The following is a 43,369-nucleotide window of genomic DNA, read 5'->3' on the forward strand; positions in this document are numbered from 1 at the left end:
ACATGCGCGATTCGCCGTCCCTGGCGATCGTGTCCCGCCTGGCCGGCGACGGCGCCGTCATCCGCGCGTTCGACCCCGAAGGTATGGAGCAGGCCCGTCCCCTGCTCCCTGCATCGGTGCACTACTGCGCCGATGCGCTCGACGCGGTAGCCGACGCCGATGCCCTGGTGCTGATTACGGAATGGAACGAATTCCGAGCCCTGGCGCCGATCCGGCTGCGCGACGCGATGCGCGGCACGGTGATGGTCGATTTGCGCAACGTCTATGATCCGGTGGCGATGCGGGAGGTCGGGTTCGACTATCACGGTGTCGGACGATCTCGGTGAATAGACGATGGCACATTTAATGATCCATGCGCATCTGCGCGTGATCATGCTCATCTGCGCGCTGCCGCCGTAGGGCGGCTGTTTTCAGAAACTAACATTCCGTATTGCGCTTGGCTCTTAAACCACGGTAGCTACCTCACGATCGCTGATCATTTCACGCTAGAGGCTTACGATGCCCATTATTCGCAAACGTATCCTTATTACCGGTGGTGCGGGCTTTCTCGGCTCCCATTTGTGCCAGCGTCTTCTTGCTGAAGGAAATGATATCCTTTGCGTAGATAACTATTTCACCGGCCGGAAGGACAACATCGCGCAGCTTCTCGGAGACAACAATTTCGAGGCGTTCCGCCACGACGTCACCTTCCCTTTGTTTGTGGAAGTAGACGAAATCTACAACCTCGCCTGCCCAGCGTCCCCGGTCCATTATCAATTCGACCCGGTGCAGACCACCAAAACCAGCGTCATCGGCGCCATCAACATGCTCGGCCTTGCCAAGCGGGTCGGTGCCAAGATCCTGCAGTCATCCACCAGCGAGGTGTATGGCGACCCGGCCGTCCACCCACAGACCGAAGATTACCGCGGGAATGTCAATCCGCTCGGACCCCGTGCGTGTTATGATGAAGGTAAACGCTGCGCCGAGACGCTGTTTTTCGACTACCATCGCCAGCACAGGCTCCAGATCAAGGTGGCGCGAATTTTCAACACCTACGGCCCGCGGATGCATCCCAACGACGGCCGGGTTGTCTCCAACTTCATTGTCCAGGCTTTGAAGGGTGAGGATATCACCCTTTACGGCGATGGCATGCAGACGCGTGCCTTCTGCTACGTCGATGACCTGGTGGATGGACTTATCCGCCTGATGGGAACCGGATCGCAAATCACCGGTCCAATCAACATCGGCAATCCGCACGAAATACCCGTGCGTGAATTGGCGGAGAGAGTGATCGCTCTGATCAACTCCAAGTCGAAAATCGTGCATCGTCCCCTGCCGCAGGACGACCCGATGCAGCGCTGTCCGGATATCACCGTGGCGAAGCGCGAACTTGGATGGGAACCCAAGGTGCCGCTTGAGGAAGGGTTGCGCCGAACGATCGCCTACTTCGACCAGTTGCTAAGGAACCTCTGAACAAGCCGTTCTCGACACGGCCACGGATCGATCTGTAGGAGGATAGCTGCAACGGCGGAGTTGGCTGAGATGCGGCAACTGACCCTGGCAAACGTAAGCTTCGACAAGCACAGCAAGCAAACCCGTCGGGCGAAGTTCCTGGCCGAGATGGATCAGATCATGCCATGGCGCGAACTCTGTGCGCTGATCGAGCCGTTTTATCCCAAGCCCGGCAATGGCGGCCCACCGGTCGACCTGGAGCGCATGCTGCGGCTGCACGTCCTGCAGCATTGGTTCAACCTATCCGATCCGATGTTCGAGGAAGCCTTGTATGACTCCCTCCATGCGTCGCTTCGTTGGCATCGACCTCGGCCGCGAACCGGTGCCCGACGAAACCACGATCCTGAACTTTCGCCACCTGCTGGAGCGGCACGATCTCGGCAAAGCCCTGTTCGAGCGTGTGAACGAACACCTTGCCTCCCAGGGGCTGAAGGTGGCAGGCGGCACCATCGCCGATGCCACCATCATCACAGCACCGAGCTCGACCAAGAACGAAGCCAAGGCACGGGACCCGGAGACGCACCAAACCCGCAAGGGCCAGCGATGGTATTTCGGGATCGGGTTGCGAAGCGAACCGATGCTGCACATCGGCGTAGACAGCAAGACCAAGCTGATCCACTCGATGACGACTACAGCCGCGAATGTCCATGATGCCAAGGTGCTGGGCGATCTGCTGCATGGCAACGAGACACGGGTGTATGGCGACCAGGCCTATCGAGGTCAGGCGACGATGATCTGTGCGTGTGCGCCGAATGCCAAGGACTTCACCAACCGGCGTTATCGTCACCGCGGCGTGGTTGACGGGGTGGAACGCGGCAAGAACCGCACGAAATCCGGGGTCCGCGCCAAGGTCGAGCACCCGTTCGGGGCGATCAAGCGGGTGTTCGGCTTTGCCAAGGTGCGCTACCGCGGGCTGGCGAAGAACACGCAACGGCTGTGGGTCAGCTGCGGTCTGGTCAATTTGTTCGTTGTCCGCCATCTGCTGCTGCGTGCCCGACAGCAGCCGTGCATGCGGCGTGCGTCTGTCGAGCCTCGAACGGGCCGAATTCGGTTGCCGGTTTATGCAGCAAGTCGCGGATGGTCAGTCCGTGACTGTCGGGCGAGGCTCGTTGTTGCTCCAACCCCCGCCGGGATCGGCTTATTCAGAGGTTCCTTAAGCGAGGGATCGTGATCTCTGCATTGACCATGTGGTCGGTCATCTGACTCCGGGGCTCGGCGCACATCAGCGACGCTCGTCGACGCGCCGCTCATCGCATTCGTATAGCTAGCCGCGATCAACGCCTATCATCCACCGAAGCGGTTGCGATAGTCCTTGCGCAAAAGCTCGGCCTCTTCAAGCTGGCCCGCCTGGTCCAAAGCTTCGGCGCCGCGAAGGTAAGCCTCCTTGTTATTAGGAAAGACGTCCCGAAGCGTTGCAAAGGCCTTGGCGGCGCCGGAAAAGTCGCGGCGACGCAGCAGGAGCATTCCCAACTCGGCCATAGGACGCGGTTCCCTAGGAAAGTGATCGACAGCGTCGCGAAGCACCTGTTCGGCATCATCTGTTGCACCGAGTTTGTCCAACGCGCCGGCTGCATTGAAAACGGCGACGATATGCATGGGAAAGTGTTGCACCATGTACTTCCAACGCGAAATCGCTTCCGGGATATCGCCCTTGGTTTGCGCGGATATCGCGAGGCCAATACCGACACTCGGGTCTATTGGATAACGAACACGGGCCCGCGCCAATAGGGCATCCGCCTCATCGTACCGGCCGAGCTTGACCATGGCCTGAGCGGCGCCCGTATAGCCGCTGAGGTGGTCGAAGCGGGTTAGGACGACGGTCCATCGCTCTAATGCCTGGTCCCAATCCTGCTGGATGTCGGCAAGGCGACCATATTCCATGAATCCAAGAACCTCGTCCGGAAATCGCGCCATCGTCTGCCGCGTCAGGGCTTCGGCGTCCGGCAGGCGATTAAGCCCACGTAATGCCATCACGCCGAACGCGTACCCATCCATCACATTCGGAAACTGCTTTCGGACCTTTGCCCACCGCTCGGCCGCGGATTCATGGTCGCCCCTGACGCGGGCGACGTGAGCCAAACCTATCGCGCACCGCTGATCGTTAGGGCTTTTGCGGAGACCCTCCTGCATCAAGGCATCGGCTTCGTCGAAGCGGCGCAGACCGAGCAGAACATTAACCGCGAGGTGAGAGTCCAAGGTCTGGTTGGGATATCGCTCGACCGCCTCGGCCCAGATTTCGGCGGCACGACGCACGTCATCTATCTCCAGCGCGGCCAGCGCTTCGGTCATTGCGTCCTGGAACCTAAAAAAGGCCCATTCGCGTGCGTCGCCCCGCTGGCGCCGGAGGTCACGCAGGATTTCCCGGCGTTCTCGCCAATTTCGCCAAATTTCAAGGAGACCAGCCATGGAAGTAACCCGAACCTGAGCCGACCCATTTTAGGTGCGAGCGCCGGAAAAGCCAATGATTTAGATAAATTGAATCCGGACAGATGATGCCCTATAGGAAAGGGCCTCTGGTAGAAAACCTGCAGTGATCAACCATTTACGCACCCGCCCCCTGGCTCCGCGGCGCTATCGGCTGACCAGAAATCTGTCTGGAACGTTGACGCCCAGGATCGGCGTTGATGATCCGGCGCTATCGACGTGGCTGTTCATTGTTCCGATCGAAGCACCCTGTCACGCTGTCAGGCTTGGCTTTGCAAATCCATACGGCTTTACGCAGACAATCGTTAAAGCCAGCGTTTATCCCTCGGACAGTTACAGCGACGCCGCGACCGCGCTGACAACACCCGGTACTGCGGTCAAGCCAACCGGCGGGGCTCCTGGGACGAGGATCGGCTGGGAACTGGGCAATGGTTTCGATGTCGCGGCGATCAACAGCCGGGCGAACGTGCGTACGCACATACTTCCGGGTGTTGCGTCGAACCGGGACAACGCGGCTGGGCCGTACACGATCGCATGGTCTGACTTTTGCCCATGCACCTCCATCCCCCGCGCGGATGGCAGTGCGACGCCATTGCTTTTCATCTACGTGACGCTCGGTGGTACCGATTTTGTCGGCGGCCCGACGGGGATTCTCGCTTTCAACCAGGACCCCACCGCGGCCCGTGGGCGGTGCTTCTACGGCTTGCGCGCCAGCACATTGGGGAAGGACTTCGCGGACCATCCGGAGGGGAGCCGATGGAGCCCGCTGGGCGAGCCCCCCTTCTGCCCAGCGCTTTGGGTGCAGTATCTGACGATGACGCCCGGCTATCAGATCGTGCAGATAGGTGATTCACTGTCCTCGGGACCGAGCAACGATGGTTGCAGCGCGTCGGTCTGGCGAGCAGCCGCCGACCTGTCGTCGCCTCGTCTGCCCATCGAGTTCTGTAACATGGCCTGGGCTGGAACCGGGACGGCTGTGTATGATGTTTTGTTGACGAATAATGCGGCGAGCCTGCGGCCGAGTGTCGTGACCGCGCAGCCGATTTCTCGCAACGATGGGTTCACGACCGCTAGCATCGAGATGTTGATCGCGCGCAAGCTGGCGCTGCTGGATGCGCTGTCTTCCTATGGAACGGAATTGATTTGGAATATTCCGGCCTGTTCATCGTTGAACGGGAATGCCCAGCAGATCGAGATCTTCAAGGCGATGCGGCATAATCTGCTGGCAGCTGGCTGTACGGCGGGCACGCCGGTGATCGACGCGCCGGCCATTATCGGCCATCTCGCGGCAGACGCGCCTTGGGATTATGCACCCGGGTACAGCGACGATAATCTGCATCCGAATACCGCAGGGGTAGAGGCCGTTGTCGCAGCTGCGACCGCGGCGCTACGACAGTTGGGAGGGTTACCGTGATTGCCCTTAGGTCGTTTGCATTGTTCATTCTGCTTGCCGGCTTGGTCCATCCGGCGGTCGGGGCAACGCCCGGTGAAACCGGCCTTGTCGCCGGCGGATCCGCCAATGGGCATGAGACGCCAGTTCCCAGCAATGCCACCGGCAGCCAGGCGAAGCGTCCTCTTCCGGTCTGGTTTTATGGCAGCACATGGTATCCTTACGTTATTGTGGATGACGCCACGGGCGATTATGTGGATACTTCGAAAACGCCAAGTCCACTCATAAGTCCTGCGACAAACTCTGTTTCAGGCTCGGTCCCTCGGACAAGCGCAAGGCACGACGTACCCGGAAAAGCAACATACCGAGATACAGCCTCGAACCCGCCCAAGACGGTCGGTCTATGGCATCCTGGTTATGCGTTGCAGGGAGATTTCGACGCCATGTTCGAACCAGGCGCACGTTGGAATCCGTCGGCTATCCAGGTTCTGGTGCTGGATCTCACCGAGATTTCTTTCAACCCCAAGGCGAGCACAATCGTGGCCTGGTCGAATGCGCATCCCAACATAAAGATAGCCTTTAACGACGGCCTGATTGCGCTCGGCCCGGATTCAGGCTGTGTCAGCCAAGGTGGTCAGAATTATCCACCTAAAGGCACGCCACTGGCTGCCAATGCAGAAGGCATGGCTTTTTTTCAAAATTTTTCTCAATCCAGAGGGGATTTTAATACCGCTGGGATCAATCCTCTCAAGAAGTGGAAAGCTTTGGGAGGCCGGGTGGACATCATACTGATGGATACGCCGATATCAAACGGAGTGGGTCGGTGCAGCTTTACAATACCTCGACTTGTGAGTTTCATGGTACCCACGGCGGAGCAAATTCTAAAGCTCTATCCCACTGTACAATTTGACTTTCAGCAAGGACCAACAGACTGGCCCGATAATCAGTTCGTTGACTATGCTTTGCAGTTTTTCAAAGAGTTTCCCAAGCAGGTTATCAATCCTGTTACCCACGTCGGTGTTCCGGTCTCCTATGCCGATCTAGATATAGATTTTGTTATCGACAGGAATCGAAAGCCGCCGGTTCCTGTCTACACAACAAACGGTGTAGCCGGCACACTCAACACGGTACTTCCCGCCTTTGCTGCGGCGGGTGTCGGGGTGAGCGCACTCATTGACGCCGCTCAAATAAAAGGCGAGACGCAAGCGCAATATATTGCCCGTCTCATCACGTATCGGCAGCAGTTACTCAATTCTGGCCTGCCACTTGATCACATAATAATTCAGCCCTTTGGTGGTGCGCATTACATCGACTGGGTGCTGAACAACATGCCGGACACGTCGCCTTCGGCTTTGACGTGGATGCTTGGACATTGAAGATGGAAAATGTCCAGAAGATGGGGGATGAGTTGGCTAACGGTCGGCCAGCCACCCGGAGAGGCGTTAATCAAGTCGAGGTGAAAGGCCCAGCGGGGTTAAACGTATGCCACGGGAAATGGGCCAGGAGCAAAGTAGATCTTGCCGCGTGCATCGAGGGGCGCACGCCGAGCTTCGGTGAAACCGAAGGAGTCAATGCTGATGACGACTGTTTAGGATATGCTGATTGAACAACTTTACCGAGGATTATATAACCCAAGCGGCAACGATCTTGACACCCAGCGAGCGGCAAGGGTGGGATATAACCAAGCCCATAAGGAGATTGGCGATGATTGAATGCCAGTGCATTCAGCCGATGGACGGAACAGGTGTCCGCGTGATTTGCAACACTTGTTCGCGCCCGGAACCGCAGTCAGTCACATACACGGGACCAGGCTCAAAAAATCGCAGACCTTTCGCACGACGCATCGAAAGAAAAATTTAATGTCTGACTTTTTATCTTTTCGTGACGTCCCGGATACCGAATTTCTAAAAATATCAGATTCTTCATATGTTCTTCCTGAGCCACCTCGATTCATATTTGGTCCCATGTCGTCCGATTTAACTGAATGCTATTTTGGGCATGGATCGGTTGGCGAGATTGGATGCCATGTCGGCAGAGAAATTCAGGTATCAAACGGATATCTCATGATGAGAAACGATATCCCAATTACGTGCGCTAACTCCAACATACATGATGCTTATGTCGCGACGCTATTAGACAAATATACAGCCGATAAAATCACTACCTTAAGTGAACCTCATGCCCTCATTGCTGGGCCAGGATATAATATCTTTGGCCATTGGCTTGTAGAACACCTCCCTAAGATTTGGCTTCTTGAGCGCGCGGGGTTCGATGTGGACAGAATAAAATATATAATTCCGAGCGACGCTCCATCGTTTGTGCCAAACCTTCTCGCCCTTGTTGGCATCTCAGAGCACATGATTACGCGCAACGATGTCGCCAACGAAGTGCTAAAGCTGGAGACCCTCATCGTACCAAGCATTATGCACGATGGCGTGCGGTTTTCTCCGTTATTCCGTGACGCAGCAAACTACCTTATGAGCAGAATTCGGGCCAGGTTTGATGTTTCGCCAAGGCAGCGTGGTAGGCGGATCTTCATCGTTCGGCCAAACCATATCAGGGCTGTGAGCGATCGCGAAAAATGGCACACCTTAGCAAAAGACCATGGCTTTGAATTGGTCAGCCCAGAGCTTATGCCGCTTGCCGAACAAGTGCGGTTAATGGGAGAGACGTCGCACTTAGCGGGCGAATATGGGTCTGGGTTGCATCTTTCAGTGTTTAGCCCACCTGGGCTTGTAGTCACCGCCATCCGAGGTTCAGGCCGGCACCCAGCCTTTCTTCAGAGCGGCATGGGAGACGTATTAGGCCACAAGACCGGATACCTCTTCGGGACCAATAACACGAGTGACTTGAGTAGTGGCTTCAGCATTAATGAAAAAGATTTAATGGCATGTTTGAGGGTGATCAGGAGGTTGGTATGACGGTGGCGATGGCGATGCGGCGAGGAGGAGTTATATCAGCTGCCGGAAGTGGTGACTCGCCTTGTGATCAGGAGCGACGCGGGTAGATGCGATTGAAGAGCTACTCGGGCAACGAGAACTGAACATGGCGATCCCCTGGCGTCCACCCCTCAGGCAGGCAGGCGGCCTGCTCTGATGATAAGGTGTAGGCTCGGCGCCCTGGTGCTGGCTTTGGTGTTGGAGGGCGGCGCGCGCAGTTCGGAAATAGATCGGCAAACGCTGTTCGACTGGGTGTGGATCGCAAGAATGGAAGTGGGCCCAACTTGGGTGCGCCGCCGCGCGAGCAGCAGGTGGTTCAACGGGTGCGGCTATGTCAGAAACCTTCACGCCACATTTGCGAAAAGCGCTTGAGTTGAGTGCCAAAGCAATTTATTCGACCCACGTCACTCATCATATTGGAACCAGAAAATGTCGCAAAGGATGTCTTTAGATGAGATAGGTCTCAAATATGGCACTGACAAAGCGTCGTCTCACCATGATTATCTCAGATTTTATGAACAATTCCTTTCCCCGTTACGAGAAGAAAAACTAAATATTCTAGAGATTGGGATATTCAATGGAGCATCCTTACGGATGTGGGAGGAATATTTTTCCAATTCGACTGTTGTTGGTGCAGATATTAATGGGCTAACTAGAAGATTCGCTCGCGACCGCGTCGCTGTCGAAATATTAGATCAGTCTAATATCGAACATCTCACGCAATTGGCGACTAAACATGGGCCATTTGACATTATCATTGAAGACGGCGCACATTTGTGGGAACACCAGATCACATCGCTGCGGACGCTATTTCCCTTCATTAAAGACAACGGACTCTATATTGTTGAAGACTTGCAAACGAATTATGGAGTTATGGAAGGAGATTTTAGGGGTATATCGAGTATAAGTTGTGTCGAATATTTGAAGAAGTGGCTTGACTTACGCGTTTCTGACAATCAAACTGACCTTAAAAGTGTTGAAGATCCATTTTTACGGACATACGGGCGGTCTATCTATTTTATGGCGTTTTACCGTAGAGCTTGCCTAATAAAGAAGCAGTTAACCGATCAGCATCACCTCAGAAAGATGGATGATCCGGGTAACCCTCTCGTTGAGAATGGCGTTCTCTATTCATCTTTAAGAGTCAGTCTAATGGCGCATATTAGTGATAGAGGTGACGTTTACGGAACTACCGGATTTGTCAACGGCAGATCTAACCAAGCATTTCAAGGGCTACAATTTGATTTGGACCAGGAACTATTGCAATATCGAGTATTCGGCCCTGACCGCTCGTGGAGCGACTGGTCAGAAACTGGTGAGTTTGCCGGTACACGTGGGAAATCGAAACTCATTACAGGTGTAACAGTTCGGTTACGAAGTGAGTTGAAGAAGCAGTATTCGGTTCGTCTAATCTGCCGTTTTGTGGGACATGACGATCTTATGGAAGTGTCAGATGGTGAAGACATCATTTCGGCGTCAGGCAATCCCATTGGTGGACTACAGATCTGGGTTAGCCAGAATCTGAAAAACTAACGTGACATTATCGAATTCGGCATGCCCCCTTCAGGAGGAATATCGAGCGCGTCGCTTGGGGGAGAGGAGAAGTTGGATGGACCGACCTAAATCGGGAACGATTGCACACTCACCGAGTATGAGCCATTGAGGTAGGTCACCTTCAGCGGCGTGTCGTCGGTCAGTATGCGTCCGCTCAGACATGTCGGTAAGCGGGACAGGATACCCTGGAGCCAACGTTAAGGACGGCGACGCCTTCAAGGCAGCAAACGCAATCGGAGTGGTGATCGCTGTTGGTACTGGCCATGCTCGCTCCGCCGGAAAATTTGCGCGTGCATTACACTGATATTAACAGAAACCTTTTGATTGAGAGGATCATTGCTGCTCGAGCTCTGGCAGAGTACAACGACCGAACATTGGGGGACAGACGATGGCAACGCCTGACGATACGACCACTCACTACGCCGACTTGACCGAGAACGGCCTGCGCGAGATGTGCAATGCCTACGCCCGAGCTATCCGGCATCGGGAGATCGATCTTGGGCGTTGGCATTACGCGATCGGCGTCGCACACGGTGTACGAACCGCCATTCATTGTGGCGTCAACCGGTTCAGCATAGTCGAATTTGGTGTCTGGCAGGGAAATGGGTTGCTGGAACTCTGCAAAATCGCTGAATATTGGATGCGTCGAACCGGGGTCGAGATACGGGTCTATGGTGTCGATTCGGCTGTGGGCCTGCCACCGCTGGTCGGCTACATGGACCACCCAGAGTTGTGGCACACCGGTGCCTTCAAGCTGCCGGACCCTGCGATACTCCGGGCGAAACTTCCCCCATTTGCTAAATTGCTGATCGATGACGTTGCTGACGCGATGCCTGAACTGGAAAGAGAATTCACCGACGCTCCGCTTGCGTTTTCCAGCTTCGATGTCGACCTTTATAGTTCAACCCAGCGTGCTCTCCAGGTATTGAACATGCCGGCGAACTGCTATCTGCCGGTTGTCCCGGCAACCTTCGATGACTCGGACTCGTGCTTGTCACATTCGGCTTGGTGCGGTGAGGCCGCGGCCGTGCGGGAGTTCAATGAGGTCAGCATTCTGCGAAAGATTGATCCCAAACCGACATTCGATCTGCGTAAATTCTATGCTTGTCAAATTTTCGATCATCCGATCCGGCAGGGTGCGGCGCGCAGCCGTTGGCCTTTGACATTGGGTGTTATGTAGAGGCAGGACAATACGCGCGGATGTTGATGGCGTTATCGTTTTGACCTATTTGCTGCTGAAGCGCATGGCAAGTCCGGATATCGACGGCGCACTTAACATCGAGCAGATTCTGAGGTGATCAATGTATATCGTAACGTGGGGTTATGATCTGCTTGCATACGGTAAAAACGGCGAGCCTTTATCGCAAGTTCGGAATCTTACCCCGTCTGGGGGACAAAAGTTGGTTGATATCCATCCAGATGAAGTGGCGAGGCTTGAGGCGGAACGTCCAGCACCCGGGGAATGCGGTGTCTCTATAACGAACGGTTGTCTGGCAGGATACCAATATGTCAAGGGACAGGTCCCCAGTTCCTTCCACCTTTTTAACAACAAATTTGTGTGTGCTGAGCCAAATCGGCCTTCAGTAATTTGTAATCGAGAGATTCCCGGTGCGTGGGAAACCTTCAAATACTTGTCTCCTGAGGCTGCAGAAGCCTACGTGAGGGAAGGCCGCGACGGGGCAGAGGCATTGGGATCACGTGTTCGATCATTGATCGGTCAGAATGCGCCTGTTCGCCTTCATTTTGGGTGTGCCAATACACTCATCGAGGGTTTTCTAAACCTCGATAACTTTGTATTTTTTGGGCCATTTGGTAAGTTGAAAGACTATTTCTTATTTGACTTCACCCAGAAGCTGTGGCCGATTGCGGACGCATCAGTTGACTACATTTATAGCGAAGATTTTATTGAGCATGTACCACAGAAAAACCAGGTCGCGTTTTTGGCCGAATCGTTTCGCGTGCTGAAACCAGGGGGCTTTAATCGAGTCAGTACGCCATGCCTTGCCGAATCCATGAGAGTGAACTCAGAATTTACTAAAGGAATTAAAGGTGTCTATTTTGAGGAATTCGACAAATGGGGGCATGTTGCTCTCTTTACCAAAGGCTTTATTTCGGATTTAGCACACGCGATCGGTTATAGTAAAGTAATTTTCACGGAGAAAAATGAAGGATCTTCACCTTATGCGGTTAAGGACCGGCGGCCTGGCGCCGATAGAACTTGGAAAGATGGCAATATATTTGTCGATTTGATGAAATAAACTTTGTGCGGTTGTTTAACTCATGGTGGGCCGCGGGACCAATGAAAACCGAGCACGCTACGACCGTAGCGTGCTTCGGCATTCGCTCTGGCGTTGGCAACTCCAAGCTGGAAGCTTCGCGCATTTCATGGATGACCTCGGTCAGCGGAGGAGTTTCGCGCATGCGGGGCGGTAGTATATGATGCCCAGGAGCTATTTTTTTCCATAGGCGCTCATCGCTGAAGCCTATGGGTGAATATACTGCCATAGGAGCCTCACGTTGCCGGATCCCGTTGCCTTGCATGGATATGGTTTCGCGGATGCTTCCGCGCAGAAGCTGGAACCCTTGTTTCGCGTCATAGACGATGGTGTAAGAACTTACGGCTCGACCTCATGGAAACAAGGCACGCCCCTTTTTTCAGTGTTTACGGCCGTTGCATCGATGCGTTTCTCACCGGTGACCACGGCCGACGGCAAGGCGGCCACCGCGGTTCGTTTTATCCCCCCCATCGAATCGGCGACCGGTCCGAAGCCGGACTGGGTTGGCCGGTTGATTGCGATCGCGTCGATGGATCCCGATCCGACGGTCATTGTCAGCCGAGTCGTCGAATTCACTTATGATCCGGCGAGCCGTTTCCTCGCGACTTTGGTACTCGAGGGCTGCGTGCCAGAAAGCCTTGATGAAACGATGTGTCGGATCGCTTGCCCCTGCTTTGATCCCGCCGATATTGGCAAGCGCATCTGGATATCAAATGCCGCACATCCAAACGCAGGCCACGGCAATCCGATCGCCATAACACCGTTCCGTGGCACGATTGCCAGGGTCGTTAACCCGTTTTCCGTGGAGTTGGCCGAACCGATTACCGCCTTGTCTCAATCGGATAAGCCTGGATCACTGATTGTTTGGGGCACGGATAATTCGTCTGCCGTGCGAAGTTTCGGACGACGAGCCTTGGCGGCTGGTCTGAAAGCCCTGAGATTCACGGGTTCGGGAAGACCCAATTCCACCGGTTTGGCCTGCCTGTTCGACTGGGTCCCCAATCATGGGCCCGCCAACCCCGCGGAGATCGCGGGAAGCGCCGCGATGGCCGCCCTCCATTGGATCACCATTGATTGCGAACTGCTGATTCTATCGGCCTGTGGTAAGCGCGGCAACGAATATAGTGGCGGTTTCCAGGATAGTTCGTTTCGCAAAGGGGGTGTGCCATGGAACGCGTCGCCCGCGCCGGCACCGGCCAAAGGCGTCGTCGCGCGGCAGCACTTTCCGCGATGTGCCAGCCTCGACGACATTGTCGTCGTCGTCACCGGGGATTCCTGGGCAGTGACAAATTCCGGCGGCCATGCGGGTAATGACCATACCGTACCCATCATCGACGAACTCATTCGCCAGAACCCGGCAAAACGGATACGCGTCGTGAACCGGGCGATCGGAGCGGCGGCCTGGGCCTGGCTCAATCGTAGACGAGAACCGAGCGGGCCATTGCCGGCATGGTACAGTGACCCAGAGGCGCCATGGCTCTCCTACATAGAGACCGTGACACTCGGCAACGGTGAGACAAGGACTCCGGATCTTGTCTTGATCCTGATGACCGGCAACAATGACTCTGCGCCGGGTGGTGCCATTCATCGCAACGATTTGGCGTCGGTCATCGGGAAAATTCGAGGTTGGCCCCGGGTCAACGGGCACCCACCCGACATTGCCATGATGTGCGGCGGCACGAAGGACGTGGAACTTTTTACGCCCGGCGGCGGACTCGAGGCATACTATCTGTCAGCTGAATATGTGACCGGGTTTGTCAGAAGCTTCGCGCGTTGTAACAAAATCGGGCTGTTCGATCTGGGGACTGCGATGGGATTGCTCACAGATGGGTGGGCTACAGAGCATCTGACGCTGCGCCAGGTGCCTCCCTTACTGGCTGCGCCCGCAACACCAACGACACCCTACGTCACTCGCTATCTTTGTCGCGATTTCTATATGGCAATCCGCCTCGGGGACGCGGACGAAACCGCAGAGTCGTTTTGGAGTCAGAATCGCTGCCTATCCATTTCCCTCTCGCAAAAAGGCGACAACAGACTGTGGCTGGGCCCGGATTCGGACGGAAATCTGGTAGTCTGCGCCGTATCGTGGGGAATGCCGGTACAGACGTCCTACAAAATCGAACCGACATCCAACTGTTTAACGACTGCCGGTCACGAAAGCGGCGTGCTTCGTGGCATTCCCCTTCGCACCGCCGCTCCGGGATTCGGCATATCGAGCGATGGCCATTTTCACGGCGAGATGGTTGGACAATGCCTGCTCATACCTTCGATTGGCTTCCAGGGGACGGACTATCGAACCACGATCCAGTCGTTTACCAACAGCGAAAATATATTTGCGTCCGATGGTAACGCGACAGCGCTACCCGCGCGGACGTTCCACGTGGGGGGACAAATGTTTGTCACCTCTGACGCCTCGGCCAACGCTGACTGCATCGTGGGCGGTGCCGGCACGGATGATCATTTGCTGACGGGCCGCGGCAGTCTAGTGACCCGCTGCGCCACTGACGGCTTCCGTGATTATCGCGCCATGCAGCTGCAGAAGCCACCAATCCAAATCCAGGAAAATACTGTGGGGACGGTCTTTCTGGGGGCCATTACCCAACAGCCTACGTATGATGAGCCTATCCCGGTGACACGGGACCTCGGTACGGGAGCAGTCCTGACCGTGCGGGTGCAGGGGTCACGCGCCCGCATTGGCTACGTCCGCGGCGGACGGGACGATATGGATTGCCGCACCAGGCTGCGAAACCATGAGGAAGTCGTCTGGCAAGGCGAGATTGAGCGCATGGGCGGACCATTCGTCCCCAAAATATGGTCGGCGACGTCAACAATGTTGCAGGTTGTCGATATGTGGATCGGCGAGAAGGATGTGTTCATGCCGCAACTGACGCATCGGGAGGTTTGGGGGGTCGGGGACCCCGATTGTACTTGGCCGAGCGGCGGCGACACGTCACACATGTCGCAGATGGGGATCAGTCGGATCATCGGCCGAGTGGCTGCCACACAGGATTTGGTGATGGGCATGGATCGCGTGACGCGGCCACAAAAGCCTGTTGAGGGCAACCACTAGCCGGACCCCGGTCACTTGCCCACGAGCCCGGGACGGAGGCGAAGGCAATTGTCACCCTTGAGCAATTCGGATCGGGCTCTTCGTCTCTATTCAAAGAGACCCATGCGCATTCGCTACGCAACCGCGAATGTCGATCGGAACTGCTCCCATGGACCAATTTTGACCCGCCCGAGCTCCAGATTACCAGCTCCCTCAGCGCACAAGACTAACCCAGCTGCTCGAAGGGCGATGGCGGCGCCCGCGGTACTTTCGACCGATACCAATGTAAATCGGTCGGCACGTCCCTCCGCGTTTAGAGCAACGCGATCCACATCTCCGGCGAACCGGCCTTCAGGTCGCAGGCGGACTGTCCTCCGTTGCCCCGTCGCAGTCATCCGCACCAACACGCCGTCGCCATCTGCCACGGCCACGAAAAGGTTATGAGGCACCGCATCGGCTGGCCCGTGCCGCAATCGACTCGCATCGGTATCCGCATAGGCCAACGTACCATGATGCGTATAGAGAGGCAGAAGGTCCGCGTGCGATGGGATCAACGGTGCGGGCCCGTTCAGATCGTGTGCTTGGTCCCCTCTGTCCATTGCTCGGAGCTCGGACAATGCTTCGCCAAGGCCAAGTGGCGCATCAGTATCGTTCCGCCCACAGCCGACGACGGCGAGGCGATGCAGCCGGACAGCAAGCATCCGCGCATCCGCCGGCGACGCCGCGGAGGCTGCTGGAACGGCGTCTGGGTGAAGCAGAGTCAACGCAATCGAGGGCTTGTTCTTAAGCATTTTGCGCGCCAGTGGAACGTAAACCGTCGTACGGCGGCCAATATGCAGCTGCGCCATGACTTCACCATCCAGGACGATTGAGAGGCGCTGGTTCCCGCTCGTCGCTGATGATAAGTCCAGGCACACGACAAAGCCGCCTATCCCACAAGGACGGGGCAGGTCGATACGGCTTTGGAACCCGGTCGCATACACCCCGTCCCGCTCCGGCGGCAGCCAGCCCTCGCGCAGATATGCCGTGCCTCCGCCACCCACGGCGAAGTCGAATTCGAGCAATGGCGCTCCGCGCGCATCCCTCATCGCGGCGGCAACCGTCGGTGCGGCGCGCCCGATCTCCCGCTCGTAGGTCAGTTCCTCCGCAAGCCGATATCCGGCCTCGCCAATCGACCGCGCGGCAGCATCATTGGCACGCAGCCACCGCACCTTGTCCGGCAGATCAGACATATCTGACAAAAGAGGAATAAAGTTCACCCAAGGCTTCAGGCGGTGGTAGTACCATTGCTCGAAACCGTCGCGCGGGGGAACCTTCAGCACGACACTGCCGGTCAGCAGCTTCATAAACAATCCAGGCCAAGAGGTCGTGTTACCGTCAATATCGATCTGGTATCTATATTGTTGAAATGACTCCGGCGCGACGAAGGGTCGAAGCAGTCCCGCTTCAGCGATCCAGGCTTCGGCTATGGGATCCTCGATTTGTAGTACCTTTGTGATCCCAGCATCGATCAGGTCCAGATTATCGGCGCCGATTTCGCAAAGTGTTACCCGAGGAAGACTGCGCCATCCCCGCTTCCCATCGGCCGGCTGGCCAGTTGTCGTACCGCGCCAGAAGGCGATCGGCGACCGCTTTTCCCACGGTATGATCTCTTTGGCGAAACGCTTACGCATGCCAATGTAACCACGCGTATCCATGAAGATTGAGTCCGGTATCAGGAAATAGCCGGGTCGGTTGTCGCAGAACGCCAAGCCAGGCCTATCACCGGCGTCACCCAGGTTGATCGCGACCGTGCCGACGGTACGCATGGAGGATTCAAAATAATATGCCAATACCGGATAGACGTCGATCAACCGTTGCAACAAAATTTCGCCGTGTTGGTTACTGAACAGTGAGTCGCTCATGATGAACGTCACCGACCGATGCGTGACCCGCATCGATACCACGGAATGGTGGGTTGTCTTGGCGACGGCGAAATCAATTTCGAAAGTGGTGGGAAACACCGAGGCCAGAAAATGCTGCGCCGAGGCTTGATCATGGACCAGCAACGCGAGCGGGATGACCTGGCGCAGCTCGCCGCCGCCGAAACGCCGGCTCTCTGAAGCGGTACGGAGCGTGGCAAGTTTCAACCTGGCACCCTCCAGGTCTCCCGCCGCGGAGAGTATCCTGATCCAGGCCAGGGAGACGTGGAACGCACCATCAGGTTCCGACGCCAACGTTTGCTTAGACTCTTCCAGCCGCGAAGGGGGCCATACCGGCGCTGGCCATTCCATCATATCCGTCGTCAGCATGTCTCGCGCCTCATGGCATGGCGGCTCGCCGCCTCTGTTCTTCGATGACGGGAGGTCATCCTGTCGGCGGCAGATTACGGAACAGCCGCTTGGTTAGCCAGGGTCAAATTGGCGTGTAATATTCTCGACATGCCCGTCGCGGGCGGACGTCATGCTTTCACAGCGCACCAGGTTCGATTGAGCGGCGGATTGGAAAGATGGTAGCATACAGCATGGCAAGTTCGGACGCGCTGCATGCATTTCGGCGTTTTGGGCTGGGCCGCCGCGGGACGGAGCCCGTTCCGAGCGATGTGCCTCAATGGCTCAGGTTACAACTCAGTGAACCGGACCCATTGTTGGCCGAACCTGGCCCAACCATCGGCAATGCCGTGCGCGTGGATCGGGACCATTGGGCGGCGCGTAAGCTGACGGCAATGCCAACCGAGGGTTTGGCAGACCTCTTTCTTGAAGATACGACCATGCTGCTGCGCCACGCAGTCACCACCGACTTTCCCGTGCGGGAACGTTTGGTATGGTTTTGGAGTAACCATTTCACCGTCAGCGAAAGAGCAGGAAATCGGCCACTCGGCCTCATAGGCCCGTATGTTCGCGACGCGATCCGCCCCCATGTGACGGGGAAATTTGTCGACATGCTCAAGGCTGTCATGCGGCATCCGGCGATGCTCTACTACCTTGATAATGCCTCATCGGTCGGTCCCAACAGCCCGGTCGGCATCAAGGAGCACCGGGGTATCAACGAAAACCTGGGGCGAGAATGCCTCGAACTGCACACCCTGGGCGTGGGTTCCGGCTATACGCAGCGAGATGTCACCGCGTTTTCGGAGATACTGACAGGCCGGACGGTGAGCTGGGACCCAGATACGGCCGGCTTCGTGTTCCGCGCGGACATGCATGAACCCGGCCCCAAGATGTTCATGGGGCACGAATATGCCGAAGGGTTGGAAAGTAGCGAGACGGCACTGGAATGGATCGCCAGGCACCCCGCGACGCGTCGCCATATCGCCACGCAAATGGTGCGGCACTACGTCAACGACGTGCCTCCCCCAACGTGTGTCGCCCGTGTGGAAAAGGTGCTGAACGACACTGATGGCGACCTGCAGCAGGCGATGTTCGCCATCATTGATATGGATGAAGCTTGGGTGCCGCTGACGAAGTTCCGAGCGCCGGTGGAACACATCATCGCGGTGCAACGCGCCCTGGATCTGCCGGAACAACCAAACAACGCGCTGTTTCGTGCCAGTGCCGTGCTTGGACAGAAATTCATGGGCCCGATCCTGCCCAATGGCTGGCCCGAGACAGCTGACGACTGGCTTTCCGGCGGCGCCCTTTTGGAGCGCGCCGACTGGGCGATGACCCAGGCTTCCCGGCCCGGCGCTCCAGCTGCCGAAAGGGTCGCAGAGACTACTCTTGGCGACCACTGCTCCCCATCCACCCGTGCGGCCATGAAGGCTTGCCCAACTCCGACCGAAGCGCTGGCGACCCTGTTCGCCTCCCCCGAATTCATGCGGAGATAGGCAATGCAATCCCCCCGACGCGGCTTCCTCCTTGGTTCGGCGGCCACGCTTTCGCTTGGCGGCGCCTCGCTTCAGGTCCGGGCGGCTGAGACCGATAATCGGTTCGTCCTGATTTTCCTGCGTGGCGCGATGGACGGGCTTAATGTCGTCGTGCCTTATGGCGATCCCAATTTGAGGCAATGGCGGCCAAGCCTGGTGCCGCCTGACCCTGGCCGCGCGAACGGATTGGCTGACCTCGGTGGCTTCTGGGGACTACATCCGGCGCTGAAGGCCATGCACGCGCTGTACAGCGACAACGATCTGCTGCCGATCCAATGTGTCGCCGGTCCCGATCGCAGCCGCAGCCATTTCGAAGCCCAGGACATGATGGAAATCGGCGCCGAAAAGCGGATGACGAGCGGCTGGCTTAACCGCATCGCGGCTCAGTTGCCCGCGAATCCGCGCTGCGATACGGCCTTTACCGTGGGCACCATGTCGCCGCTGATCCTGCACGGTCCAGCCTCGGCGGCCACCTGGGATCCGTTCCAAAGCCGGCCCCGGGTTTCTGGCGGATTTTACGAGAACATCGTGGCGATGCATGCAACGGATCCGCAAACCGGCGCCGAGATCGCCAACGGACTGCGCGAACGTCGCTATTTAGACAATGTCCTGGCTGGTACGTCCTACAATGGTATAGATAACGGCTTTCCGCGCCTGGCCCGCGCGGCCGCGAGACTGCTGGCCGCGCCAGATGGTCCCCGCATAGCTGAACTGGACCTCGATGGCTGGGACACGCATACCGTCCAGACACCCACGCTTGCCGCGTCACTCCATAAGCTGGACCAAGGCATCGCCGTGATGCGCGCGGATATGGCGGAGGTGTGGGGGAAGACCGCGATCCTCGTCCTGACCGAATTCGGCCGGACCGTTCGGGTGAACGGCAACGCGGGCACCGACCACGGAACCGGAACGGTGGCCCTCCTGATGGGTGGCGCGGTCGCTGGCGGCCGGGTGCTTGTGGACTGGCCGGGGCTGGGGCAGCGGCAGTTGTTCGAGAACCGGGATCTTCAGCCAACGCTCGATATCAGGGCTGTTGCAAAGGGTGTGCTTGGGCCGCTGTTCGGAATATCAGCGGCTGGGTTGGCGACGGTATTTCCGGACAGCGAATCCGTCGCGCCAAAAACGGGCATGCTGAAGATATAGTGCGCGCGCCGGCGCTGATCCGTCGCGAGATCGATGATCTTTCGCATAGCGGCGCTCGGCTGAGAAGCCGAAAACGTGTCGGCTTTTGGCTGAGGCTACGGGGCATGCGAGGCGGGTTATCTCGCGTTGACGGGGTGCAAGCCAGCGTAGTGCAGCAGTCAGAGATATGCACACAACGACTCCAGTCTCCATGTGAGGGTCAGACGATGCAGACGTGGTTCGGATGTCCCAGCGCCGCTTCAGCCAAGCAGTTAACCGAGGCCGCCGAGCGTCGGCCGACAGCGTCAATTACAACCAGCCCATCTCATCCAAATCGTCGCGCGACACACAAATCGCCAGATTGTACAGGAGCTTTACGATATAGTACGACTAGAGCCTCGGCCCGCGTGCCTGTCGCGCCTCGAGATGTAGTTTCTCGATGCCCTGCAACGCGATCTCGCGAGCCTGTTCCGCGACGCGCCGCAATGCTGGCGCCCTCGACACTCGGCGGCGTTCCAGGTCTGCAGAGGCGGTCCATACCGGTTGGCCTCGCTTGTCGGAAGCTTCTTTCGCGGCCGCGAGTTCCTGATGGACCCTTCCTGCGAACCGCTGGGTGATCGTCCCACGGTGGACCGACGTGGCGCCGCACAGGAAATCCATCGCCAGCGATTTCGTCGGCTGGCGCGATAGGTTTTTGGCGATGTTCGCCCAGACATCGTCACCGGTGATTTTCGTCCAATCGTTGGCCGGACGCTTATCTCTGATCTGCTGACGTTCGGCGCTTTCGTTGACGATCATCCAACTGGCAACCCGGTGGCGCGATTCAGCGACGTAGTTCTTGAAACCTTGCACCGTAGAAGATCCAGACGCGATGACATTGATATGCTCCGTCGAGGTCATGCCTTGTTGTGAATCGATCGTCGCGGCATATCCGGGCGCAAGTCGCAGCGGGCCGCCGCTATCACTAAGTACCTTCCACCCGAGGCGTGCTTGCCGGCCTTCAGCGTTGCGGGCGGTCAGGGCTTCGGTCGACACGTCCAACACTCGCAGCACGTCGCCATTATTGGCGATCATACCATCCTTGACCTTACCAGGATAAATCCGGCGCAAGGGGCGGACGAGATCGCCGACCGCGATCGGAAGTTCGTATCGCTCGCCTTCGTTGTTCATGCACTGAACCGTGACGCGGTCTGGCCCGACCCGGCCCATGTCCTGCAATTGCGCTCGGATCGCGGCGGACACCTCTCGCGCGTCGGCCCGCGTGGACGTGGAGACCGATATCGTGAACGAGGGATCGTCCTGGTTGGCTTCCACGCGCTCGCGCCATAGCGCAGCAGCGCGCTGAACCGTCGGGGCTTTGCCGCCAGCAACCAACGCGACATGACCATCTTCGCGCTTCATGGCCAACGCTTCATCGGTTCGGCCGTCGCGAAACAGATTGGCGATATTACGCTCATGCTGCGTCCTTTGCCGGACGCTGGTCACGATCGCGGGGATCGCGCCGGGCAAGGCTTTCGCAGTCAGGTCCATTACCGGACCGGCCTCGATGGACTGGCACTGCTTCGGATCGCCAATGGCAACCACTTGGAAACCCAATCGGTCCCGCAATTTCAGCAGATTCAGCATTTGCCGTGTCCCGACAAGCGAAACTTCGTCGATGACAACAACCGTATTGCTGTCCAATTTGTACCGACCCGTCTCGACGCGCCTGACGAATGCGGCCAGTGCAGCGAGGTGTTCTTTCGCGATGCCGCTTTCGCCCAGGCCACCCGCCTGCCGCCACGCGACTGCCACCCCAAAAACCGTGCGGCCGTCAGACTGCCAGGCATTCACCAGAGGCGAAAGGATTGTGCTTTTGCCACTACCCGCCGAGCCGATCCCGACGGCCAACCGGCCACCTGTGGCGAGCTGCTCCAACATGGCCCGCTGGTCTCGCCATTGCTGGGCGTCCTGGTCGATCTCGGGCCGTTTTGCCAGGAAGGTCCTCACGGCGTGGTCAATCTGTTCCGGCGTCAAGGCTGCCGATCTATCGGCGCTCGCGGACCGCGCCAGCTCCAAGACCTGGTGCTCTTGGTCCAGGTTCAGGTCAGTCGAAACATCCCAACGTTCCTGCCGACGGTGCGGTGCAGCCTTCGCCCAAAGCAGTGCGACCTTGCCACCGCCCTGATTGATGCCCTGTTCTCGATAGTGCTTGGTAACGGCTGCAATGTCCTTTGCCGGATCATCGATCCCGCCGACGATCAGGCCTCGGGCTGCAAGCACGCGCACTTCGGCCGCGGGCATCGTCGCGCGCTTGTCGAATGCTTCCTCCACCCATGGCAGCGAGGCCTTGTATGCCGTCTCGTGGCGCTGTCCCGGCACCAGCTCGGGCATAACATCATCGGGCCGTAGGACGCTGTGGTGGTCATATCCGAGAGTGTCGCGTGCGTAAGCGCGCCAGCGGGCAAAGTCAGAAGGGCCTTCGCGCTTGGCTTCCCTGGTCTCCGCCTTCCCGCGCTCCAGCAATGCGAGCTTGTGCTTAGCGGTCATCTGGTCCCAGTCCAGCCCTTGTTCGGCAGCCATTTCCTTTGCCGCCCGCTCGGCCTCCTGGGTGCGTCGGCTGAAGTCAGCGCGGACCCGTTCGGGAACGGCGACCAAACGCGCCTCGCCCGTCGGTCCCGGTTCTACGTCCACGCCATGGCGGCGCGCGTACTTGGCGATGTAGGCGTGATAGACCGCGCCCAGTTCCTTCACCATGCCGTCGAGGCGGTCCAGGTTGAGCTTCCCAACCCCGCCGTCCGGCGTCAGCACAACGGACGGGATCGCGATGTGCGTGTGCAGATGTGGGTCTGCCTGCCGCGTCGGAACCTCTTTGACCTCGGTATAGGCGACCCCGTCCTTATCAACCGTCGCGATCTCGGCGGCCGGTCTGGCGGTGTAGTGGTGGTGCATGATCCAGGTAATTTCGCCGCGCTCTTCCCACGCCCTCTCGCCCGCCGCGCCGCGCTGCCTGAAGCCGATCGTTTCCTCGAAATACGCCATGGTCGAGGCCACGGCATCCTTGTGGACCCGAAGCAGCAACGCCCGCTCTGCCCCGGTCGGCGCCAGCGCCCATGCAACCGACAGGCTCTTGTCCGGGGATAGAACGCAGTCGAGATAGGCAATCGGCGCGTGGGTGTTTTGGATCGTCCGGCTGTAGTCCGCGGCATTCACCACCATGCCATCCGTTCCGGCGAGACCGGCCCGCAGCCGCGCCAGCTCCTCGATGGTCGGTTCCGCGCTGTTCTGCACATGCAGGGCCGTCAGAAGGTAGCGACGGGCGCCGTCGATCCGCCGATCTTGCACCGGACCATCCGCCAGCATCGGCGTACCGCCGTCAACGCGAAGGCCGCGCATGATGTTGTCGAATGCCTCGCCAGATGGCGGTGCCTTCAAGTCGGTTATGCCGAATATCTCGGCGATGCTCGGGCGTGCGGTCAGTTGGACGCGGCCCTCGATCTGGTTTCCCTGCGCGGTCTCGCCATTGAACAGATTGGCGACCTCATGGGTCATCAGCGGACGCGCGGTGTCGATCTCAAGCAATGCGGCCATTGCCGGCGACATATCCGGACGGACTTCGGCGACGGCCCCACCCTCGGCAACCAACGACTGCCGCATCTCGGCGCGTCCGGCGGCATCGGCAAGCGCACTGCCCGCCCGCCATTCGACTTCGTCCAGGTCGGTGTCACCATTCGCGATTCCGATCTCTTGACGCATCATCTCGCCAAGCGCTTCGGAATAGGTCATCTCACCCGTGGCAACGGCATGGCCCAACCGGTCGATTGCAGATAACGGCTCCGTTTCGAATGAGTAATATATTACAAGTTCGTTTTGCGTATCAACCGCAAGGGTCTCCTGCTCCTTGTATTCCGCCATGGATCTCCCGGCGGCCTTGGAACCCATATAAGCGACCCGGTATCGGAACATTCAGGTGGACGGCTTCTCGATGCGCGTTAGCCTGGCCTCGATCCGATCCAACGATTGAGCATGTCTGGCGCTGAGCCCGATGAGTTCGGTCAACGCGGTGATGAGAGGAGACTCCCCGTCCTCTTCGCGATCCGCGACGGCTGACAGTATTTGAGACAACATCGACCCGTGGTGTGCCAGAACTTGGCAGAGCTGAGACAATCCGGCCGTCAAAGTCTCGACTGCGCCCGTCAATTCCTGGATTGCGTGGGTGTCTTCGTCACTCAATTTCGAACCCTTTCCCGGCGTCGTTTTTCAGCACCTTGTTGATGCCCAGCCATGACCGATACGCCACACCCTGCTTCATGATACCTGGCTCGGTAGGACGTGTTGATCCTGGGGTGCCGTCCCCTATATAGGGGTATCATGGCGGCAAGAACACCAGATATAGCTCGAATACGAGACTCGGCGTTGGCCAGGCGTTCGCCCCTATACCGATGGCTGCTGGCCAATCACCAGAAATTCGCGGCTGTCATCGACAAGGCCGACGGCCTGTTCCGGTGGCAAGACATCGCGGCTGGATTTGCGGCTGAAGGACTCACGGACACCAACGGCAACCCACCCTCTGCCGCCACGGCGAAGGCGACCTGGGAGCGGGTCACCAAAGCGATCGAGTCCCGTAAGTTACGAAAAAAGAAGCAAATCGGCCACCCCAGGCCGCCTGCTGCTGGCATCGTGCAACCAGTGCCGTCCTCGTTCCAGACTTCCGCGCCGCCGAGAAGGACATCTTATGAGTTCAAGCTTGCCAGCCTGAAGAAACATCCCGCCGAGGAAAAGCCGTAATGTCGATCATCCAATTTAATCGCTCATCGCGTCCCTCGTTCCCTGCTGCGAAGTTGGCGCTTGCGCCAGACGTAAGCACACCGACAGTCGTTGAACGTCCCGCCGCGGTGGACCTGACCGGCAAACGCAAAGTCTGGTTTATCATTGGTCGCGGCCGCATCGGCAAAACAACCCTGACGCGATGGCTCGTTGAAACGATCGAGGGCCGGGGCGTCGAAAAGCTCGTCGTTGCGGCGGTCGATCCGGTTAACCGCACGTTACGCAACTTTGTCGAAGGCGTCGCTGAACCCCCGTCGGCCGACCCCTCTGAAGTCAAAGACTGGCTCTGGGATTTGTTGCAGCATGTCGAACACGGCAAGTTGAATGCCCTGATTGACCTGGGAGGTGGCGACACGGCGTTGTCGGCATTGCTTCGCGAGACCCCCGATCTGGCCGGCATGTTATCCGAAAACGGCGTTGAGCCTGTCGCGGTACATGTGGTGGGAACAGACCAACATGACCTATCCCCGCTGGCTCTGACGGAAAGCCAGGGTTTTCAGCCTAAAGCGACAGCCGTTGTGCTCAATGAGGGGCTGGGTCGCCGTGAGAAGTTCGATCCCATCTTTGTACATCCGACGTTCCAGGCGGCGATCGGGCGTGGCGGCGTCCAGCTTTGGATGCCGATCCTAACACCCGACGTTGCACATCGATGCGATGCGGAGGGGTGGCAGTACCGGAACGTCCGACACTTAGGTGGCCCATTTGCTGCGAGTGCCGTCCATAACTGGCTTCGCCGGATGGGTGACGAATTCGCGCCGGTGCAGTCTTGGCTGCCGGAGTAGCCTGGTGACGAGCGCCCTCGGCATCCGTTCCGAGGCAAACCCGCTCGGCCCCGAGGTCGACAAACTGGTCGCGGAAGCTCTGGCGGCGTTGGAGAAAATGGAGACGGAGGCGGTGGCCAGCGGCGATCCGATGGCAGGCTACTTCGCGATGCAGGCGCTCATGCTGCGGGCAAACAGGGCACTGCTGAATGGCACGACGACAGCAGCCGCACAGCCACATCATCCGGTCACGGATGTGCAGTGGCGGGCGGTGCGTGGCGATCTGCGGCGCACGCTCGAACGGATCGCCGAACCACGGATCGACCATGTTGTCGAGGCATCGCGGTTTCGGTCCTGGGCCATTCTGGCGGCGGCCTGTGCCACGTTGCTGGTGATCGGCATCGCGGCTGGCCATTTCGCGTGGCCTGCCCGATGCATTGACTACAGTAACGGCACCAAATGGTGCCAGAGGTGATGGGATGCCATGACCACGATGATCCCGGAGGTGCCGTTTGGTGCGGGGCGGCTACTCCGGCTGAGTATGGCGGATTTGAATGAGTTCCGCGCCGGTTTGTTCGGCCTTATGGAGCAGTTGCCACCCAAGGGATGATCCGGGGGCCGAAAGCTCCATCATCGGCAACGACTTACCCGGCCAGCCATGGTTACGGAACGGTCCCGGGGGAAATTCCGGCATTTGGTAACAACCGCCATCGGCCGAGCGTTGAGCCTCTGTTCGCAACGCCCTCGCGGCACCGCCTTTCCGGCGTGCAGTGCTTGTCTCCGGCCTTTATCCTAGTGGCGCTATAGTTACCGAACGAGGCGTCCGTTCCGTCGCGGCACACCGAACTGGGGACGATAACGACTGATGCCTTGACGGCGGTGCTACTCAGTATTACTTGGCGATAGGAGGTAGCCATGACCGCGAAGACGTCGATTTCGCTGACCGACGATCAGGAAGCCTATGCGCGCACGCTCGTCGAGAGCGGGCAGTACCCGAGCCTCAGCGCGGTTCTCCAGCGCGGTCTGGAGATGCTGCGGCGCGATTCCGAGATGCACGATGCGGAACTCCAGGCCCTCCGGTCACTGATTGATCAGCGGCGTGCCGGAGCTTTCGTCGATCTCGACGAGGGTGAGGCGGAGACCCGCGCGATGCTGGGGCGCAAGAGAAAAGCGCGTGCGACGATATAAGGTCAGCCGCGCGGCAGACGTTACGGGCGACCTCGACCTCATCGAGGAATATTTAGTTCATGTCTACCAGGAATTCGGGGACGACCTGGAGAATGCGGTGGAGCGAGCGGCCGCTCGCATCGACGAGGCCCTGGCCTACATGCGGACATTCGCGGCCCATCCCCACCGAGGCACCGAACACACGAAGATCAGGCCCGGCATTCGGACCGTGACCAACAAGAATTTTATCTTCTACTTCGAGATCGATGAGCCGTCATCAGAGGTTAGAATACTCGCTACGTTTTTCGGCGGCGTAGACCACAGGCAGCAGATCCTGGATCGTTTTCGGCACTGACCGCTTGGACCCGCGGCGTGGGTATAGGTGGCAACTGCTCCATAATGCCGGGTTTGTTGCCGGAGCGGGGCGATTTCAATTGTATTCGAGAAGAGCTGCATGCTCATTTTGACGGGTTCGCCCGAGCGTTCTTCCCGGATCCCAACATCCGCTCGTCCCATTTTGGCGAGTATCGCTCCGTCCTCGAGGGACCGCTTTGGTGAAGGTTTTCCGACGCCTGACGGCATCCGAAAACCTTCACCGACCCAGCCATTTACCGCTACTCCCACAGAACGACCGCTTCGGAGAAACGGTGCCGCTCGTCTGAACAGCCGCAAACGGGCGCACAGCGGTCGGCGCCTTGAGGTGCTGAATGTCAGGTTCCTGGAACGGCCGATCGGCCATTCCATCGGCCGACTTGGGTCGACAGCTGCCGCTTGGGAACGGCAGCACAGGGTGGTGAGCGTTCCGTCAGCTTTCGAGTATTCGAGGCTGAAACCAGACACTTGCTTATATCCGGTTCTCGCCCGGAGCGGCAGTCTCTTCAGGCACTTGAGCCGATGAAGCCGACATCCAGAATGTGAGCTAACCCGGCAGCCGTGCCCACCTTGCTTCCCTGAAAGTGATCCCATCATATAGGGCAAGTGCCGAAACCTGTGTGGAAGGTCGCTCCCGGCGCAGCTTCGCCTTGATGTCAAGGAGGGATTCTGTCAGCGATGGTGTCTCTCTCAGTTGTTAAGCAGGGATGAAAAAATGTTCACTTTGACCATCAACGGGCAAGCCCGCGAGGTCGACGTTTCTGCGGACATGCCGCTGCTGTGGGTGCTGCGCGACCATCTCAATCTGGTCGGCACCAAATACGGCTGCGGGGTTGCCCAGTGTGGCGTCTGCACCGTGCATGTGGGCGGCAAGCCGGTGCGTTCCTGCCAACTGTCCGTTGGCGATGTCGGCACCCGCGCCGTCGTCACCATTGAAGGGGTCGGTGCCACACCCAACGGCGCGCGGGTCCGGCAGGCCTGGATCGAAGCTGCCGTGCCGCAATGCGGCTATTGCCAAGCCGGCCAGATCATGTCGGCCACGGCACTGCTGAACGGTAACCCCCGCCCTGACGATGCGGATATCGACGCAGCCATGGCAGGCAATCTCTGTCGCTGCGGGACCTATATTCGCATCCGGCGAGCAATCAAAAATGCTGCCGCCGGTGCGGCCTGACGATGAAGAAAATCGTCGGGATTGTCGTTGCCCTCATTGTTGTTGTTGCGCTTGGAGCCGCTGGCTGGGTGTATCTCGGCCGTAATCCGATGGCCTTTGCCGGCGGTTCGACCGTGGCGCTGCAGGACTACGAGGCCAGCAGTGTTACCGGCGTTCCTGCACAGCTTGTGAAGGCCGACCTGGTGACGCGCGGCGAATATCTGACCCATGCCGCGGATTGCCAAGCGTGCCACAGCGCACCGGGCAGCGCTCCGTTCACGGGTGGCTTCGCCCTCACCACGCCGTTCGGCACCATCTATTCCACCAACATCACCCCGGACAAGCAAACCGGCATTGGCAACTACACCGACGCCCAGTTCCTGGCAGTCATGCACAGGGGAATTCGCGCCGATGGCGAGCACCTGTATCCCGCCATGCCCTATGCCTCGTACACCTACATGACGGACGGCGATGTGCAGGCGATCAAGGCCTATCTCTTTACGTTGGCGCCGCACCATGCCCCCGCAAGGAAGGACCAGCTTTCCTGGCCCTTCAACCATCGCAGCCTGCTGACGCTGTGGGGCGTGGCGTTCAATCCCGATACGCGCTTCCGCCCCAATACCGGCGAGAGCCCGCAATGGAATCGAGGCGCCTATCTGGCCGAAGCGATGGGTCATTGTGGCGAATGCCATACCCCGCGCAACATTGCCTTTGCGCTGGACAACCACAGCAAATTCACGGGCGCCGTCACCGCAGGCTGGCGCGCCTACAACATCACGAGCGACAGGGATTCCGGCATCGGTAGCTGGAGCGACCAAGACCTGTACCAGTATCTTTCCACTGGTCATGCCAACGGACATGGCGGCGCGGCTGGTCCCATGGGTGAGGCCAGTGACGACAGCCTCAGCTATCTGGTGCCGAACGACGTACATGCGCTGGTGACTTATCTGCGCAGCGTTCCCGCCGAGAAAAGCGACCTGCCGCGTACCGTCACCGCGCCTGCACCGGCTTCGTACAAGCAAGGTGTGGTCGCGGACTTCGACCCGCGCGGCGAGAAGATCTTCGCGGGCGCCTGCGCAAGCTGCCATGACTGGACCGGCGTGAGCCCGGTCACCGGCTATGCCACCCTGACTGGCGTGCGCGCGGTGAACGATCCGAATGCGACCAATGTGGCGCAGGCAGTCATCAACGGTGTCAACCGGCAGACCGATGCAGGCAAGATCTTCATGCCAGCTTTCGGCCAGGGGCTGTCCGACGACGACATCGCCGCCGTGGCAAATTATGTGACGGCCCGCTTTGGTGCCAAAGGCGCGCACCTGACAAGCCAAGATGTGGCGAATCTGCGAAAGCAGGCCCCCCAGCAATCGAATTCCCGGGAGACTCCCAATGGTTGACACCGAGTCCAATTTTGCCGGGTCCAATGATTATCTTTCGGCGCTGATCGAGGACCTGCGCGCTGTACCGGCGGCCAAAGCGTCGTTTACTGCGGGGCGGCGTAGCCTCTTCAAACTGGCTGGCGCGACCGCATTGGTGCTGGGCTTCCAACTGGGAGACGCTGGTTACGCCCATGCGGCGGCGGACGGCGCGGACCAAGGCACAGCAGACCAGGCCATGAACGCGTTTATCCGCATCGCTCCGGACAATACCATTACCATCTATTCCAAATGTCCGGAGATCGGCCAGGGGATCAAGACCTCCTTCGGCCTGATCATTGCCGAGGAACTCGACGCAGACTGGAACCATGTTGTCATGGAGCAGGCGGACATCAATCCGAAAGTCTATGGGTACCAGGGCGCGGGCGGTTCGACGTCGATTCCGCGCGCCTGGGACCAGTTGCGTCAGGCTGGCGCCGGGGCCAAAGCGATGCTCGTTGCCGCTGCTGCCAGCCAGTGGGGCGTGGAGGCGCCGCAGATCAACGCCAAGGATTCGGTCCTGACCCATGCCGCCAGCGGCAGATCCGCGACCTATGGGTCGCTTGCGGCGGCCGCGGCAAAGCTGCCGGTGCCTGCCGTCGCGGACCTGAAGCTGAAGTCTCGCGCTGAGTACCGATTGTTAGGCAAGCGCTATCGCGGCGTCGACGACCCCAAGGTCGTCACCGGCCATAATCTGTTCGGGATCGATGTCCAGGTTCCCGGCATGGTCTATGCCACCTACGCCAAATGTCCGGCAGCGGGCGGCAAGGTGCGGTCCTTCAACGTGGCGGAGATCAAGGCCCAGCCCGGCGTACTCGACGCCTTTGCCCTGGACGGCACTGGCATGGTGATCGAAGTGATGCCGGGCGTGGCCATCATCGCCCGGGATACCTGGAGTGCCTTCCAGGCGAAGGGCAAGCTCAAGGTGGATTGGGACCTCGGCGAGGCGTCCACTGATTCTTCAGCGCAGATCTCCGCTCATGCGCGAACGCTGGCGGCCAATTTCCCGGCAAAGCCGAGCGCCAATGTCGGCGATGTGGACACGTCCTTCGCCGACGCTGCTAAGACCGTTGAGGCCTATTACGACTATCCCTTCGCCGCTCATGCGCCGCTGGAACCCATGAACACCACGGCGCACTGGCATGACGGCGTGATGGAAATGTGGGTGCCCACACAGCAACCTGATCGCGCCTTGCCGCAGGTTGCCAAGCTGGCCGGCATACCGCAGGACAAGATCGTCATGCACCAGACCCGCGTGGGGGGCGGTTTCGGTCGGCGTTTGGTCAACGACTATACCTGCGAGGCCGCGGCCATCGCGCGCAAGCTCAACGTCCCGGTCAAGCTACAATGGGCCCGAGAGGACGATTTTGCTCACGATTTCTATCGTCCCGCCGGCTACCATCAGTTCAAGGGCGCGATCGACAAGAATGGCAGGCTCGACGCGTGGCAGGAACATTTCATCACTTTCACCGCGGATGGCAAAAAGGAAGGCCCTGGCGCCAACCTCACCGAAAACCTGAAATACTCGATCAAGGCGCCCAATCTGCGCCGCGGCACGACGATGTTGCCGCTGAAGATCCCAACCGGCGCATGGCGTGCGCCGGGTGACAATGCCCAGGTCTTCGCGGCGCAAAGCTTCATGCATGAGTTGTCGCTGGCCTCGGGTCGCGACCATGTCCAGTTCCTGATCGATGCCGTGAACCGGGAGGTGCCTGCGCTGGCGCCCAAGGACCCGAGCGTCAATTTCAGCCCTAAGCGGGCAAGCGACGTGATCGCGATGTGCGCGCAAAAGGCGGGCTGGGGCAAGACCATGCCGAAAGGCAGCGGCCTGGGCTTGGCTTGGTGCTATTCCCATGCCGGCCATGCCGCACAGGCGGTTGAGCTCAGTGTGGATGCCAACAAGCAGATCACGATTCATCGCATCGTGGCGGTGCTTGATGTTGGCCCCATCATTGACATGGCCGGGTCCGAAGCCCAGGCGCAAGGCGCGTCAACCGACGCGCTTTCAACGGCGATGGGCCTCAAGATCGATATCCAAAACGGCGTGATCCTGGAGCAGAACTACAATGCCTATCCCATTCTGCGGATGCCTTTCGCGCCAATGACAATCGACGCCTATTTCATCCAATCGGACAATCCGCCGACGGGAATGGGTGAACCTGCTTTCCCCGCGCTGGCGCCCGCGCTGGGCAATGCTATCTTCACCGCCACGGGAGAGCGGGTGCGCCACCTCCCGTTACGCGATCTGGGATACGCGCTCGCGGCTTGAAGCCTCCGTCCTGGTTCAGTCTGGCATGAGACCCCGCGCGAATGGCGCACTCCCGGCGCGCGACGGCCAAGCCTACGATGAAGTCTGCGATCGCAAGGCAACCGCTCTGAGTATCGAAACAGCAGCACATCTGGCCATGGCGGCCAGCGATGGGAAGCCGGAACTAGGGCAATTTGCGGATGGCGCACCCGTGCCAGGGCCTTCTGAACCGCAAGCTTCCTGGCGGCGGGAAGAACGTCCGCTTCCGGGACTGTCGAAAAGGGTTGCCGGTGACTGAATAGGTGAATCAACCGCCGGCGCGTGCAAACGTCACTGCCCAACTCTGAACCACGACTATTGTGAATGCCGGTCCGAATCCGTAGTTTTTTGCCGATGCGAGAAAAGTTGGCCCGAAATTTGCCCGGCGACCTTGCCGGGACCTGCGTCGAAAACGTGGTGAGCGGAAACGGCCATGCACCCTTGCTGTGTCAAGGCCGTCAGCCGCCGAAGGCGGTGGCCGAAGGCCAGCCTTTACACAGGAAAGGTGCATGGCCTCAGAATCGCCACCGAGGTTGGTGGCAGGCCCGCGGCGCCCTGCCTGGTGGCACCAACGCCCCTGGTATTGCTTGTGTGAGATTCATCGGCAAAAACTACGGATTCGGACCGGCGCTAACAACTATCCCGACAAGTGGTGAGGTCCAGGGGCTCGGCCCCTGGCGGGGTTTGGGGCAGCGCCCCAATCTTCCTTTGCCTCAGCGGCAAATGGTTGGGGCGACAGCTTATAACTCAACCACAGCACCAATCCCGCAAAGCGGGTTCGTGCTTGGGTCGAGAGCGGCGGTCGTGTTCCTCGGGCGGTACGACTTCTCGCTGCCCGACACCTTTATGAACGGCGGTCTGAGGCCGCTCAGGAACCCTATTTCCGCATGGGACTTTCGAACAGCGTGATGCCGGCTTTCTGTTCCTTTCAGCCGCACAGGCCGCCACAGGCGGGGCAGTCGTCGTCCATCTGGCAGACCCGAGCGTCGGACCAGGCGCAATCGCAGCGCGGGCATTCGTAGCGAACAAGGAACATCGGGATACCTCCAGACGGGTCTTCCACATCTGCGGAAGGCCCCGGTTCCGGTTGATGCAGGTCAGTCGAAGCTGCGCCAGTAACCGGTGCCGCGCTTCGCGCGTCTTTCCTTCCGGATGGGAGCGGTGGAATAACCGCGTTCCGCGAGTGCGCGGCGGATCACGTCATGACAGACGCCGATTTCCGCCTCGATGTAGGAGAAGGTCCGGCCCTTCGCGCGCATTTTCAGGACCATGTCGAGTTCATCGGGTGTTAGGCTCATGCGCCGGGCGACCTGGGCCTCGGCCAGCTTCTGGCGATGTGCCGCCCAGCGGGGATCGGTGGCGACATAGGCCTTTTGCGCCGCGGACACCTTCTGGCGCTGTTCCCCTGACATGGGGGGACGACGGCTGGGATTGCTGCCCCGGTGGTGACTGCGGTTCGGGCTATGCGGATGGGGTTCCCGCTGCGGGCTGTGAGTGCTGCGGGTGTCGGTGTCGGGCGTTGTCTCGCTCATGGTCCTGTGCCTTTCGTTTCGGAAGCAGCGCGCTGCTTCCTGCCCGTCGGCGAGACCGGGGCGTGCAAGCGGAAAGGGGCTTCGCGGGGACCCGGAACGAAACGAAATTGCCGGCTGCGGAAATTTCGTCTGCGTTCTGGGCGGAAGCCCCTTGGAGCGCGCCGAGGGGCTGGCCCCTAAGCCCGCGCAGCGGGGCGGGCCGCGTCTGCGGCCGCATGTGCGCTTGCGCGAGGGAGTGTGACCTGTAGGGCGTGCGCCGTTGTGGTGCGAAGAAGAAAGGAGTGTTCGAAAGGACGAAGCTCACTGGCAGAGCTTCTGCCCACCCGGCTTACTGGTGCCGATGATGGCGCTTTGCGGTCGGCACCAGGCGGCGTTGAACGTCCGCTTGTGAGATCGCCTCTTGGACCGTCGCAGGACCAGCTAGGGTCGAATGTGGCCGCGCGGAGCGTGCCCTCATCTCTGATGACAAAGGCGGGGTCTACCGGATGCACAGATCGTGGGAACGATTTTTCGTGCTCTGGCGCTGAAATCTCGATTCGCTGTCGGCGGGTCTATGTGGCAATCGAGGGTGATTCGGCGATGACGGGACTGGGACATTTTGGCCATCGGCAGCGGGAAAAAGCGGGTGAATTTTTGCTGAACCGGCTGCATGAAGTGGGCCAGCAAGGCATACAAGTCCGCACGCTTGGTGGGAACCGAGGCAATGAGATGAAGATCAGGCGGTTCCTGCACAACCCGGCGGTCACCCCGGACGAGATGATCGAGACCGCACTGGGCCATACCCTCACCCTGGTCGCCGGACGGCATATTCTGGCGATCCAGGACACCACCAGCCTGCGCGACGACGGCAAGCAAAAGGGCCACTATCTGCACCCGACGATCGCAGTGGATGCGGACGCTGGCACGCTGTTGGGTGTGGTGTCGGCCAGTTTCCTGCTGCGCACGGGAAAGAAGAAGACGCATTGCAACACGCGTCCGTTCGCGCAGAAGGAAAGCGCCCGCTGGCTGGAAGCCACATGCGAGGCGGCCAGGCTGGCCGAGGCCGGGGCACGGTGCGTGACGGTGGTGGCGGACCGGGAATGCGACATCTACGACGAATTCGCGCTGCGTCCGGCGACCACCGAGCTGCTGATCCGCTGTCATCACGACCGCGTCCTGGCGGACGGGACACGGCTGTATGCCAGCACCAGTGAACGGACCGAACTGGGCCGCGACATCGTCCACGTGCCGGCCGCGCCCGGGCGGGCTGAACGCGACGCGGTGGTGGCGCTGTACAGCCGCCAGGTGAGCTTGCGGCGCCCGAAGCGCAACAGCGCCGAGGAGACGGCGAAACTGCCGCCGGAGACGACGCTGAACTATGTCGAGGTCCGCGAGATCGGCGCGCCGCCCCGCGGCAAGCCGCTGCACTGGCGGCTGCTGACCACGCACCGCGTCGCGACGGCCGCCGATGCGCGCCGGATCGTCGGCTTCTACCGCCGGCGCTGGATCGTCGAGCAATTGTTCCGCGTGATGAAAACCCACGGCTTCGATATCGAAGCCGTGGTGATGGAAGACGTGATGGCGTTCGAGAACCTCGTCGCCGCGACGCTGATCGCCGCCGTGCGGGTGTTGCAGATGGTGTACGAGCGCGACGGCGCCGCAAGCGGCCACTGACGGACGCGTTCAGCCCGGAGGACCAGCCCGTCCTGGAGGCGATTGGCGCCACACTCGAAGGCAAGACGGTCAAGCAGAAGAACCCTCATCCGCCGGGATCGCTGGCCTATGCCACCTGGGTCTGTGCAAGGCTTGGCGGCTGGACCGGCTACTATGGACGACCCGGTCCAATCGTCATCTTTGCTGGGCTCGACCGCTTTACAGCCATGGCCGCGGGCTACAGGATTAGAAAGCTTCACTAATGGCCCAACCAGCACGCAGCCGGAATGTTTCCGAGAAGTGCGAATCCGGTAGAGGCGGGGTGGGCCAGTTGGCAACCCGACAAAACCCTTATGCAGAAGTACCAGCTGAAGGACCCCTCCTGATTCGTATGGGAATGCCGGCTAGCCTCGAAAGGCCGTCGGAATGCCGGCGAGGCGCAAGCCTTCCGCATAGTGCATTTTGTCGCATTCCCGCTCAATCGGGGTGTCTTCCAGGAAGCGCTCAATGGTGAAATACGGGTCTCGTTCCAAGAAACGGCGTCGGATCGACGCCGCCTCCCGGTCACGTCGTAGATATCCCAGCGCTGCAAGGTATGGCTTGTAGGCCGCCGAGAACGACGGGTTTAGCTCAATCACCCCCCGACCGATGTCAACCGCGGTCTGGTAGTCGCGTTTCATCAGGCGGACCAACACGAAGCAGGCGTTGAAGAAGAAGCCGTGCGGGTCGAACGGCGACAGCGTCTTGTAACGGTCATTGCGTCGCTCGGCCTCATCCAGGTCGCCGGCATAGGTGTGGGCAGCAGCAGACAATGCCCAAGCCATTGCCAGGTTCGGATTGAGCGATAGTGCCCGGTCGTGTAGCACCATCGCCTCCGGCAAACGCCGATGCAGAATGGCCCGTACATGGCCACTGACGGCCAAACCGCGCGCGTCCAAAGGGTCAAGGACGGTGGCTCGTTCGGCCAACACGCCGGCTTTTTCCATGATTGCCGCCGGGTTTTCAGCCCAATGCTGTTCAGCGAGGAACATGTGCCAGTAGGCATACCAAGCGTACGATTGGGCTTGGTCGGGCTCAAGGTCAATCGCCTCGGCCAGATATCGCCCGGCCAGCATGAACGGCTCCTGCTCAATTTGTCCGATCAATGGAATCGCCCGCAGCATCAGATCATAGGCGGTTGGATCGGCCGGCTTATGGCTCGTGCTTCGCTTCGCCTCGATCAGCGGAATTTCTGGATCGATCTGTGCCGCAACCTCGGCGGCGATTTCATCCTGCAACGACAATGGGTCGTCGTTCTTACAGTCGAAGCGGCGTGCCCAGACGACCTGCGCGCTTGAGCGCAGGTCCAGGAGCTGCAAGCTAACACGGACTTTGTCGGCGGCTCGCTGCACCGAACCATCCAGCAGGAAATCCAACCCAAACGCCCGGCTGATTGCGGCCTCGTTACGGTTATCAGCCGCGAAGCGGTCGAGGGAGTCGGATGAGAGAATGGACATCCATCGGAATTGTGATAACGCGTTGGCAATTTCGTCTGCTAATCCTTGCGCCAGACTTGCGTGTTCGTTGCTCGAGCTGATCAGGCGGAACGGCATGACGCCGATGCGCGTACCCTCAGACATAATCGTTACGTCTACGCAAAAACTTGACGCGGCCGTCGGCTCTTGAAGCACCCCAGGTTTCGCCGGTGAGGCGACGGTCACGACTGGCGGAGTTAGTTGAGGCTGCCCTTGGTGGTATGAAGGGCCCCTGATGTCATATGAAAGCTTCTGCGTCTCTGCCGAAGGCATTGCATCGACTGTATCCGCTAATGCTGCTCGGCAGCGGTTATAGGCTCGGATTGCTAGTCCGCGCTCACCGCGTGTGTGATGGGCATTCATCAGAGCCCGCCAGGCACCTTCGTGTACACGGTCAATCGTCAATACCCGTTCTGCTGCCTCGATCGCCTCGTCAGGACTGGTAATGCCTTGCAACATTGACTCGGCGATTCTGAGACTGCGGTTGCGTAGCTGAGTACGCTCGCCTTGCAGCCAAGCGTCGAACTTGGGATCGATTCGTTCCAAATCCTCCAACAAGTCGGCATCCAGCAGGGAAAGCGCCGAGGGCCTTGTAGAATCCGCCTGCGTTACCTCCTGAAAGTCGGTGGAGACCGCGCTTGGCCGAAAGGCCAGGTGACCGCGCGCGACGATCAGGATGTCGGCTTCTGCCGGGGCCAGCGCATCCAGTAGGCGGTGTATTTCTTGGCGCAGTGAGGCACGCCCCTGTTTCGCCGAACTGCGGCTCCATAGATGCTCGATCAACCGGCTCCGCAAAACGGGACGGGGCGCTGCCATGGCGACGCAGGCTAGCAGTGCCCGGGTTTTGCGTCCGGGCGGCAGCACATTTTCATCGTTCCCAGCCCAGGCCCCCATAGGTCCGATTAGGCGGATCCGAACCGCTGCATGATCGCTCATGGTCTCGCATCTTTCGCTATATCGCCAGGGCTATATCGGCGGCATTTTTGTCGGGCCGCTTAACCACCCAAATGTCTCCTGAAGAGACTGCGCATCAGATGTAACTCGACATCATTATGGCTGTTGCTTGTTATCATAACATCACAGATATGCCTTTGTGTTCGCCCGAATTCCGGCATAGGTCATCGCCTGAGTGTGGCCGATAATCTCAACGGTTTCATGCCATCGATTTCTGGGCGATGGGCAATCGTCCTGCCCCTCAACGGTCGGACACGAGATGCCCGCAAGTTCCGCAATATATCGATACGAAACAAAAAAACTTGATCAGACTCGTGTCGAGTCGCGGGTGCTGGTACGAGCAAATTAACGTCGATTCACCTTCGTGCATGAGTGGTGCCCACCAACTAAAATTACAATTGGCGGTTCGTCTTTGCACAAACGCGTGTGCTAGCGGGCGGCCACGCTGCATCGAACGTAGGTCGGTGTGTGGGGTCGAATCGGCCGCGGAACCGACCGAATCGCCAAATCCCTCGTTTCACGCTCCTATCACGTTCAATCCACTTCCTGCACTCCGAGATTTACAGTATAATAACAGTATATTGACAGATATATCTATTATCGTCTGGTACGACGAGAATATGCTGTAGTCGACAGACAGGATACCAAGAATTTGACCATACTGCATGAGGCGTCTATCTGCTATCGATGTCTGCGCTGTGGTAATCTATGATGATTTGATGGAGAATCAAACAGTCGATCGATTCTGGATATCGTGGAATCAGGCGAATCTCTGCTGTGACCGCTTTGGGTCCGTGAGGCGCGCCTGGACCATCAAATCATCTCTTCCGCAACTTTATAGAACTATAGGGCGTCGAGATGAGTGATATTGAGCAGATCACGGGAGGGGAACACAAGCGGGCCATCACCCTGGCCTCCAGGCCATATGTCGCCTGGCTTGATGGCACCGCCGCCCGATTTACGGTGATTGGACCCCCGCAGTTGGTAATCTTCAAGGGTGGCAAGAAAATTGTCCATCAGATCGGCACCGCCGCGCTTCCGGGTCTAGTGCTGTGGGCCAATCCTCATTTGGCAGGCTTGATGATTGCGGTCTCGTGGTCCGATTGTGTGTGGCAGAGCGCAATCGGCCGCTGAGGCTGGCTCGTATGCGAGCCCGGCAAAGACGCTCGCTGACAACCCCTACGTATGGTTTGGCGACACGAACGAGCTGCGGAGGCAGCATGTCATTTGTCACCGCCGGGACAGCTATCTCGGCACAGCATCTCACTGCCTGCAATGCGATCCGAAGTACCGGAAGGGACACCGCTCTCATGATCGATCTGTTTGGCGGCGGCAATCCCGGCTCGCTTGGCGCCAATGGCGGGCAGACGGTCGGTAACATGTGTCTTTATGACCAGCGTCACGTGACACCTTTGTTTCCTCGACCGGTTCGCCAGGTGTTTCGTGGACCAGCTGGCGCTCGAAAATACTCTCGCTACCGCGGTCTCGCAGGCGGAGCAGAGCGGCAGCGCCGACAGGATCATTCCGGCGCTTTTCAGCGAGTCTGGCAACTCGCCGAATGGCTCCAGTGTGGATCCGGGCGGCGTCGAGACCTTGGCTGCGGTCATCCTCCACGCCGCGAACCGCAGTCCTCCGCCTGCGGCAAACCATCTACATGGAGTCATTCATGAGAACGGCTACCTGCCGTACTATCGTCCCCACCCGTCGCGCTGCGCTCGGCTTTAGTGTGGCGACCATTGCCGCTGGCGGCTGCGCACTGAGGTCCCGCTGCCATGGTTGATTCGCCGGATGCAGCGATCGTCGCGCTGTGCGATAGTCTGATCGAGATCGAGATCGAAGCCACCGCGCTCGTTGCCCAAAGGCTGACGATCGCCGATGAACGCCGCACCGAGGCGCAGATGACCGCGCTTGAACGCCGACGGGCCGACGTGGTGGCCGAACTGATGCGCCGCGGGCCGCCGAGGACCATGACGGAGATCCGGGCCGTGGCCCGGGCTTCGTTGGCCACCCACGGAAACAAAAATGGAGAAGGCGCGGTCGTGCCGATCTGCTGTGGCCATTGGTTGGCGCTCACCGTGTGCGAATGCCTCGCTGACGTCTAGAGACAAAGGGAAAGGGAGAGCACGATCGGCTGCTGCGTGTTGATCCACGCCATGCGTACATCCTCCCTCGGCCAGAGCACAAACCCGGACAGTACCCGCAGTGCTGCTGTGCATGTCGATTTGTCCACCTGGACGTCTATCCCCCCCGATCCTCCGGCAGTCCCAGCGGGGGGGAGGGGGATGTGGGGCTGTCTGGGAAGATGGTCAGATGAACATCTATGCGTGGTCGGATCGTGGGTGGTCGCGGGCTGGCCCAGTTGAACTCTCAGGGCCAGGCGACCTGCAACCCATTGTTCTTGCTGGCATCGGTTCAATGCGGAAGGCGTGGCGGGTCTATCGGACCGGCCCCACGCAGGTGGTGTTCGAGACCGTCTATCGCCGGCGCAGCAGGAACAGGTGGCTGCCTGGGTTCGGGCCGGCCGGTGTTGGGAAAGGACGGGGTGGTGCGCTGGCGGCGGATTGATCTGCAAGCGAAGATTGCCGAAACGTTCGGGCTGCACTTGCACGAGCGGAGTGTCGGCAAGCTGCTGCGGCGCCTGGGGTTTCGGCATATCTCAGTGCGTCCGAGGCACCCGCGGGCAGAGGTTTCCGCCCAGGAGGCGCATAAAAAAACTTTGTCGCACTGGTTTCCGAAGTCATCCCGGCCCATGCCCGCGGCAAAGCCATCGAGCTTTGGTGGCAAGACAAGGCGCGGGTCGGCCAGCAGGGCAGCCTGACCTATATCTGGGCTGAGCAGGGCAGCCGTCCGCCAGCCTTACGCGACCTGCGGTATGACTGGGCTTACATATTTAGCGCCGTGTGCCCGGCGCGCGAAATCGGTGTTGGCCGGGTTCTACCAGAGGCCAATGCGCAGACCATGAACGTGCACCTGGCCGAAGTCGGTCGGACGATCGCGCCGGGCGCCTTCGGGGTGATCATCCTGGACGGTGCCGGCTGGCATCAGACCGGTGGCCGGTTGGTGGTGCCGGCCAATCCGGCCTTGTTGCACTTGCCGCCATACGCGCCGGAACTCAATCCAGTCGAGAACGTCTGGCAGTATCTCCGGCAAAACTTTCTCAGCAACCGTGTATTCGAAAGCTATGAGGCTATCGTCGACGCATGCTGTGATGCCTGGAACGCATTGATGGCTCCGCCAGAACGCATCCGGTCGATCACTCAACGCGATTGGGCAAAAACGGTCAGTTCATAGGGCCGTTGGTCTCAGACGCGAGGGATGGTTCGCCGGGGTACGGCTGCTCGGACGGACGCAGCTGAAAAGCGTGCTGGTTTAGCCCATCTTATTCAGTGCGCCCCAACGGCGCGGTTCACCAGTGGAGGGAGGATCCACCCAGGGAGTTGTCGGTAGACCCTGGTAGCTGACGAGCGGTTCGTTCGGGCAACCGGGCGGGCCGAAGCCTCGTGACAAAGGCCGCCTTTGGGCGGTTGAGCAATCCGGCAGGCCGTAACGTGAGTAAAGCCTGAGCAGGCCTCGAAAGTGAAGTCATGGACGCCGACCCGCCTGAATAACGGGGAAGGCCCAAGTGGGACGGGGTAGCAACCGACAGACGGACCCGTTCTGGTCCATCGGGGTAGTGGGCACGGCATGTCGAAAGGGTGAACCGGGTAATTGGGGGAGACCCGTCGCGGGCGAGGGTAGCGGCCTCGACGTCGTCGCAGGACGGCGGCCCAGGCGGGTGTCGGACAGGGTCATAGTACTGTCGAGGCCGGGTAACTCCGGCGGAGGGAAGGGCCCTGACTTCTGGTACGCTTTCGAAGGAGCCGAGGATCGGGATTGGTGATGAGCCTGACAACACCCGATAAGATCAGAACGCTTCAGAGGAAGCTCTATTTCAAGGCGAAGGCGGAGCCGAACTTCCGGTTCTATCTGCTCTACGACAAGGTCTACCGCGCGGACATACTGCGCCATGCGTATGACCTGGTACGCGCCAACAAGGGCGCACCAGGCGTCGATGGCGTGGACTTCGCGGCGATCGAGGCGGCAGGGCTGGAGAACTGGCTGGACGGCATCGAGACGGAACTGCGAACCAAGACGTACCAGCCCCAACCGGTGCGAAGGGTGATGATCCCCAAGCCCGGCGGCGGCGAGCGGCCGCTTGGCATCCCGACGATCCGGGACCGAGTGGTGCAGACCGCCGCGAAATTGGTGCTGGAGCCGATCTTCGAGGCGGACCTCGAACCGAGTGCCTATGGCTACCGACCAGGCCGCAGCGGCATCGATGCGGTCAAGGAAGTGCACCGACTGCTGTGCCAAGGGTTCACCGATGTGGTGGACGCCGACCTGTCGAAGTATTTCGATACGATTCCGCACGATGAACTCTTACGTTCGGTCGCGGCGCGGATCGTCGACCGCCATGTCCTGCGCCTGATCAAGGCGTGGCTCAAGGCACCGGTCGAGGAAACGGACCCGGATGGACGGCGGCGCATGAGTGGTGGCAAGCAAAGCACCTGCGGTACGCCGCAGGGCGGGGTGATCAGCCCACTGCTGGCCAACCGTTACATGAACCGCTTCCTCCGGCACTGGCGAAACCAGGGCCGCGGTGAGGCCTACAAAGCGCATATCGTGAACTATGCCGACGACTTCGTCATCCTCAGCCGCGGATACGCGGAGGAGGCCCTGGCATGGACGCGGCAGGTCATGACCAGGCTCGGGCTCACCGTCAACGAAACGAAAACTGCCTTGCGCAATGCGAGGCAGGAACACTTCGACTTCCTGGGCTACAGCTTCGGACCGCACTACTACCGGAAGGATGGCCACTGGTATCTGGGGGCCAGTCCGTCGCAGAAGAGCGTGCAACGCCTCAAGGCGCGTGTGGCGGAGATCACGGTCCCCTCCAATGTTGCTCCTTGGGATGAGGTGCGCACCCGGTTGAACAATCTCCTGCGGGGCTGGGCGACTTACTTCAGCTACGGCACGCGGCTGATGGCCTACCGGGCGGCGGACCACCACGTCTACGAGTCGGTTCGCGGGTTCCTGACGCGGCGCCACAAGGTGCCTTCGCGAGGCACACGGCGATTCTCGGACCCTGTGGTCTTTGGAAAGCTGGGTGTCGCAGCCACTCCAAATCCGTAGCTATTTGCTGAAGCGTTGTCAGCTGGCCGTGCTGCGCTTCGGCGCTCCGGATTGTCCAGGTAGTCCATAGGAGGGACCCGCCCCGAAGCGGAGCGCCCTTTCGCGCGCAGCGAAGCGAAGGGGCGGGAGGTCCCTGTGGACCCACCTGGACAATCCGGGATGGCACTCCAGGGGAGTGCCTGGCCTCGGGATATTTGAGGGTGATGCGGTAGACCTGTCGGGATTGGAAGGCAGGCACGGCGCCGATCCATCACCTGGCCAGTTTTGCTTCGGCGCCGCGCCCTACACCGTGCAGAGGCACGATTGCAGGGGCATCATCGCAGTCGCGACGGCGCGCGTCCACGCCATCGGCGGGCGCATGACGGGAGCGGCGGTTGCGACCACGATCGTCTGCCGCAAGCCCGGCTGTTTCTATGCGCGGCCCCAGGTTGTCGTGCCCAGGCGCTCATTTGCAGCCATTGCGACCGGGGCCACATCTACTGCGCCGAGTGTGCGCCGCACGCGCGCCGACGTTCGCT

Annotated in this window: 32 protein-coding genes and 2 pseudogenes; 27 read left to right on the forward strand and 7 right to left on the reverse strand. The window is 59.5% G+C overall.

What is annotated here, in order from left to right; translation table 11 throughout:
* From GSQ89_RS39105 to GSQ89_RS07740, 3 genes and pseudogenes are all read left to right on the forward strand, one after another.
* Positions 1–326, forward strand: a 326-nt coding sequence (locus tag GSQ89_RS39105) for a UDP-glucose/GDP-mannose dehydrogenase family protein (protein ID WP_254073116.1), incomplete at its 5' end; no start/stop codon positions are given.
* A gap of 172 nt (positions 327–498) precedes the next feature.
* A complete protein-coding gene (locus tag GSQ89_RS07735; protein ID WP_158923687.1) occupies positions 499–1,452 on the forward strand; it encodes a UDP-glucuronic acid decarboxylase family protein in 954 nt (317 codons plus the stop codon).
* A 69-nt stretch (positions 1,453–1,521) separates the two neighbouring features.
* Positions 1,522–2,485, forward strand: a pseudogene (locus GSQ89_RS07740) (IS5 family transposase); the annotation flags it as partial.
* Positions 2,486–2,775: 290 nt separating this feature from the next.
* Here the strand turns inward: GSQ89_RS07740 and GSQ89_RS07745 are convergent.
* Positions 2,776–3,780 (reverse strand): lipopolysaccharide assembly protein LapB, encoded by a 1,005-nt coding sequence (locus GSQ89_RS07745; protein ID WP_158923689.1) that lies wholly within the window; start codon positions 3,778–3,780, stop codon positions 2,776–2,778.
* Positions 3,781–4,021: 241 nt separating this feature from the next.
* On the opposite strand from GSQ89_RS07745, the gene GSQ89_RS07750 reads away from it, so the two are divergent.
* The 7 genes from GSQ89_RS07750 (at position 4,022) to GSQ89_RS07780 (ending at position 15,144) form a co-directional block, all read left to right on the forward strand.
* A complete protein-coding gene (locus tag GSQ89_RS07750) occupies positions 4,022–5,329 on the forward strand; it encodes an SGNH/GDSL hydrolase family protein (RefSeq protein WP_158923691.1) in 1,308 nt (435 codons plus the stop codon).
* Positions 5,326–6,681 (forward strand): hypothetical protein, encoded by a 1,356-nt coding sequence (locus GSQ89_RS07755; RefSeq protein WP_158923693.1) that lies wholly within the window; start codon positions 5,326–5,328, stop codon positions 6,679–6,681. Before GSQ89_RS07750 ends, GSQ89_RS07755 begins: the two co-directional genes overlap by 4 nt.
* 483 nt (positions 6,682–7,164) lie before the next feature.
* Positions 7,165–8,226: a DUF563 domain-containing protein gene (locus tag GSQ89_RS07760; protein ID WP_158923695.1), complete on the forward strand. Its 1,062-nt coding sequence runs from the start codon at positions 7,165–7,167 to the stop codon at positions 8,224–8,226.
* A 447-nt stretch (positions 8,227–8,673) separates the two neighbouring features.
* Complete coding sequence (locus GSQ89_RS07765; RefSeq protein ID WP_158923697.1) at positions 8,674–9,777, forward strand: class I SAM-dependent methyltransferase; 1,104 nt, start codon at positions 8,674–8,676, stop codon at positions 9,775–9,777.
* Positions 9,778–10,186: 409 nt separating this feature from the next.
* On the forward strand, positions 10,187–10,978 hold the full coding sequence (locus GSQ89_RS07770; protein ID WP_158923699.1) for a hypothetical protein: 792 nt from the start codon (positions 10,187–10,189) through the stop codon (positions 10,976–10,978).
* A gap of 121 nt (positions 10,979–11,099) precedes the next feature.
* Positions 11,100–12,056 (forward strand): methyltransferase domain-containing protein, encoded by a 957-nt coding sequence (locus GSQ89_RS07775; protein WP_158923701.1) that lies wholly within the window; start codon positions 11,100–11,102, stop codon positions 12,054–12,056.
* 259 nt (positions 12,057–12,315) lie between these two features.
* A complete protein-coding gene (locus tag GSQ89_RS07780; RefSeq protein WP_158923703.1) occupies positions 12,316–15,144 on the forward strand; it encodes a hypothetical protein in 2,829 nt (942 codons plus the stop codon).
* Between the two features lie 113 nt (positions 15,145–15,257).
* On the opposite strand, the gene GSQ89_RS07785 is transcribed toward GSQ89_RS07780, so the two are convergent.
* On the reverse strand, positions 15,258–17,414 hold the full coding sequence (locus GSQ89_RS07785; RefSeq protein WP_158923705.1) for a glycosyl transferase family 90: 2,157 nt from the start codon (positions 17,412–17,414) through the stop codon (positions 15,258–15,260).
* 212 nt (positions 17,415–17,626) lie between these two features.
* On the opposite strand from GSQ89_RS07785, the gene GSQ89_RS07790 reads away from it, so the two are divergent.
* On the forward strand, positions 17,627–18,928 hold the full coding sequence (locus GSQ89_RS07790) for a DUF1800 family protein (RefSeq protein WP_158923707.1): 1,302 nt from the start codon (positions 17,627–17,629) through the stop codon (positions 18,926–18,928).
* A 3-nt stretch (positions 18,929–18,931) separates the two neighbouring features.
* Entirely contained in the window at positions 18,932–20,110 is a 1,179-nt protein-coding gene (locus GSQ89_RS07795) for a DUF1501 domain-containing protein (protein ID WP_158923709.1), read from the forward strand.
* Between the two features lie 369 nt (positions 20,111–20,479).
* On the opposite strand, the gene mobF is transcribed toward GSQ89_RS07795, so the two are convergent.
* Positions 20,480–23,659, reverse strand: a complete 3,180-nt coding sequence (mobF, locus tag GSQ89_RS07800) for a MobF family relaxase (protein WP_371734230.1) — start codon at positions 23,657–23,659, stop codon at positions 20,480–20,482.
* Between mobF and GSQ89_RS39110 the strand changes: the two genes are divergently transcribed.
* Complete coding sequence (locus tag GSQ89_RS39110; RefSeq protein WP_254073121.1) at positions 23,549–23,899, forward strand: hypothetical protein; 351 nt, start codon at positions 23,549–23,551, stop codon at positions 23,897–23,899. The genes mobF and GSQ89_RS39110 overlap by 111 nt on opposite strands.
* A gap of 135 nt (positions 23,900–24,034) precedes the next feature.
* Here the strand turns inward: GSQ89_RS39110 and GSQ89_RS07805 are convergent, their stop codons facing one another.
* Positions 24,035–24,301 carry a hypothetical protein gene (locus GSQ89_RS07805; RefSeq protein ID WP_158923713.1) on the reverse strand — a complete coding sequence of 89 codons (267 nt, stop codon included), beginning with the start codon at positions 24,299–24,301 and terminating at the stop codon, positions 24,035–24,037.
* 183 nt (positions 24,302–24,484) lie between these two features.
* Between GSQ89_RS07805 and GSQ89_RS07810 the strand changes: the two genes are divergently transcribed.
* The 9 genes from GSQ89_RS07810 (at position 24,485) to GSQ89_RS07845 (ending at position 32,029) form a co-directional block, all read left to right on the forward strand.
* Positions 24,485–24,856: a hypothetical protein gene (locus GSQ89_RS07810; RefSeq protein ID WP_158923715.1), complete on the forward strand. Its 372-nt coding sequence runs from the start codon at positions 24,485–24,487 to the stop codon at positions 24,854–24,856.
* Positions 24,856–25,677 carry a hypothetical protein gene (locus tag GSQ89_RS07815; RefSeq protein WP_158923717.1) on the forward strand — a complete coding sequence of 274 codons (822 nt, stop codon included), beginning with the start codon at positions 24,856–24,858 and terminating at the stop codon, positions 25,675–25,677. The genes GSQ89_RS07810 and GSQ89_RS07815 overlap by 1 nt, the downstream gene beginning before the upstream one ends.
* Before the next feature lie 4 nt (positions 25,678–25,681).
* Positions 25,682–26,131, forward strand: a complete 450-nt coding sequence (locus GSQ89_RS07820; protein WP_158923720.1) for a hypothetical protein — start codon at positions 25,682–25,684, stop codon at positions 26,129–26,131.
* 9 nt (positions 26,132–26,140) lie between these two features.
* Positions 26,141–26,266 (forward strand): hypothetical protein, encoded by a 126-nt coding sequence (locus tag GSQ89_RS39755; protein ID WP_256367305.1) that lies wholly within the window; start codon positions 26,141–26,143, stop codon positions 26,264–26,266.
* Between the two features lie 305 nt (positions 26,267–26,571).
* Positions 26,572–26,844 carry a type II toxin-antitoxin system ParD family antitoxin gene (locus GSQ89_RS07825; protein WP_158923722.1) on the forward strand — a complete coding sequence of 91 codons (273 nt, stop codon included), beginning with the start codon at positions 26,572–26,574 and terminating at the stop codon, positions 26,842–26,844.
* Positions 26,831–27,178, forward strand: a complete 348-nt coding sequence (locus GSQ89_RS07830) for a type II toxin-antitoxin system RelE/ParE family toxin (RefSeq protein ID WP_158923724.1) — start codon at positions 26,831–26,833, stop codon at positions 27,176–27,178. The genes GSQ89_RS07825 and GSQ89_RS07830 overlap by 14 nt, the downstream gene beginning before the upstream one ends.
* 732 nt (positions 27,179–27,910) lie before the next feature.
* Positions 27,911–28,369 carry a (2Fe-2S)-binding protein gene (locus GSQ89_RS07835; protein WP_158923726.1) on the forward strand — a complete coding sequence of 153 codons (459 nt, stop codon included), beginning with the start codon at positions 27,911–27,913 and terminating at the stop codon, positions 28,367–28,369.
* 2 nt (positions 28,370–28,371) lie between these two features.
* On the forward strand, positions 28,372–29,742 hold the full coding sequence (locus GSQ89_RS07840; RefSeq protein ID WP_158923728.1) for a c-type cytochrome: 1,371 nt from the start codon (positions 28,372–28,374) through the stop codon (positions 29,740–29,742).
* Positions 29,735–32,029, forward strand: a complete 2,295-nt coding sequence (locus GSQ89_RS07845) for a xanthine dehydrogenase family protein molybdopterin-binding subunit (protein WP_158923730.1) — start codon at positions 29,735–29,737, stop codon at positions 32,027–32,029. Before GSQ89_RS07840 ends, GSQ89_RS07845 begins: the two co-directional genes overlap by 8 nt.
* 1,115 nt (positions 32,030–33,144) lie before the next feature.
* Here the strand turns inward: GSQ89_RS07845 and GSQ89_RS07850 are convergent.
* On the reverse strand, positions 33,145–33,579 hold the full coding sequence (locus tag GSQ89_RS07850) for a hypothetical protein (RefSeq protein WP_158923732.1): 435 nt from the start codon (positions 33,577–33,579) through the stop codon (positions 33,145–33,147).
* A gap of 633 nt (positions 33,580–34,212) precedes the next feature.
* On the opposite strand from GSQ89_RS07850, the gene GSQ89_RS07855 reads away from it, so the two are divergent.
* Entirely contained in the window at positions 34,213–35,232 is a 1,020-nt protein-coding gene (locus tag GSQ89_RS07855) for an IS4 family transposase (RefSeq protein WP_158923734.1), read from the forward strand.
* Positions 35,233–35,615: 383 nt separating this feature from the next.
* Here the strand turns inward: GSQ89_RS07855 and GSQ89_RS07860 are convergent, their stop codons facing one another.
* Positions 35,616–37,508 carry a BTAD domain-containing putative transcriptional regulator gene (locus GSQ89_RS07860; protein WP_158923736.1) on the reverse strand — a complete coding sequence of 631 codons (1,893 nt, stop codon included), beginning with the start codon at positions 37,506–37,508 and terminating at the stop codon, positions 35,616–35,618.
* Between the two features lie 1,029 nt (positions 37,509–38,537).
* Between GSQ89_RS07860 and GSQ89_RS07865 the strand changes: the two genes are divergently transcribed.
* Positions 38,538–38,813, forward strand: a complete 276-nt coding sequence (locus GSQ89_RS07865; protein ID WP_158923738.1) for a hypothetical protein — start codon at positions 38,538–38,540, stop codon at positions 38,811–38,813.
* An 89-nt stretch (positions 38,814–38,902) separates the two neighbouring features.
* On the opposite strand, the gene GSQ89_RS07870 is transcribed toward GSQ89_RS07865, so the two are convergent.
* Positions 38,903–39,286, reverse strand: a complete 384-nt coding sequence (locus tag GSQ89_RS07870; protein ID WP_158923740.1) for a hypothetical protein — start codon at positions 39,284–39,286, stop codon at positions 38,903–38,905.
* Positions 39,287–39,451: 165 nt separating this feature from the next.
* Here GSQ89_RS07870 and GSQ89_RS07875 point away from each other — a divergent pair, with 165 nt between their 5' ends.
* The 3 genes and pseudogenes from GSQ89_RS07875 to ltrA all read left to right on the forward strand — a co-directional run bounded on the left by GSQ89_RS07875 (position 39,452) and on the right by ltrA (position 42,851).
* A complete protein-coding gene (locus GSQ89_RS07875; protein ID WP_158923741.1) occupies positions 39,452–39,781 on the forward strand; it encodes a hypothetical protein in 330 nt (109 codons plus the stop codon).
* A 303-nt stretch (positions 39,782–40,084) separates the two neighbouring features.
* Positions 40,085–40,970, forward strand: a pseudogene (locus GSQ89_RS39115) (IS630 family transposase); the annotation flags it as partial.
* Between the two features lie 588 nt (positions 40,971–41,558).
* A complete protein-coding gene (ltrA, locus tag GSQ89_RS07890; RefSeq protein WP_174254835.1) occupies positions 41,559–42,851 on the forward strand; it encodes a group II intron reverse transcriptase/maturase in 1,293 nt (430 codons plus the stop codon).
* Positions 42,852–43,369: the final 518 nt, after the last annotated feature.

Source organism: Acidisphaera sp. S103 (genome assembly GCF_009765975.1).
Classification (GTDB): domain Bacteria; phylum Pseudomonadota; class Alphaproteobacteria; order Acetobacterales; family Acetobacteraceae; genus Rhodopila.

Excerpts from the sequence above, each read along its gene's own strand:
- GSQ89_RS39755 (WP_256367305.1), top strand. The coding sequence starts at position 26,141 with ATGACCACGATGATCCCGGAGGTGCCGTTTGGTGCGGGGCGGCTACTC.
- GSQ89_RS07825 (WP_158923722.1), top strand. The coding sequence starts at position 26,572 with ATGACCGCGAAGACGTCGATTTCGCTGACCGACGATCAGGAAGCCTAT.
- GSQ89_RS07835 (WP_158923726.1), top strand. The coding sequence starts at position 27,911 with ATGTTCACTTTGACCATCAACGGGCAAGCCCGCGAGGTCGACGTTTCT.
- GSQ89_RS07845 (WP_158923730.1), top strand. The coding sequence starts at position 29,735 with ATGGTTGACACCGAGTCCAATTTTGCCGGGTCCAATGATTATCTTTCG.
- GSQ89_RS07815 (WP_158923717.1), top strand. The coding sequence starts at position 24,856 with ATGTCGATCATCCAATTTAATCGCTCATCGCGTCCCTCGTTCCCTGCT.
- GSQ89_RS07790 (WP_158923707.1), top strand. The coding sequence starts at position 17,627 with ATGGCAAGTTCGGACGCGCTGCATGCATTTCGGCGTTTTGGGCTGGGC.
- GSQ89_RS07785 (WP_158923705.1), bottom strand. The coding sequence starts at position 17,414 with ATGCTGACGACGGATATGATGGAATGGCCAGCGCCGGTATGGCCCCCT.
- GSQ89_RS07770 (WP_158923699.1), top strand. The coding sequence starts at position 10,187 with ATGGCAACGCCTGACGATACGACCACTCACTACGCCGACTTGACCGAG.
- GSQ89_RS07850 (WP_158923732.1), bottom strand. The coding sequence starts at position 33,579 with ATGAGCGAGACAACGCCCGACACCGACACCCGCAGCACTCACAGCCCG.
- ltrA (WP_174254835.1), top strand. The coding sequence starts at position 41,559 with ATGAGCCTGACAACACCCGATAAGATCAGAACGCTTCAGAGGAAGCTC.
- mobF (WP_371734230.1), bottom strand. The coding sequence starts at position 23,659 with ATGGCCGCATTGCTTGAGATCGACACCGCGCGTCCGCTGATGACCCAT.
- GSQ89_RS07765 (WP_158923697.1), top strand. The coding sequence starts at position 8,674 with ATGTCGCAAAGGATGTCTTTAGATGAGATAGGTCTCAAATATGGCACT.
- GSQ89_RS07795 (WP_158923709.1), top strand. The coding sequence starts at position 18,932 with ATGCAATCCCCCCGACGCGGCTTCCTCCTTGGTTCGGCGGCCACGCTT.
- GSQ89_RS07745 (WP_158923689.1), bottom strand. The coding sequence starts at position 3,780 with ATGACCGAAGCGCTGGCCGCGCTGGAGATAGATGACGTGCGTCGTGCC.
- GSQ89_RS07875 (WP_158923741.1), top strand. The coding sequence starts at position 39,452 with ATGGTTGATTCGCCGGATGCAGCGATCGTCGCGCTGTGCGATAGTCTG.
- GSQ89_RS07735 (WP_158923687.1), top strand. The coding sequence starts at position 499 with ATGCCCATTATTCGCAAACGTATCCTTATTACCGGTGGTGCGGGCTTT.
- GSQ89_RS07760 (WP_158923695.1), top strand. The coding sequence starts at position 7,165 with ATGTCTGACTTTTTATCTTTTCGTGACGTCCCGGATACCGAATTTCTA.
- GSQ89_RS07775 (WP_158923701.1), top strand. The coding sequence starts at position 11,100 with ATGTATATCGTAACGTGGGGTTATGATCTGCTTGCATACGGTAAAAAC.
- GSQ89_RS07840 (WP_158923728.1), top strand. The coding sequence starts at position 28,372 with ATGAAGAAAATCGTCGGGATTGTCGTTGCCCTCATTGTTGTTGTTGCG.
- GSQ89_RS07865 (WP_158923738.1), top strand. The coding sequence starts at position 38,538 with ATGAGTGATATTGAGCAGATCACGGGAGGGGAACACAAGCGGGCCATC.
- GSQ89_RS07870 (WP_158923740.1), bottom strand. The coding sequence starts at position 39,286 with ATGACCGCAGCCAAGGTCTCGACGCCGCCCGGATCCACACTGGAGCCA.